This window comes from Neobacillus vireti, assembly GCF_001026695.1.
GTDB lineage: Bacteria > Bacillota > Bacilli > Bacillales > Cytobacillaceae > Neobacillus > Neobacillus vireti.
Genome location: NZ_LDNB01000003.1, coordinates 1 through 56,496, shown reverse-complemented (window position 1 = coordinate 56,496; position 56,496 = coordinate 1). Strand labels below are relative to the sequence as shown.

68 protein-coding genes (1 of these 68 only partly in view) are annotated in these 56,496 nt (G+C 41.6%); 58 read left to right on the top strand and 10 right to left on the bottom strand.

Going from position 1 to position 56,496, the window contains the following annotated elements; genetic code table 11:
• The 45 genes from rplJ to rpsI all read left to right on the top strand — a co-directional run.
• Positions 1–391 carry the 3' portion of a 50S ribosomal protein L10 gene (gene rplJ, locus AA980_RS05680; RefSeq protein WP_024027917.1) on the top strand. The gene continues 110 nt to the left of window position 1, outside the view, so the window shows 391 of its 501 coding nt (coding positions 111–501); its start codon lies off the left edge, out of view; its stop codon occupies positions 389–391.
• Between the two features lie 57 nt (positions 392–448).
• A complete protein-coding gene (gene rplL, locus AA980_RS05675; RefSeq protein WP_024027916.1) occupies positions 449–811 on the top strand; it encodes a 50S ribosomal protein L7/L12 in 363 nt (120 codons plus the stop codon).
• 99 nt (positions 812–910) lie between these two features.
• A complete protein-coding gene (locus AA980_RS05670) occupies positions 911–1,510 on the top strand; it encodes a class I SAM-dependent methyltransferase (protein WP_024027915.1) in 600 nt (199 codons plus the stop codon).
• 256 nt (positions 1,511–1,766) lie between these two features.
• A complete protein-coding gene (rpoB, locus tag AA980_RS05665; protein WP_024027914.1) occupies positions 1,767–5,327 on the top strand; it encodes a DNA-directed RNA polymerase subunit beta in 3,561 nt (1,186 codons plus the stop codon).
• Positions 5,328–5,418: 91 nt separating this feature from the next.
• On the top strand, positions 5,419–9,018 hold the full coding sequence (rpoC, locus tag AA980_RS05660; RefSeq protein WP_024027913.1) for a DNA-directed RNA polymerase subunit beta': 3,600 nt from the start codon (positions 5,419–5,421) through the stop codon (positions 9,016–9,018).
• A gap of 171 nt (positions 9,019–9,189) precedes the next feature.
• Complete coding sequence (locus AA980_RS05655; protein WP_024027912.1) at positions 9,190–9,438, top strand: 50S ribosomal protein L7ae-like protein; 249 nt, start codon at positions 9,190–9,192, stop codon at positions 9,436–9,438.
• A gap of 104 nt (positions 9,439–9,542) precedes the next feature.
• The gene (gene rpsL, locus AA980_RS05650; RefSeq protein ID WP_024027911.1) at positions 9,543–9,965 is read left to right on the top strand and encodes a 30S ribosomal protein S12; all 423 of its coding nucleotides are present in this window, start codon (positions 9,543–9,545) and stop codon (positions 9,963–9,965) included.
• A 39-nt stretch (positions 9,966–10,004) separates the two neighbouring features.
• On the top strand, positions 10,005–10,475 hold the full coding sequence (rpsG, locus tag AA980_RS05645; RefSeq protein WP_024027910.1) for a 30S ribosomal protein S7: 471 nt from the start codon (positions 10,005–10,007) through the stop codon (positions 10,473–10,475).
• Between the two features lie 41 nt (positions 10,476–10,516).
• Positions 10,517–12,598: an elongation factor G gene (fusA, locus tag AA980_RS05640; protein WP_024027909.1), complete on the top strand. Its 2,082-nt coding sequence runs from the start codon at positions 10,517–10,519 to the stop codon at positions 12,596–12,598.
• A gap of 125 nt (positions 12,599–12,723) precedes the next feature.
• Complete coding sequence (gene tuf, locus AA980_RS05635; RefSeq protein WP_024027908.1) at positions 12,724–13,911, top strand: elongation factor Tu; 1,188 nt, start codon at positions 12,724–12,726, stop codon at positions 13,909–13,911.
• A 381-nt stretch (positions 13,912–14,292) separates the two neighbouring features.
• Entirely contained in the window at positions 14,293–14,601 is a 309-nt protein-coding gene (rpsJ, locus tag AA980_RS05630) for a 30S ribosomal protein S10 (protein ID WP_007085291.1), read from the top strand.
• Between the two features lie 39 nt (positions 14,602–14,640).
• On the top strand, positions 14,641–15,267 hold the full coding sequence (gene rplC / locus AA980_RS05625; RefSeq protein WP_024027907.1) for a 50S ribosomal protein L3: 627 nt from the start codon (positions 14,641–14,643) through the stop codon (positions 15,265–15,267).
• A 29-nt stretch (positions 15,268–15,296) separates the two neighbouring features.
• A complete protein-coding gene (gene rplD, locus AA980_RS05620) occupies positions 15,297–15,920 on the top strand; it encodes a 50S ribosomal protein L4 (protein ID WP_024027906.1) in 624 nt (207 codons plus the stop codon).
• Entirely contained in the window at positions 15,920–16,204 is a 285-nt protein-coding gene (rplW, locus tag AA980_RS05615; RefSeq protein WP_024027905.1) for a 50S ribosomal protein L23, read from the top strand. The genes rplD and rplW overlap by 1 nt, the downstream gene beginning before the upstream one ends.
• A gap of 29 nt (positions 16,205–16,233) precedes the next feature.
• On the top strand, positions 16,234–17,064 hold the full coding sequence (gene rplB / locus AA980_RS05610; RefSeq protein WP_024027904.1) for a 50S ribosomal protein L2: 831 nt from the start codon (positions 16,234–16,236) through the stop codon (positions 17,062–17,064).
• Positions 17,065–17,124: 60 nt separating this feature from the next.
• A complete protein-coding gene (gene rpsS / locus AA980_RS05605; protein WP_024027903.1) occupies positions 17,125–17,403 on the top strand; it encodes a 30S ribosomal protein S19 in 279 nt (92 codons plus the stop codon).
• Between the two features lie 17 nt (positions 17,404–17,420).
• Positions 17,421–17,762, top strand: a complete 342-nt coding sequence (rplV, locus tag AA980_RS05600) for a 50S ribosomal protein L22 (RefSeq protein WP_024027902.1) — start codon at positions 17,421–17,423, stop codon at positions 17,760–17,762.
• Between the two features lie 3 nt (positions 17,763–17,765).
• The gene (rpsC, locus tag AA980_RS05595; protein WP_024027901.1) at positions 17,766–18,422 is read left to right on the top strand and encodes a 30S ribosomal protein S3; all 657 of its coding nucleotides are present in this window, start codon (positions 17,766–17,768) and stop codon (positions 18,420–18,422) included.
• Positions 18,423–18,424: 2 nt separating this feature from the next.
• A complete protein-coding gene (gene rplP, locus AA980_RS05590) occupies positions 18,425–18,859 on the top strand; it encodes a 50S ribosomal protein L16 (RefSeq protein ID WP_024027900.1) in 435 nt (144 codons plus the stop codon).
• A complete protein-coding gene (rpmC, locus tag AA980_RS05585; RefSeq protein WP_024027899.1) occupies positions 18,849–19,049 on the top strand; it encodes a 50S ribosomal protein L29 in 201 nt (66 codons plus the stop codon). Before rplP ends, rpmC begins: the two co-directional genes overlap by 11 nt.
• A 23-nt stretch (positions 19,050–19,072) precedes the next feature.
• Positions 19,073–19,336: a 30S ribosomal protein S17 gene (gene rpsQ, locus AA980_RS05580; RefSeq protein WP_007085281.1), complete on the top strand. Its 264-nt coding sequence runs from the start codon at positions 19,073–19,075 to the stop codon at positions 19,334–19,336.
• 40 nt (positions 19,337–19,376) lie between these two features.
• Positions 19,377–19,745 carry a 50S ribosomal protein L14 gene (gene rplN / locus AA980_RS05575; protein ID WP_024027898.1) on the top strand — a complete coding sequence of 123 codons (369 nt, stop codon included), beginning with the start codon at positions 19,377–19,379 and terminating at the stop codon, positions 19,743–19,745.
• Positions 19,746–19,781: 36 nt separating this feature from the next.
• Positions 19,782–20,090 carry a 50S ribosomal protein L24 gene (rplX, locus tag AA980_RS05570; RefSeq protein WP_024027897.1) on the top strand — a complete coding sequence of 103 codons (309 nt, stop codon included), beginning with the start codon at positions 19,782–19,784 and terminating at the stop codon, positions 20,088–20,090.
• Positions 20,091–20,118: 28 nt separating this feature from the next.
• Positions 20,119–20,658 carry a 50S ribosomal protein L5 gene (rplE, locus tag AA980_RS05565; RefSeq protein WP_024027896.1) on the top strand — a complete coding sequence of 180 codons (540 nt, stop codon included), beginning with the start codon at positions 20,119–20,121 and terminating at the stop codon, positions 20,656–20,658.
• Positions 20,659–20,682: 24 nt separating this feature from the next.
• Positions 20,683–20,868 carry a 30S ribosomal protein S14 gene (gene rpsN, locus AA980_RS05560; RefSeq protein WP_007085277.1) on the top strand — a complete coding sequence of 62 codons (186 nt, stop codon included), beginning with the start codon at positions 20,683–20,685 and terminating at the stop codon, positions 20,866–20,868.
• 30 nt (positions 20,869–20,898) lie between these two features.
• Entirely contained in the window at positions 20,899–21,297 is a 399-nt protein-coding gene (gene rpsH / locus AA980_RS05555; protein ID WP_024027895.1) for a 30S ribosomal protein S8, read from the top strand.
• 31 nt (positions 21,298–21,328) lie between these two features.
• Positions 21,329–21,865 carry a 50S ribosomal protein L6 gene (gene rplF / locus AA980_RS05550; RefSeq protein ID WP_024027894.1) on the top strand — a complete coding sequence of 179 codons (537 nt, stop codon included), beginning with the start codon at positions 21,329–21,331 and terminating at the stop codon, positions 21,863–21,865.
• Between the two features lie 33 nt (positions 21,866–21,898).
• Positions 21,899–22,261 (top strand): 50S ribosomal protein L18, encoded by a 363-nt coding sequence (gene rplR, locus AA980_RS05545; RefSeq protein ID WP_024027893.1) that lies wholly within the window; start codon positions 21,899–21,901, stop codon positions 22,259–22,261.
• A 24-nt stretch (positions 22,262–22,285) separates the two neighbouring features.
• Positions 22,286–22,786: a 30S ribosomal protein S5 gene (rpsE, locus tag AA980_RS05540; RefSeq protein WP_024027892.1), complete on the top strand. Its 501-nt coding sequence runs from the start codon at positions 22,286–22,288 to the stop codon at positions 22,784–22,786.
• Positions 22,787–22,799: 13 nt separating this feature from the next.
• A complete protein-coding gene (gene rpmD / locus AA980_RS05535) occupies positions 22,800–22,979 on the top strand; it encodes a 50S ribosomal protein L30 (protein ID WP_024027891.1) in 180 nt (59 codons plus the stop codon).
• 32 nt (positions 22,980–23,011) lie between these two features.
• Positions 23,012–23,452 (top strand): 50S ribosomal protein L15, encoded by a 441-nt coding sequence (gene rplO / locus AA980_RS05530; protein WP_024027890.1) that lies wholly within the window; start codon positions 23,012–23,014, stop codon positions 23,450–23,452.
• Positions 23,452–24,747, top strand: coding sequence for a preprotein translocase subunit SecY (gene secY, locus AA980_RS05525; protein ID WP_024027889.1), 1,296 nt, complete (start codon positions 23,452–23,454; stop codon positions 24,745–24,747). Before rplO ends, secY begins: the two co-directional genes overlap by 1 nt.
• 57 nt (positions 24,748–24,804) lie before the next feature.
• Positions 24,805–25,455, top strand: coding sequence for an adenylate kinase (locus tag AA980_RS05520; protein ID WP_024027888.1), 651 nt, complete (start codon positions 24,805–24,807; stop codon positions 25,453–25,455).
• A gap of 264 nt (positions 25,456–25,719) precedes the next feature.
• A complete protein-coding gene (gene infA, locus AA980_RS05515) occupies positions 25,720–25,938 on the top strand; it encodes a translation initiation factor IF-1 (protein ID WP_007085268.1) in 219 nt (72 codons plus the stop codon).
• Positions 25,939–25,975: 37 nt separating this feature from the next.
• The gene (rpmJ, locus tag AA980_RS05510) at positions 25,976–26,089 is read left to right on the top strand and encodes a 50S ribosomal protein L36 (protein ID WP_000868344.1); all 114 of its coding nucleotides are present in this window, start codon (positions 25,976–25,978) and stop codon (positions 26,087–26,089) included.
• Between the two features lie 23 nt (positions 26,090–26,112).
• Positions 26,113–26,478: a 30S ribosomal protein S13 gene (rpsM, locus tag AA980_RS05505; protein ID WP_024027887.1), complete on the top strand. Its 366-nt coding sequence runs from the start codon at positions 26,113–26,115 to the stop codon at positions 26,476–26,478.
• 21 nt (positions 26,479–26,499) lie between these two features.
• Positions 26,500–26,889 carry a 30S ribosomal protein S11 gene (rpsK, locus tag AA980_RS05500; protein ID WP_024027886.1) on the top strand — a complete coding sequence of 130 codons (390 nt, stop codon included), beginning with the start codon at positions 26,500–26,502 and terminating at the stop codon, positions 26,887–26,889.
• A 168-nt stretch (positions 26,890–27,057) separates the two neighbouring features.
• The gene (locus AA980_RS05495; protein ID WP_024027885.1) at positions 27,058–28,002 is read left to right on the top strand and encodes a DNA-directed RNA polymerase subunit alpha; all 945 of its coding nucleotides are present in this window, start codon (positions 27,058–27,060) and stop codon (positions 28,000–28,002) included.
• 66 nt (positions 28,003–28,068) lie between these two features.
• Entirely contained in the window at positions 28,069–28,431 is a 363-nt protein-coding gene (gene rplQ, locus AA980_RS05490; RefSeq protein WP_024027884.1) for a 50S ribosomal protein L17, read from the top strand.
• A gap of 399 nt (positions 28,432–28,830) precedes the next feature.
• Positions 28,831–29,670, top strand: coding sequence for an energy-coupling factor ABC transporter ATP-binding protein (locus tag AA980_RS05485; RefSeq protein ID WP_024027883.1), 840 nt, complete (start codon positions 28,831–28,833; stop codon positions 29,668–29,670).
• Positions 29,646–30,515, top strand: a complete 870-nt coding sequence (locus tag AA980_RS05480; protein ID WP_024027882.1) for an energy-coupling factor ABC transporter ATP-binding protein — start codon at positions 29,646–29,648, stop codon at positions 30,513–30,515. Before AA980_RS05485 ends, AA980_RS05480 begins: the two co-directional genes overlap by 25 nt.
• Positions 30,512–31,309 (top strand): energy-coupling factor transporter transmembrane component T family protein, encoded by a 798-nt coding sequence (locus tag AA980_RS05475; protein ID WP_034723789.1) that lies wholly within the window; start codon positions 30,512–30,514, stop codon positions 31,307–31,309. Before AA980_RS05480 ends, AA980_RS05475 begins: the two co-directional genes overlap by 4 nt.
• Positions 31,310–31,321: 12 nt before the next feature.
• Entirely contained in the window at positions 31,322–32,059 is a 738-nt protein-coding gene (gene truA / locus AA980_RS05470) for a tRNA pseudouridine(38-40) synthase TruA (protein WP_024027880.1), read from the top strand.
• A gap of 246 nt (positions 32,060–32,305) precedes the next feature.
• On the top strand, positions 32,306–32,743 hold the full coding sequence (rplM, locus tag AA980_RS05465; RefSeq protein WP_024027879.1) for a 50S ribosomal protein L13: 438 nt from the start codon (positions 32,306–32,308) through the stop codon (positions 32,741–32,743).
• Between the two features lie 19 nt (positions 32,744–32,762).
• Positions 32,763–33,155, top strand: a complete 393-nt coding sequence (gene rpsI / locus AA980_RS05460; RefSeq protein ID WP_024027878.1) for a 30S ribosomal protein S9 — start codon at positions 32,763–32,765, stop codon at positions 33,153–33,155.
• A gap of 182 nt (positions 33,156–33,337) precedes the next feature.
• Here rpsI and AA980_RS05455 read toward each other — a convergent pair whose 3' ends face one another.
• Together AA980_RS05455 and AA980_RS05450 are read right to left on the bottom strand one after the other, a co-directional pair.
• Positions 33,338–34,027, bottom strand: coding sequence for a response regulator (locus AA980_RS05455; RefSeq protein ID WP_024027877.1), 690 nt, complete (start codon positions 34,025–34,027; stop codon positions 33,338–33,340).
• The gene (locus AA980_RS05450; protein ID WP_024027876.1) at positions 34,024–35,619 is read right to left on the bottom strand and encodes an ATP-binding protein; all 1,596 of its coding nucleotides are present in this window, start codon (positions 35,617–35,619) and stop codon (positions 34,024–34,026) included. The genes AA980_RS05455 and AA980_RS05450 overlap by 4 nt, the downstream gene beginning before the upstream one ends.
• A 213-nt stretch (positions 35,620–35,832) precedes the next feature.
• On the opposite strand from AA980_RS05450, the gene AA980_RS05445 reads away from it, so the two are divergent.
• From AA980_RS05445 to prpF, 8 genes are all read left to right on the top strand, one after another.
• On the top strand, positions 35,833–36,660 hold the full coding sequence (locus AA980_RS05445; RefSeq protein WP_024027875.1) for an ABC transporter ATP-binding protein: 828 nt from the start codon (positions 35,833–35,835) through the stop codon (positions 36,658–36,660).
• Positions 36,638–37,486, top strand: a complete 849-nt coding sequence (locus tag AA980_RS05440) for an ABC transporter permease (RefSeq protein ID WP_024027874.1) — start codon at positions 36,638–36,640, stop codon at positions 37,484–37,486. The genes AA980_RS05445 and AA980_RS05440 overlap by 23 nt, the downstream gene beginning before the upstream one ends.
• A gap of 45 nt (positions 37,487–37,531) precedes the next feature.
• On the top strand, positions 37,532–38,611 hold the full coding sequence (locus tag AA980_RS05435) for an ABC transporter substrate-binding protein (RefSeq protein ID WP_024027873.1): 1,080 nt from the start codon (positions 37,532–37,534) through the stop codon (positions 38,609–38,611).
• A gap of 111 nt (positions 38,612–38,722) precedes the next feature.
• A complete protein-coding gene (gene prpB, locus AA980_RS05430) occupies positions 38,723–39,613 on the top strand; it encodes a methylisocitrate lyase (protein ID WP_034723797.1) in 891 nt (296 codons plus the stop codon).
• Positions 39,614–39,645: 32 nt separating this feature from the next.
• Complete coding sequence (locus tag AA980_RS05425) at positions 39,646–41,088, top strand: bifunctional 2-methylcitrate dehydratase/aconitate hydratase (RefSeq protein ID WP_024027871.1); 1,443 nt, start codon at positions 39,646–39,648, stop codon at positions 41,086–41,088.
• 29 nt (positions 41,089–41,117) lie between these two features.
• On the top strand, positions 41,118–41,993 hold the full coding sequence (locus tag AA980_RS05420) for a LysR family transcriptional regulator (protein WP_024027870.1): 876 nt from the start codon (positions 41,118–41,120) through the stop codon (positions 41,991–41,993).
• A gap of 235 nt (positions 41,994–42,228) precedes the next feature.
• Complete coding sequence (gene acnA, locus AA980_RS05415) at positions 42,229–44,964, top strand: aconitate hydratase AcnA (protein WP_024027869.1); 2,736 nt, start codon at positions 42,229–42,231, stop codon at positions 44,962–44,964.
• Between the two features lie 31 nt (positions 44,965–44,995).
• Positions 44,996–46,171, top strand: coding sequence for a 2-methylaconitate cis-trans isomerase PrpF (gene prpF, locus AA980_RS05410; protein ID WP_024027868.1), 1,176 nt, complete (start codon positions 44,996–44,998; stop codon positions 46,169–46,171).
• Between the two features lie 45 nt (positions 46,172–46,216).
• On the opposite strand, the gene AA980_RS05405 is transcribed toward prpF, so the two are convergent.
• The 6 genes from AA980_RS05405 to AA980_RS05380 form a co-directional block, all read right to left on the bottom strand.
• Complete coding sequence (locus AA980_RS05405) at positions 46,217–46,834, bottom strand: RraA family protein (protein ID WP_024027867.1); 618 nt, start codon at positions 46,832–46,834, stop codon at positions 46,217–46,219.
• Positions 46,835–46,996: 162 nt separating this feature from the next.
• The gene (locus AA980_RS05400; RefSeq protein ID WP_024027866.1) at positions 46,997–47,632 is read right to left on the bottom strand and encodes a response regulator; all 636 of its coding nucleotides are present in this window, start codon (positions 47,630–47,632) and stop codon (positions 46,997–46,999) included.
• 11 nt (positions 47,633–47,643) lie between these two features.
• Entirely contained in the window at positions 47,644–48,762 is a 1,119-nt protein-coding gene (locus AA980_RS05395) for a GAF domain-containing sensor histidine kinase (RefSeq protein WP_024027865.1), read from the bottom strand.
• A gap of 48 nt (positions 48,763–48,810) precedes the next feature.
• Entirely contained in the window at positions 48,811–49,158 is a 348-nt protein-coding gene (locus tag AA980_RS05390; protein WP_024027864.1) for a VOC family protein, read from the bottom strand.
• 14 nt (positions 49,159–49,172) lie between these two features.
• Positions 49,173–50,204: an S-adenosylmethionine:tRNA ribosyltransferase-isomerase gene (locus tag AA980_RS05385; protein WP_024027863.1), complete on the bottom strand. Its 1,032-nt coding sequence runs from the start codon at positions 50,202–50,204 to the stop codon at positions 49,173–49,175.
• Positions 50,205–50,207: 3 nt separating this feature from the next.
• Positions 50,208–50,921 (bottom strand): SDR family NAD(P)-dependent oxidoreductase, encoded by a 714-nt coding sequence (locus AA980_RS05380; RefSeq protein WP_082195645.1) that lies wholly within the window; start codon positions 50,919–50,921, stop codon positions 50,208–50,210.
• A 235-nt stretch (positions 50,922–51,156) separates the two neighbouring features.
• Here AA980_RS05380 and AA980_RS05375 point away from each other — a divergent pair, with 235 nt between their 5' ends.
• From AA980_RS05375 to AA980_RS05365, 3 genes are all read left to right on the top strand, one after another.
• Positions 51,157–51,600, top strand: coding sequence for a YbaK family protein (locus AA980_RS05375; RefSeq protein ID WP_024027861.1), 444 nt, complete (start codon positions 51,157–51,159; stop codon positions 51,598–51,600).
• Positions 51,601–51,674: 74 nt separating this feature from the next.
• Positions 51,675–52,397 (top strand): N-acetylmuramoyl-L-alanine amidase CwlD, encoded by a 723-nt coding sequence (gene cwlD / locus AA980_RS05370; RefSeq protein WP_024027860.1) that lies wholly within the window; start codon positions 51,675–51,677, stop codon positions 52,395–52,397.
• Between the two features lie 132 nt (positions 52,398–52,529).
• Complete coding sequence (locus AA980_RS05365) at positions 52,530–53,585, top strand: Mrp/NBP35 family ATP-binding protein (RefSeq protein ID WP_024027859.1); 1,056 nt, start codon at positions 52,530–52,532, stop codon at positions 53,583–53,585.
• A gap of 62 nt (positions 53,586–53,647) precedes the next feature.
• On the opposite strand, the gene gerD is transcribed toward AA980_RS05365, so the two are convergent.
• The gene (gene gerD, locus AA980_RS05360; protein ID WP_024027858.1) at positions 53,648–54,265 is read right to left on the bottom strand and encodes a spore germination lipoprotein GerD; all 618 of its coding nucleotides are present in this window, start codon (positions 54,263–54,265) and stop codon (positions 53,648–53,650) included.
• Positions 54,266–54,413: 148 nt separating this feature from the next.
• Between gerD and AA980_RS05355 the strand changes: the two genes are divergently transcribed.
• On the top strand, positions 54,414–55,094 hold the full coding sequence (locus AA980_RS05355; RefSeq protein ID WP_024027857.1) for a KinB-signaling pathway activation protein: 681 nt from the start codon (positions 54,414–54,416) through the stop codon (positions 55,092–55,094).
• Positions 55,095–55,122: 28 nt separating this feature from the next.
• Here the strand turns inward: AA980_RS05355 and pdaB are convergent, their stop codons facing one another.
• A complete protein-coding gene (pdaB, locus tag AA980_RS05350) occupies positions 55,123–55,875 on the bottom strand; it encodes a polysaccharide deacetylase family sporulation protein PdaB (RefSeq protein ID WP_024027856.1) in 753 nt (250 codons plus the stop codon).
• A 142-nt stretch (positions 55,876–56,017) separates the two neighbouring features.
• On the opposite strand from pdaB, the gene AA980_RS05345 reads away from it, so the two are divergent.
• On the top strand, positions 56,018–56,248 hold the full coding sequence (locus AA980_RS05345; RefSeq protein ID WP_024027855.1) for a hypothetical protein: 231 nt from the start codon (positions 56,018–56,020) through the stop codon (positions 56,246–56,248).
• Positions 56,249–56,496: the final 248 nt, after the last annotated feature.

Genomic DNA, 56,496 nt, shown 5'->3' with positions numbered 1-56,496 from the left:
AGTTACTGAACTTCGTAAACAACTTCGCGAAGCTGGCGTCGAGTTTAAGGTGTACAAAAACTCAATGGCACGCCGTGCGGCTGATGCTGCTGAGCTTTCAGGTTTAAACGAAGCATTAACAGGTCCAAACGCAATCGCGTTCAGTACCGAAGATGTTGTAGCACCAGCTAAAATTTTGAATGATTTCGCGAAGAAGCATGAAGCACTTGAACTTAAAGCAGGTGTAATTGAAGGGAACGTTGCAACGGCTGAAGAAATCAAAGCTCTTGCTGACCTACCATCACGCGAAGGCTTGCTATCTATGCTACTCAGCGTACTACAAGCTCCAATTCGCAATCTTGCTCTTGCTGCAAAAGCTGTGGCAGATCAAAAAGAAGAACAAGGCGCGTAAGTTAAACTTAAGCTTTAACCAATAAACTTGAACGAAAACTAAGGAGGAAACTTAATCATGACTAAAGAACAAATCATTGAAGCAGTTAAATCTATGACTGTTTTAGAACTTAACGATCTAGTAAAAGCAATCGAAGAAGAATTCGGCGTAACTGCTGCTGCTCCAGTAGCAATGGTTGGCGGAGCTGGTGCTGCTGCTGTTGAAGAGCAAACTGAATTTGATGTAATCCTAGCTAGCGCTGGCGATCAAAAAATCAAAGTTATCAAAGTTGTTCGTGAAATCACTGGTCTTGGACTTAAAGAAGCAAAAGACCTTGTTGACAACGCACCAAAAGCTCTTAAAGAAGGCGTTTCTAAAGAAGAAGCTGAAGAAGTTAAAGCTAAGCTTGCTGAAGTTGGAGCTAACGTTGAAGTTAAGTAATTTATCTATAAAAAAGCTCGCTGTATAAGCGGGCTTTTTTTCACTTGATAAATATCCCCGATTACCTCTATTTTTAATACTCCCCGGGAGGTGAGTCTGATGTCTGAACACTACTATTCTCGAACTCAAAAGGTTGAAAGTGATCCGAAATATTGGGATTTCACCCTAAAGAATCATCTTTTTCGTTTTAAAACCGATAACGGTGTTTTTTCGAAAAAGGAAGTAGACTTTGGCTCCCGTTTGCTAATCGAGTCTTTTATTATGCCGGAGGTGGAAGGGCTTGTTCTTGATGTAGGCTGCGGCTATGGACCGATTGGATTATCGATTGCGAAAGAAAACCATGGACGTAAGGTTCACATGGTGGATGTTAATGAACGAGCAATAGAACTGGCCAAGGATAATGCAGCCCTGAATGAAATCAACAATGTTGAAATCTATGAGAGTGATCGGCTGCTAAATGTAAAAGAAACTACGTTTGCTGCCATCCTAACAAACCCGCCAATAAGAGCAGGAAAAAAGACGGTTCATGATATATATGAACAAAGCTTTGAGCATCTTGTTTCTGGAGGCGCGCTTTGGGTAGTCATTCAAAAGAAACAAGGGGCGCCATCTACATTTGAAAAATTAGAGACGATGTTTTCCGTTGTAGAGACAATTGACAAATCCAAAGGTTATTTTATCATAAAGGCAACAAAGTAGTTGACTCTAAATATCCGTTGTGGTAGCATTATAAAATGCCATCATAATAATTTCCGATTTATTCCTAAAAATACTTATTTTTTAGTATAAAAACGGAGTAAGAAGGAAAAGATGACAAAATAATAGCCAAAATGTGAAAATGTGGTTTTTTGGTTAAAAAACCCTTTTTCTTTTTGTCTGCTGGGAAGATGTAAATTTCCTCCTGGCAGACGTAAATAGATTTAATAAATAACGCTTGATTTGAGGGGTGAATCAGTTGACAGGTCAACTAGTTCAGTATGGACGACACCGCCAACGAAGAAGTTACGCACGAATCAGTGAAGTATTAGAATTACCAAATCTCATTGAAATCCAAACCTCTTCATATCAATGGTTTCTGGATGAGGGATTGCGTGAAATGTTTCAGGATATTTCACCAATTGAAGACTTTACTGGTAACCTATCACTGGAATTTATTGATTACAGCCTTGGCGATCCAAAGTATTCAGTTGAAGAATCAAAAGAACGGGACGTTACATATTCTGCTCCATTGCGTGTGAAAGTACGTCTTGTAAACAAAGAAACTGGTGAAGTAAAAGACCAAGATGTCTTCATGGGTGATTTTCCACTTATGACGGAAACTGGCACGTTTGTCATTAATGGGGCAGAACGCGTTATTGTTTCACAATTAGTCCGTTCACCGAGTGTGTATTATAATGGAAAATTTGATAAGAATGGAAAGAAAGGATTTACAGCTACTGTAATTCCGAACCGCGGCGCTTGGCTGGAGTATGAAACAGATGCCAAAGATGTCGTATATGTGAGAATAGATCGTACTCGGAAACTGCCCGTTACGGTTCTTTTGCGTGCACTAGGCTTCGGCTCCGATCAAGAAATTATCGAATTGATTGGAGATAACGAATATATTCGCAATACGTTAGAGAAAGACAACACGGAAGGTGTCGACAAAGCGCTTTTAGAAATCTATGAGCGTCTGCGTCCAGGTGAACCGCCAACCGTTGATAATGCAAAGAGTTTATTGGTATCTCGCTTCTTTGATCCAAAGCGCTATGATCTTGCTAATGTAGGGCGTTATAAAATCAATAAAAAGCTTCATATTAAAAATCGCCTTTTCAATCAACGTTTAGCAGAATCACTCGCCGATCCGGAAACAGGGGAAATTATTGCTGAAAAAGGAACTGTTCTTGACAGAAGAAATCTTGATAGAATTATTCCGGCACTTGAAAAGAATATTAATTTCAGAGGCTTCAGTCCTGTTGGCGGCGTTGTGGAAGATGAAATCATTCTTCAGGGCATCAAAATTTATGCGCCTGGTGATGAGAATGAAAAGGTCATTAATGTACTGGGTAATGCCTATGTGGCTGAACCAATTAAAAATATTACCCCTGCAGATATCATCTCATCAATTAGCTATTTCTTCAATTTATTACATGGAGTAGGCGACACGGATGATATCGATCATTTAGGAAACAGACGTCTTCGTTCTGTTGGGGAATTACTGCAAAATCAGTTCCGTATTGGTTTGTCTCGGATGGAGCGTGTGGTTCGTGAAAGAATGTCCATCCAAGATACTGCAACAATCACACCACAGCAATTAATTAATATTCGTCCAGTTATTGCTTCGATAAAAGAGTTTTTTGGAAGCTCGCAGTTATCACAGTTCATGGATCAAACAAACCCGCTTGCTGAATTAACGCACAAGCGTCGACTATCAGCCCTTGGGCCTGGTGGTTTAACCCGTGAACGCGCCGGATTTGAGGTCCGTGACGTACACTACTCCCACTATGGGCGGATGTGTCCGATTGAAACACCAGAGGGCCCGAACATTGGATTAATCAACTCATTATCTTCGTATGCGAAAGTAAATCGCTTTGGATTTATTGAAACACCTTACCGTCGTGTTGATCCTGACACTGGAAAGGTAACGAGCCGAATCGATTACTTAACTGCGGATGAAGAGGATAATTATGTAGTAGCACAGGCAAATTCACGTCTTGATGACGATGGTTCATTCCTAGATAACGATGTTGTTGCTCGTTTCCGTGGTGAAAACACGGTTGTAAATCGCGATCGCATTGATTATATGGATGTATCGCCTAAACAGGTTGTTTCTGCGGCAACTGCGTGTATCCCATTCCTTGAAAACGATGACTCAAACCGTGCTTTAATGGGTGCAAACATGCAGCGGCAGGCTGTACCGCTAATGCAGCCGGAAGCACCAAGAGTAGGTACTGGGATGGAATATGTATCAGGAAAAGACTCAGGTGCAGCAGTGATTTGTAAACATGAGGGTATTGTTGAACATGTTGAAGCACGTGAAGTTTGGGTGCGTGAAATTAAAGAAGTAGATGGTCAAGAAGTAAAAGGTGATCTTAAAAAATATCGACTCTTGAAATTTATCCGCTCCAACCAAGGTACTTGCTATAACCAACGTCCAATCGTTGCTGTCGGTAACCGTGTGAAAAAAGGTGAAATCCTTGCCGATGGTCCTTCAATGGAGTTAGGTGAACTAGCACTTGGGCGTAACGTACTTGTTGCGTTTATGACATGGGATGGCTATAACTATGAAGATGCGATTATCATGAGTGAACGCCTAGTAAAAGATGATGTGTATACATCGATTCATATTGAAGAATACGAATCTGAATCTCGTGATACAAAGCTTGGACCAGAAGAAATTACCCGTGATATTCCAAACGTGGGTGAAGATGCGCTCCGTAATCTGGATGAGCGCGGAATAATTCGCACTGGTGCCGAAGTAAAAGACGGTGACCTGCTTGTAGGTAAAGTGACACCAAAAGGAGTTACTGAATTAACGGCAGAAGAACGTCTGCTCCATGCCATTTTTGGAGAAAAAGCTCGTGAAGTTCGCGATACTTCACTCCGAGTTCCACATGGCGGCGGCGGAATTGTCCACGACGTTAAAGTATTTAATCGCGAAGATGGTGATGAACTCCCACCAGGAGTAAATCAACTTGTCCGCGTATATATTGTTCAGAAACGTAAGATACATGAAGGCGATAAAATGGCCGGCCGACACGGTAATAAAGGGGTTATCTCTCGGATTTTACCTGAAGAAGATATGCCGTATTTACCAGATGGCACGCCTGTTGATATCATGCTAAATCCTTTAGGGGTACCATCACGGATGAATATTGGTCAGGTGTTAGAGCTTCATCTTGGGATGGCAGCCCGTTACCTTGGAATTCACGTGGCATCACCGGTATTTGACGGTGCTACTGAGGACGATGTGTGGGGAACGATTGAAGAAGCGGGGATGTCCCGTGATGCAAAAACGGTTCTATATGATGGCCGTTCCGGTGAACCATTTGATAACCGTGTCTCTGTTGGTGTCATGTATATGATTAAACTGGCACACATGGTTGATGATAAGCTCCATGCCCGTTCAACTGGACCATACTCACTTGTAACGCAGCAGCCACTTGGCGGTAAAGCGCAATTTGGTGGACAGCGATTCGGCGAGATGGAGGTTTGGGCACTTGAAGCATACGGTGCAGCATACACACTTCAAGAAATTCTTACCGTTAAATCAGATGACGTTGTTGGCCGTGTGAAAACATATGAAGCAATTGTCAAAGGTGAGAATGTTCCGGAACCAGGCGTTCCAGAATCATTCAAGGTATTAATTAAAGAACTTCAAAGTCTTGGTATGGATGTGAAAATTCTTTCCGGTGACGAACAAGAAATTGAAATGCGTGATACGGAAGATGATGATGACTTACAGCAAGTCGACACGTTAAACATTGCACCTGAAGTGCAAAACTTAGAATCAGAAAAAGTCGGTTCAAAAGAGTAATTATTTATTCTAGCTGCAGCGCACATCCGTGCGCTTCAGCTTTACTTCGCAATAAGGGAAAAACCTGGAGATCGAAAGGGAGGTAGGCCCCTTGCTGGACGTTAATAATTTTGAGTATATGAAAATTGGTCTTGCTTCACCGGATAAGATCCGCTCGTGGTCATTCGGAGAGGTTAAAAAGCCAGAAACCATTAACTATCGTACTTTAAAGCCTGAAAAGGACGGTCTATTCTGCGAAAGAATATTCGGCCCAACAAAGGACTGGGAATGTCATTGTGGCAAATACAAGCGTGTCCGCTATAAAGGCGTCGTTTGTGACCGCTGTGGAGTGGAAGTAACCCGTGCAAAGGTTCGTCGTGAACGAATGGGTCATATTGAGCTTGCTGCACCTGTTTCACATATTTGGTATTTCAAAGGAATTCCAAGCCGAATGGGACTAGTATTAGACATGTCACCACGGGCATTGGAGGAAATCATTTACTTCGCTTCTTATGTAGTGACAGAATCCGGTGATACCGCCCTTGATAAGAAGCAACTTCTATCTGAAAAAGAATATCGCGCGTATCGTGACAAGTACGGAAACAAGTTCCAAGCAGCCATGGGCGCTGAAGCGATTAAAAAGCTTCTTGCTGATATCGATTTAAACAAAGAAGTTGACTTTTTAAAAGAAGAATTAAAAACCGCTCAAGGTCAGCGTCGTACACGTGCAATTAAACGTCTTGAAGTTCTAGAAGCGTTCCGTGGATCAGGAAATGAGCCAGATTGGATGGTTCTTGATGTACTTCCAGTCATTCCGCCAGAACTTCGTCCAATGGTTCAATTGGATGGCGGAAGATTCGCGACTTCTGACTTAAACGACCTTTATCGCCGTGTTATTAACCGTAACAACCGTTTAAAGCGTTTATTAGATCTTGGTGCACCGAGCATTATCGTTCAAAACGAAAAGCGGATGCTTCAAGAGGCTGTTGATGCATTGATTGATAATGGCCGCCGCGGCCGCCCTGTCACAGGTCCTGGTAACCGTCCATTAAAGTCACTTTCCCATATGCTAAAAGGAAAGCAAGGACGTTTCCGTCAAAACTTGCTTGGAAAACGGGTTGACTATTCAGGTCGTTCCGTTATTGTTGTTGGACCTAACTTGAAAATGTATCAATGTGGTCTTCCAAAAGAAATGGCGCTTGAACTGTTTAAGCCATTTGTGATGAAGGAGCTTGTTGAGAAAGGCTTAGCGCACAACATCAAATCAGCAAAACGTAAAATTGAACGAGTTTCACCAGATGTTTGGGATGTACTCGAAGATGTCATCAGAGAGCATCCGGTTCTATTAAACCGTGCCCCAACATTGCATAGATTAGGAATCCAGGCATTTGAGCCAACCCTTGTTGAAGGACGGGCAATCCGTCTTCATCCACTTGTATGTACTGCATATAATGCGGACTTCGATGGTGACCAAATGGCTGTTCACGTACCGCTATCATCTGAAGCGCAAGCGGAAGCACGCCTGTTAATGCTGGCTGCGCAAAACATCTTGAACCCTAAAGATGGTAAACCTGTTGTTACTCCTTCACAGGACATGGTATTAGGTAACTATTACTTAACCTTAGAGCGTGAAGGCGCAATTGGTGAGGGTATGATTTTTAAAGATACAAGCGAGGCAATCCTTGCATATCAAAATGGTTATGTTCACTTCCATACTCGAGTAGCTGTTCATGCTGGCTCATTGGGAAATGAAACATTTACAGAAGAACAAAACAATAAGCTGTTAATTACTACGGTTGGTAAGCTTATTTTTAATGAAATTCTGCCGAAGTCATTCCCGTATATCAATGAACCAACAAGAAATAATCTAGAGGTTGAAACACCTCAGAAGTATTTTGTTGAAAAAGGGGAAGACATTAGGGCGAAAATTATTCAAATGCCTTTGGTTGATCCATTCAAAAAGAAAATCCTTGGAAATATCATTGCAGAAGTATTCAAGCGTTTCAAAATTACTGAAACGTCAAAAATGCTTGACCGCATGAAGGATTTAGGATTCAAACATTCGACAAAAGCTGGTATTACCGTAGGGGTAGCAGATATTGTCGTTCTTGGTGAAAAGGAACAAATTCTCCATGATGCCCAAGCAAAAGTTGATAATGTGACTAAGCAATTCAGACGTGGTCTAATTACTGAAGACGAACGGTATGATCGTGTTATCGCTATCTGGAGCCAAGCAAAAGATGTTATTCAAGGCAAGCTGATGAAGTCCTTGAATAAAACGAATCCGATCTTTATGATGAGTGATTCCGGCGCCCGTGGTAATGCTTCCAACTTTACACAGCTTGCTGGTATGCGTGGTCTGATGGCCAACCCGGCTGGACGAATCATTGAGTTACCGATTAAATCAAGTTTCCGTGAAGGATTAACGGTATTAGAGTACTTTATCTCTACACACGGTGCGCGTAAAGGTCTTGCTGATACAGCCCTTAAAACGGCTGACTCTGGATACTTAACACGCCGTCTTGTAGATGTTGCTCAAGATGTCATTGTGCGTGAAGATGATTGCGGAACTGATCGTGGCTTCTTAATTAGTGCCTTAAAAGACGGTACTGAAATAATCGAAGGATTGGACGAACGTCTAATTGGCCGATATGCAAGAAATGCTATCAAGCATCCTGAGACAAAAGAAGTCCTTGTTCCGGAAAACGGCTTGATTACTGAAGATTTAGCTGAAATCATTGTTGGTGCGGGTGTAGAAGAGGTTAAAATCCGATCTGCATTTACATGTAATACCCGTCATGGTGTATGTAAAAAGTGTTATGGCCGTAACTTGGCAACTGGTCAAGAGGTGGAGGTTGGTGAAGCAGTTGGTATTATTGCTGCTCAATCCATCGGTGAGCCAGGTACACAGTTAACAATGCGTACTTTCCATACTGGTGGTGTAGCAGGAGACGATATTACCCAAGGTTTACCGCGTATCCAAGAAATTTTTGAAGCACGTAACCCGAAAGGTCAAGCGGTTATTTCAGAAATTGATGGGATAGTCGTTGGCATAAATGAGGGGCGTGATCGTCAGCATGAAATCGTTGTTCAAGGTGAGGTCGAATCACGCACTTATCATGCGCCATATACAGCGCGCTTAAAGGTAGCAGTCAATGATCCGATTGAACGCGGCCAAGAGTTAACGGAAGGTTCAATAGATCCGAAAGAACTGATCAAAGTGAAAGACGTTAGGTCGGTTCAAGAATACCTATTGCGTGAAGTACAAAAGGTTTACCGCATGCAAGGGGTTGAAATTGGCGATAAGCACGTGGAAGTTATGGTTCGTCAAATGCTCCGTAAAGTTCGTGTGAGTGATGCGGGAGAAACGGATGTTCTTCCAGGCACCCTTCTTGATATTCATCAGTTTAGGGATGCGAATGAAAAAGCACTCTTAAGCGGGAAATTACCAGCGACAGGACGTCCAGTCTTACTTGGAATCACGAAAGCTTCCCTTGAAACAGATTCATTCTTGTCTGCCGCATCGTTCCAAGAAACAACAAGAGTTCTTACTGATGCAGCTATTAAAGGCAAGCGCGATGAACTACTCGGCTTAAAAGAGAATGTTATCATCGGGAAACTTGTTCCAGCTGGAACTGGCATGCAGCGTTACCGTAAAGCTGAGCCGGTACTAAGAGATACAACTTCCGAAGAAACAGTGACAATTGACTAATTAAAGCTCACGGTACCTGCGATTAAAAGCAGGTACCGTATTTTAAGGAAGTCTATTGGTATTGATGATTTCTTTGTATAAAAAAGTAAAACACGTGTTGACATCCATTTGCGAAGATGTTACTATATCAAAGGTGCTCCTATTCACCTGATACTTTGGAGGATATGCTTTATGTCTTATGAAAAAGTATTACAGGCACAAAGAATCGTTATAGGAACAAAACAAACAGTGAAGGCACTTAAAGAGGGACTTGTAAAAGAGATGGTAGTTGCTAATGACGCTGACACTAGCGTGACAGCGAAGATTATCGGTGAAGCTCTTGGATCGGATGTTCCCGTCCTCTATGTAGACTCCAAGAAAAAACTTGGGAAAGCATGTGGGATTGAAGTGGGTGCTGCAGCAGTTGCAATTATCCGTTAAAAACTGTTTTTGTAGATAGAGAAGTCTGCAAAAACTTTGTTTTTGCCAAAAAATGAACCACCTGGATGTGTGGGCTTACAAATAATGAAGGGAGGAAACAAATCATGCCTACTATTAACCAACTAGTGCGCAAGCCTCGTCAATCAGTGGCGGAGAAGTCAAAATCTCCTGCGCTTAATAAAGGTTATAACAGCTTTAAGAAATCACAAACAAATGTATCTTCACCACAAAAACGCGGAGTATGTACTCGTGTTGGTACTATGACTCCAAAGAAACCGAACTCAGCGTTACGTAAATATGCTCGTGTACGTTTGACAAACGGTATCGAGGTGACTGCATACATTCCTGGTATCGGCCACAACCTTCAAGAGCACAGTGTTGTTCTTATCCGTGGAGGACGTGTAAAAGACTTACCAGGGGTACGTTATCATATCGTCCGTGGCGCTCTTGATACAGCTGGTGTAAACAACCGTATGCAAGGCCGCTCAAAATATGGTACTAAGAGACCAAAAGCAGCGAAAAAATAATCACTTTAAATAGAAGCTTCTTTGAAAGGAGGAAAATACATGCCACGTAAAGGTCCTGTAGCAAAAAGAGACGTTTTACCAGATCCGCTATATAATTCAAAATTAGTTACTCGTCTAATCAATAAAATGATGATCGACGGTAAAAGAGGTAAATCTCAAGAAATTCTTTACTCTGCATTCAATACAATCCGTGAACGTTCTGGTAAAGAGCCAATGGAAATATTTGAAGCAGCAATGAAAAACATCATGCCTGTTCTTGAAGTAAGAGCTCGCCGTGTAGGTGGTGCAAACTATCAAGTTCCAGTTGAGGTGCGCCCTGACCGCCGTACTACTCTTGGTCTTCGCTGGTTAGTGAACTATTCACGTAATCGTGGAGAAAAGACGATGGAAGAGCGTTTAGCTAATGAAATCATGGATGCAGCTAACAACACTGGTGCAGCCGTTAAAAAGCGTGAAGATACACACAAAATGGCAGAAGCAAACAAAGCGTTTGCACACTATCGTTGGTAATTTAACCTTATAACTTTTAAACTAGGAAGGAGAAAGACCCAATGGCAAGAGAGTTCTCCTTAGCAAACACTCGTAATATCGGTATCATGGCTCACATTGATGCTGGTAAAACGACGACCACTGAGCGTGTTCTTTATTACACTGGTAAGATTCATAAAATCGGTGAAACACACGAAGGCGCTTCTCAGATGGACTGGATGGAGCAGGAACAAGAACGTGGAATCACAATCACTTCCGCAGCAACAACTGCACAATGGAAAGGTCACCGTGTAAATATCATCGACACACCAGGACACGTAGACTTCACAGTTGAAGTAGAGCGTTCATTGCGTGTGCTTGATGGTGCGGTTGCTGTCCTTGATGCACAATCAGGTGTTGAGCCACAAACTGAAACAGTTTGGCGCCAAGCGACAACTTACGGTGTACCACGTGTAGTATTCGTTAATAAGATGGACAAAATCGGAGCAGACTTCTTATATTCTGTAGGAACAATCCATGACCGTCTTCAAGCGAATGCACATCCGATTCAGTTACCAATTGGTGCTGAAGACCAATTCTCAGGAATCATTGACCTTGTGGAAATGAATGCTGTATTTTATGGTAACGACTTAGGTACTGATATTGAAGTTGGTGAGATTCCGGAAGAACACCGCGAACTCGCTGAAGAATATCGTGAGAAATTAGTCGAAGCTGTAGCAGAACTTGATGAAGAGTTAATGGAGAAATACCTTGGTGGTGAAGAAATCACTAAAGAAGAGCTAAAAGCTGGCATTCGTAAAGGTACCGTTAATGTTGAATTCTATCCTGTAATCTGTGGTTCAGCATTCAAAAACAAAGGTGTTCAGCTAATGTTGGATGCTGTTATCGATTACCTTCCATCTCCATTAGACGTACCTGCAATCAAAGGTCATGCACCTGATGAAGAAGAAGTAGTCATAGAACGTCATTCTAGCGATGAAGAGCCATTCTCAGCTCTTGCATTTAAAGTTATGACTGACCCTTATGTTGGGAAATTAACGTTCTTCCGTGTTTATTCCGGAATGTTAGAGTCTGGCTCATATGTTCAGAACTCTACTAAAGGAAAGCGCGAGCGCGTTGGACGTATCCTGCAAATGCACGCAAACAGCCGTCAAGAAATCTCAAAGGTTTATGCCGGTGACATTGCTGCAGCTGTAGGTCTGAAAGATACAACTACTGGTGATACTCTATGTGATGACAAAAACCTTGTAATCCTTGAGTCTATGCAATTCCCTGAGCCAGTAATTCAACTTTCAGTAGAACCAAAATCTAAAGCAGACCAAGACAAGATGACTACAGCGCTGCAAAAACTTCAAGAAGAAGACCCAACATTCCGTGCACACACTGACCAGGAAACTGGACAGGTTATCATTGCCGGTATGGGAGAGCTTCACCTTGATATTTTAGTTGACCGTATGCGTCGTGAATTTAAGGTTGAGGCTAACGTAGGTGCACCACAAGTTGCCTATCGTGAAACTTTCCGCGGTTCTGCACAAGTTGAAGGTAAATTCGCACGTCAATCTGGTGGTCGTGGACAATACGGACACGTTTGGATTGAATTCGGACCGAATGATGAAGGTAAAGGCTTCGAGTTTGTTAACGGTATTGTTGGTGGTGTCGTTCCTCGTGAATACATCCCTGCTGTTCAAGCTGGACTTGAAGATGCTCTTGATCGTGGTGTTCTTGCTGGATATCCATTAGTTGATATTAAAGCAAGATTGTTCGATGGATCATACCATGATGTTGACTCCTCAGAAATGGCATTTAAGATTGCCGCTTCAATGGCACTTAAGAATGCTGCTTCTAAGTGTAATCCTGTAATTCTTGAACCGATGATGAGGGTTGAGGTTACAATTCCTGAAGAATATTTAGGGGATATCATGGGACAAATCACTGCTCGCCGTGGCCGTGTTGAAGGTATGGACGCTCGTGGTAACGCACAAGTTGTTCGTGCAATGGTTCCACTTTCAGAAATGTTTGGTTATGCAACTGCACTTCGTTCAAGTACACAAGGTCGTGGAGTATTCTCTATGCACTTTGATCACTATGAAGAAGTACCAAAATCAATTTCTGAAGAAATCATCAAAAAAAATAAAGGTGAGTAATTGATTTTCACCTTTCTTTAAAGTATAACTACTATTGTAAGCATGGGAGCTGATAAGTTGGGACAACCATCTGCAGCTTCCATAAAAAATATACTTAACTTTTATATTAAGAGGAGGATTTTCTAATGGGAAAAGCTAAATTCGACCGTTCTAAGCCACACGTTAACATTGGTACAATTGGACACGTTGACCATGGTAAAACAACTTTAACAGCTGCAATCACTTCTGTACTTGCTAAATCTGGTAAAGCAGAAGCACGCGGATATGATCAAATCGACGGTGCTCCAGAAGAAAAAGAGCGTGGAATCACAATTTCCACTTCACACGTTGAGTACGAAACTGATAACCGTCACTACGCACACGTAGACTGCCCAGGACACGCTGACTATGTTAAAAATATGATCACTGGTGCTGCACAAATGGACGGCGGTATCCTAGTAGTGTCTGCTACTGACGGCCCAATGCCACAAACTCGTGAACACATCCTTCTTTCTCGTCAAGTAGGTGTTCCATACCTTGTTGTATTCATGAACAAGTGTGACATGGTTGACGACGAAGAACTTCTTGAATTAGTAGAAATGGAAATTCGTGATCTATTATCAGAATACGACTTCCCTGGCGATGACACTCCAGTTATCAAAGGTTCTGCTCTTAAAGCATTAGAAGGCGAAGCTGCATGGGAAGAAAAAGTTATCGAACTTATGGCTGCTGTTGACGAATTCATTCCAACACCAACTCGTGACACTGACAAACCATTCATGATGCCAGTTGAGGATGTATTCTCAATCACTGGTCGTGGAACAGTTGCTACAGGACGTGTTGAGCGTGGTGTAGTTAAAGTTGGTGACGTAGTTGAAATCGTTGGTTTCACTGAAGAGCCAAAATCTACTACTGTAACAGGTGTAGAAATGTTCCGTAAGCTTCTTGATTTTGCAGAAGCTGGTGACAACATCGGTGCCCTTCTTCGTGGTGTAGCACGTGAAGAAATCGAGCGTGGCCAAGTATTGGCTAAGCCGAAATCAATCACTCCACACACAAAGTTCAAAGCACAAGTTTACGTTTTATCTAAAGAAGAAGGTGGACGTCATACTCCATTCTTCTCAAACTATCGTCCACAATTCTATTTCCGTACTTCTGATATTACTGGTATTTGTAATCTTCCAGAAGGCGTAGAAATGGTTATGCCTGGCGATCACATTGAAATGACTGTTGAACTTATCGCTCCAGTTGCTATCGAAGAAGGAACTAAGTTCTCTATTCGTGAAGGCGGACGTACAGTAGGTTCAGGTTCAATCACAACTATCCAAGAGTAATCACAATATAGAAAAAGCAGATGGGTGACGATCCATCTGCTTTTTTGTTTTTTAAAAACAAAAACTGAGTTCCTTCTATATATAATGTTCCATCATAACTACTAATACATAATTAGGAGATTATTGGAGATATCCAAAAGCTATTGAAAAAAATAAAGCGAGTCTATATAATAGGAAAAGTGTTCAGCAAAGAAGCCTAAAAAAAATCGTGATAATTGTTGCGTTTGCTTTATGTTTTATGTATAATAGACAATGTTGGTCTTTGACTGCGATGATGTGAAAGGTTGCTGACACACCCGGCCGCTTTGCCATGGCGAGTGTGTGGGAAATTTTCACTGAGAATGTCTATTTTTAAAATAGGCGAATAAAGGAGGGAAAATAATGGCAAAACAAAAAATTCGTATCCGCTTAAAAGCATATGATCACAGAATCCTTGATCAATCTGCAGAAAAAATCGTAGAAACAGCAAAACGTTCAGGTGCGGCAGTATCAGGTCCAATTCCGCTTCCAACTGAAAAGTCTGTGTACACGATCCTTCGTGCGGTTCATAAGTACAAAGATTCTCGTGAACAATTCGAAATGCGGACACATAAGCGTCTAATCGACATCGTTAACCCAACTCCACAAACAGTTGATGCGTTAATGCGTTTAGATTTACCATCTGGTGTTGATATCGAAATTAAGCTTTAATCACAATAAAAGACAAATTATTCAGGAGGTGTGACTTAAATGACCAAAGGAATCTTAGGAAGAAAGATTGGTATGACTCAAGTGTTTGCAGAAAACGGCAACTTAATTCCTGTAACTGTAGTTGAGGTAGCTCCAAACGTAGTCCTTCAAAAGAAATCAGTTGATAGCGATGGATACACTGCTGTTCAAGTTGGTTTTGAAGACAAACGTGAAAAGTTATCTAACAAACCAGAAAAGGGCCATGTTGCGAAAGCAAATACTGCTCCTAAGCGCTTCATTCGCGAATTCCGCGGAGACGACTTAGCAGCATATGAAGTTGGTCAAGAAGTCAAAGTTGATATTTTCGCTGCAGGCGATATCGTAGATGTAACAGGAATCTCAAAGGGTAAAGGATTCCAAGGTGTTATTAAACGCCACGGACAATCCCGCGGCCCAATGGCTCACGGTTCACGTTATCATCGTCGCCCTGGTTCAATGGGACCTGTTGCTCCAAACCGCGTATTCAAAGGTAAACTTTTACCAGGACGTATGGGTGGAGACCAAGTTACTGTTCAAAACCTTGAAATTGTAAAGGTTGATGCTGAGCGTAACTTACTTTTAATCAAAGGTAACGTTCCAGGAGCTAAAAAAGCATTACTTAAAATTAAAGGTGCGGTAAAAGCATAATTACCTTTTAAGAAAGGAGGAACAAAGGAATGCCGAAAGTAGCATTATTAAACCAAAGCGGATCACAAGTTGGTGATATCGAGCTTAATGAATCTGTTTTTGGGATTGAGCCTAACCAACACGTATTATTCGATGCAATTGTTATGCAACGTGCTTCATTACGTCAAGGAACTCATAAAACTAAAATTCGTTCTGAAGTACGCGGCGGTGGTCGTAAACCATGGCGTCAAAAAGGAACTGGCCGTGCACGTCAAGGGTCAATTCGTTCTCCACAATGGCGCGGAGGTGGTACTGTATTCGGTCCAACACCACGCAGCTACAGCTATAAATTACCGAAAAAGGTTCGTCGCTTAGCGATTAAATCTGCATTATCTTCTAAAGTATTAGAAGAAAACATTTTGGTACTTGAAAGCCTAGCATTCGATGCACCAAAAACAAAAGAATTCAAAACAGTATTAGGTGGCCTTTCTGTTGAGAAAAAGGCACTTATCGTTACTGCTGACCTAGACGAAAACGTAGCATTATCTGCTCGTAACATTCCTGGTGTAACAGTTGTAACAGCTGACGGAATCAACGTATTAGACGTTGTCAATCATGATAAATTAATCATGACTAAAGCAGCGGTTGAAAAAGTAGAGGAGGTGCTTGCATAATGGATGCACGCGATATCATTAAGCGCCCCGTTATTACTGAGCGTTCTACTGACCTAATGGCTGAAAAGAAATATACGTTTGAAGTAGATGTTAGAGCTAACAAAACACAAGTTAAAGATGCTGTTGAAGTAATCTTTGGTGTTGATGTTGAGAAGGTTAACATCATGAACTATAAAGGGAAATTCAAGCGTATGGGTAAATTCGGCGGATACACAAACAAACGCCGTAAAGCAATTGTAAAATTAACTGCTGATAGCAAAGAAATTGAATTCTTTGAAGCATAAGAACCTAACAAGAAGAGGAGGGAAATAAAATGGCGATTAAAAAGTACAAACCTACCTCCAATGGTCGTCGCGGAATGACTACTTCTGATTTTGCTGAAATCACAACTAGTACTCCAGAGAAATCTCTTTTAGCACCGCTAACAAGAAAAGGCGGCCGTAATAACCAAGGTAAGTTAACTGTTCGTCATCAAGGTGGCGGTCACAAGCGTCAATATCGTTTAATCGATTTTAAACGTAACAAAGATGGCATTCCAGGACGCGTTGCCACTATCGAGTACGATCCAAACAGATCTGCAAATATTGCATTAATCAATTACGTGGATGGAGAAAAGCGTTATATCTTAGCTCCGAAGAACCTAGTAGTTGGTATGGAAGTAATGTCAGGCCCTGAGGCTGATATTAAAGTGGGTAACTCCCTTCCATTAGTAAATATCCCAGTTGGTACAGTAGTACACAACATCGAATTAAAGCCAGGAAAAGGCGGCCAGTTAGTTCGTTCTGCTGGAACAAGCGCACAAGTACTTGGTAAAGAAGGTAAATACGTATTAGTACGTTTAACTTCTGGTGAAGTTCGTATGATTCTCGCTGAATGCCGTGCATCTATCGGTCAAGTTGGAAACGAACAACATGAACTTATTAAAATTGGTAAAGCAGGACGTTCACGTTGGTTAGGCAAGCGCCCGACTGTTCGTGGATCTGTTATGAACCCTAACGATCACCCACACGGTGGTGGTGAAGGACGTTCACCAATCGGACGTAAGTCACCAATGTCTCCATGGGGCAAACCAACTCTTGGATACAAAACTCGTAAGAAGAAGAATAAATCTGATAAATTTATTGTTCGTCGTCGTAAAAAATAACGGGACTCAACTACGGTTCAAGGATAGAGCCGTAGAACAGTCACGAAGGGAGGTTCCTTCATGGGTCGCAGCTTAAAAAAAGGACCATTTGTTGATGATCATTTAATGGTTAAAGTCGAAAAGTTAAATGAAACGGATGGCAAACAAGTGATAAAAACTTGGTCACGCCGTTCAACGATTTTCCCACAATTTATCGGCCACACAATCGCAGTTTATGATGGTCGTAAACATGTGCCTGTATATGTAACTGAAGACATGGTAGGACACAAGCTTGGAGAATTCGCTCCAACACGTGCTTACAAAGGCCATGGTAATGATGACAAGAAAACAAGACGTTAAGAGAGGAGGGCATCCAAATGCAAGCTAAAGCTGTTGCAAGAACAGTTCGTATTGCTCCTCGTAAAGCACGTTTAGTCGTTGATTTAATCCGAGGTAAGCAAGTTGGTGAAGCGGTGGCGATTTTAAATCTCACTCCTAAGGCTGCTTCTCCAATCGTGGAAAAAGTATTAAAATCAGCTATGGCAAATGCCGAGCACAACTATGAAATGGACGTAAACAATCTAGTTGTTGAGCAAGCATTTGTTGACGAAGGACCAACCTTAAAACGTTTCCGTCCTCGAGCTATGGGCCGTGCAAGCCAAATTAACAAACGCACAAGCCACATCACAATCGTATTATCAGAAAAGAAGGAGGGATAAGCTGTGGGTCAAAAAGTAAATCCTGTCGGTTTGCGTATTGGAATCATTCGTGATTGGGAATCTAAGTGGTACGCAGGCAAAGACTTCGCTACTCTTTTACACGAAGACCTTAAAATTCGTGAATACATCACGAAGCGTTTAAAAGATGCTTCTGTTTCTAAAGTAGAAATCGAACGTGCTGCAAACCGTGTGAACGTAACAGTCCATACAGCTAAGCCTGGTATGGTTATCGGTAAAGGCGGTACGGAAGTGGAAGCACTTCGTAAAGCATTAAACTCATTAACTGGCAAACGAGTTCATATCAACATTCTTGAAATCAAGAGAGCTGACGTTGATGCGAAATTAGTTGCTGAAAATATTGCTCGTCAATTAGAAAATCGTGTATCTTTCCGTCGTGCACAAAAGCAAGTAATTCAACGTGCTATGCGTGCGGGTGCGAAAGGTATTAAAACACAAGTATCTGGTCGTCTTGGCGGTGCTGATATTGCACGTGCTGAACACTACAGCGAAGGAACAGTTCCACTTCATACACTTCGCGCAGATATCGACTATGCTACAGCTGAAGCTGATACTACTTATGGTAAGTTAGGCGTAAAAGTATGGATCTATAAGGGCGAAGTCCTTCCTACTAAGAAGAAAAATGCGGAAGGAGGCAAATAATTATGTTATTGCCAAAACGCGTAAAATATCGCCGTCAACATCGTGGTAAAATGCGTGGTAACGCAAAAGGCGGCACTGAAGTAACTTTCGGTGAATTCGGTCTCCAAGCTACTGAAGCTTCATGGATTACAAACCGTCAAATCGAAGCTGCACGTATTGCGATGACACGTTACATGAAACGTGGCGGTAAAGTATGGATTAAAATCTTCCCACATAAGCCTTACACTGCTAAACCGTTAGAAGTGCGGATGGGTTCCGGTAAAGGGGCACCTGAAGGATGGGTAGCTGTTGTTAAGCCTGGAAAAATCATGTTCGAAATCGCTGGCGTTTCTGAAGAAATCGCTCGTGAAGCACTTCGACTAGCAATGCACAAACTTCCTGTTAAATGTAAGTTTGTAAAACGAGAAGAAATTGGTGGTGAATCAAGTGAAAGCTAATGAACTGCGTGACCTTACCACTGCTGAAATTGAACAAAAAGTAAAATCTTTAAAAGAAGAACTTTTCAACCTTCGCTTTCAATTGGCGACAGGACAACTTGAAAACACAGCTCGTATTCGTGAAGTACGTAAATCGATTGCTCGCATGAAAACAGTTGTTCGTGAAAGAGAAATCAGCTTCAACAAGTAATCATTGAGAGGAGGTTCACGAATATGAGTGAACGTAACCAGCGCAAAGTTTACACTGGACGCGTTGTTTCTGACAAGATGGATAAAACCGTTACTGTATTAGTCGAAACACACAAAAAGCATCCATTATACGGTAAACGCGTTAAGTACTCTAAAAAGTTTAAAGCTCATGATGAGCAAAACGAGGCAAAAATTGGTGATGTAGTACGCATCATGGAAACTCGTCCGCTTTCAGCTACTAAACGCTTCCGTTTAGTTGAAGTAGTAGAAAAAGCAGTTATTATTTAATTGTTCGGATTACGCAACATTCCGAAGGGAGGTTACACACATGATTCAACAAGAATCACGTTTAAAAGTTGCTGACAACTCTGGTGCTCGTGAAGTACTTACGATTAAAGTTCTTGGTGGTTCTGGTCGCAAAACCGCTAATATCGGTGATGTGATCGTTTGTACCGTGAAACAAGCAACACCTGGTGGCGTTGTTAAAAAAGGTGACGTTGTTAAGGCTGTTATTGTTCGTACAAAGAGCGGTGCCCGCCGCCCTGATGGTTCATACATTCGTTTCGATGAAAACGCATGTGTCATTATCAAAGATGATAAAGGCCCACGTGGAACTCGTATCTTTGGACCAGTTGCCCGCGAACTTCGCGACAACAACTTTATGAAAATCGTATCTTTAGCTCCAGAAGTATTATAATTTAAATCCAAATTGCCTTTAAGGAGGTGCTTACGGATGCATGTTAAAAAAGGTGATAAGGTCAGAGTGATCTCTGGTAAGGATAAAGGCAAAACAGGTGTAATCCTCGCTGCTTATCCTAAAGAATCCCGTGTTCTTGTCGAAGGTGTAAACATCGTTAAGAAACACTCGAAACCTTCTCAAGTGAATCCACAAGGCGGAATTATCAGCTTTGAGGCTCCAATCCATGTATCAAATGTTATGCCTATCGATCCTAAATCAGGTAACCCTACCCGTGTAGGTTCCAAAACGGTTGATGGCAAGAAAGTACGCGTAGCAAAATCCGGTGTAGTTTTAGATAAATAGTTAAAAATTAAGAAGGGAGGTACCATAAGTGAACCGCCTAAAAGAAAAGTTTGTTAAAGAAGTGACACCTGCTCTAATGAGCAAGTTCAACTATAAATCAGTTATGCAAGTTCCAAAACTTGATAAGATCGTTATTAATATGGGTGTTGGTGACGCAGTTGCAAATGCAAAATCACTTGACAATGCAGTGGAAGAGCTTGCAACCCTTTCAGGTCAAAAACCTGTCGTAACACGTGCGAAAAAATCAATCGCTGGCTTCCGTCTTCGTGAAGGTATGCCAATCGGTGCAAAAGTTACTCTTCGCGGTGAGCGCATGTACGAATTCTTGGATAAATTAGTTTCCGTTTCTTTACCTCGTGTTCGTGACTTCCGTGGTGTTTCTAAAAAAGCATTCGATGGTCGCGGTAACTATACATTAGGTATTAAAGAACAATTAATCTTCCCTGAAATTGATTACGATAAAGTAAGCAAAGTTCGTGGCATGGATATCGTTATCGTAACGACTGCTAACACTGATGAAGAATCTCGTGAACTTTTAACTCAATTTGGAATGCCATTCCAAAAGTAATCGTTAAATAAGGGAGGCGAAAACGTGGCTAAAAAGTCAATGATTGCGAAACAACAGCGCACGCCTAAATTCAAAGTACAAGAGTACACACGCTGCGAACGTTGCGGACGTCCACACTCTGTATACCGTAAATTTAAGCTTTGCCGTATTTGTTTCCGTGAATTAGCATACAAAGGACAAATTCCTGGTGTTAAAAAAGCTAGCTGGTAAAACTAGAAGTTTGGGAAGGAGGTAAAAATAATGGTCATGACAGATCCAATTGCAGATATGCTTACTCGCATTCGTAATGCGAACATGGTGCGTCACGAAAAGTTAGAAGTGCCTGCTTCTAATTTGAAAAAAGAAATTGCTGAAATTTTAAAGCGCGAAGGTTTCGTACGTGATGTCGAATTTATCGAAGACAATAAACAAGGTATCATCCGTATCTTCTTAAAGTACGGAGCAAATAACGAACGTGTTATTACTGGTCTTAAGCGCATAAGCAAGCCTGGACTTCGAGTTTACGCTAAATCTACTGAGGTACCACGAGTTTTAAATGGTCTTGGTATCGCATTAGTCTCAACATCTACTGGTGTTATTACTGATAAAGAAGCTCGTGCAAAACAAGTCGGCGGAGAAGTATTAGCTTACGTTTGGTAAGAGAGTTTCTGAATGAATGGAGGTGCACTAAATGTCTCGCATAGGAAAAAAACCAATTGAAATTCCAGCAGGAGTTACGGTTACTTTAAACAACAATACTGTTACTGTTAAAGGACCTAAAGGCGAACTTACTCGTTCTTTTAATCCTGATATTGCAATTAACATTGAAGAAAACATTATCACAATCACTCGTCCTTCTGATGTGAAGGAACACCGCGCATTGCACGGAACAACTCGTGCGGTAATCGCGAACATGGTTGAGGGTGTTTCCACTGGTTTTACAAGAAACTTAGAGTTAATCGGGGTTGGATACCGTGTGCAAAAACAAGGAAACAAACTTGTTTTAAACGTTGGTTACTCACACCCAGTTGAATTTGAACCTGAAGCTGGCCTTGAAATTGAGGTACCTTCTAATACAAAGATTACCATTAAAGGTACTGATAAAGAACGTGTTGGTGAATTAGCTGCCAATATTCGCGGAGTACGTCCTCCAGAGCCGTATAAAGGCAAAGGAATTCGTTACGAAGGTGAATTCGTTCGTCGTAAAGAAGGTAAAACTGGTAAGTAATGCCGCATAAGGTAAATGAAAGGAGTGACGTAAATGATTACGAAGCTTGATAAAAACGCTACTCGCAAGAAAAGACATGCTCGTGTTCGTGCGAAACTTAGCGGTACCTCAGCTCGTCCGCGTCTAAATGTGTTTCGTTCTAACAAACATATTTATGCTCAAGTGATTGATGATATGAGCGGAGTAACTTTAGCAAGTGCTTCTACTTTAGATAAAGAATTTACTCTTGATTCATCTAGTAATGTTGAAGCAGCAAAAGCGGTCGGTGAATTAGTCGCTAAACGTGCGGTAGAAAAAGGTATCACTTCTGTTGTCTTTGATCGCGGAGGATACCTATACCATGGACGTGTTCAAGTATTAGCTGACGCTGCCCGCGAAAACGGCTTACAATTTTAATAGACAAAGGAGGGACACAAAAAGATGCGTCGTATTGATCCAAACAAACTTGAACTTGAAGAACGCGTAGTTACAGTTAACCGTGTTGCGAAAGTTGTTAAAGGTGGACGTCGTTTCCGTTTCTCTGCTCTAGTAGTAGTCGGGGATAAAAACGGTCATGTCGGATTCGGTACTGGTAAAGCACAAGAAGTGCCAGATGCGATTCGCAAAGCCATCGAAGATGCAAAGAAAAACTTAGTCGAAGTGCCAATGGTTGGAACGACTGTTCCTCACCAAGTAATTGGTCGCTTTGGTGCTGGTGAAATTCTTCTAAAACCTGCTTATGAAGGTACTGGAGTTATTGCCGGCGGTCCAGTTCGTGCCGTACTTGAGTTAGCAGGGGTAGCAGATATCCTTTCTAAATCATTAGGAACGAACACACCAATCAACATGGTGCGCGCTACAATTGAAGGGTTAAAACAATTAAAACGTGCTGAAGACGTAGCGAAATTACGTGGTAAATCAGTAGAAGAACTGTTAGGATAAGGGGGGAATTCAAATGGCGAAACTTTTAATTACCCTTAACCGCAGTGTAATTGGTCGCCCTGAGGACCAACGTGCAACAGTTACTGCATTAGGATTACGTAAATTAAATCAAACAGTTGAGCATCAAGATAACGCTGCGATTCGCGGTATGATTAACAAAGTTGCTCACCTTGTAACAGTTAAAGAACAATAATTGATTGTTTTCTTTCATAAGGAGGTGCCAATATGAAACTTCATGAATTAAAACCTGCCGAAGGTTCCCGTAAAGAACGTAAAAGATTAGGACGCGGTATCGGTTCTGGTCAAGGGAAAACTGCTGGTAAAGGTCATAAGGGACAAAATGCTCGTTCCGGCGGTGGCGTAAGACTTGGTTTCGAAGGTGGTCAAACTCCTTTATTCCGTCGTTTACCAAAACGTGGTTTTACCAATGTCAGCCGGAAAGAATTTGCCATTGTCAATCTTGATACTTTAAATCGCTTTGAAGACGGTACAGAAGTTACTCCAGAACTTCTTATCGAAACAGGCGTAGTAAGTAACGAAAAAGCAGGAATTAAGATTCTTGCTAATGGAACGCTAGAGAAAAAGTTGACTGTAAAAGCTCACAAATTCTCCTCTGCTGCTAAGGAAGCAATCGAAGCTGCTGGTGGAACTACTGAGGTGAACTAATGTTCCAGACAATCTCCAATTTTATGCGCGTGGGTGATATAAGAAAAAAGATTATTTTCACCCTTTTAATGTTAGTCGTATTTCGACTTGGTACATTTATACCAGTACCGAATGTAAATGCAGATGTGCTTGCTAATCAAGATAAGCTTAGTGTATTCGGTATTTTAAATACCTTTGGCGGTGGAGCATTGAAGCAATTCTCCATCTTCGCGATGGGTATCATGCCGTATATCACTGCATCGATTATCATTCAGCTTCTGCAAATGGATGTCGTTCCGAAGTTTACGGAATGGTCCAAACAAGGTGAATCAGGGCGTCGTAAGATTGCTCAAATCACCCGTTATTTCACTATCATTCTTGGATTTATCCAAGCATTGGGGATGTCTTATGGCTTTAATAACTTAGCCGGTGGACAATTGATTCAAAACAATGGAATTGGTACTTATTTATTGATTGCAGTTACATTAACTGCTGGTACAGCTTTCTTGATGTGGTTAGGCGAGCAAATTACTGAAAAAGGTGTTGGAAATGGAATTTCCATAATCATCTTTGCCGGGATCGTTGCTGGTATGCCTAGCACCATTAATCAAATCTTTGTACAGCAATTTGAAAACGCAGGAGAAGCTCTTTTCTTACGTATTGTAACTGTTGTTCTAATAGCACTTGCGGTTATTGCCATTATCGTTGGAGTTATTTTCATTCAACAAGCAAACCGTAAAATTCCAATTCAATATGCAAAACGCGTAGTAGCAGGACGGAATCCGGTAGGTGGTCAATCCACGCACATGCCGTTAAAGGTTAACGCAGCCGGCGTAATTCCTGTAATCTTTGCTGTTTCGTTTATTGTAACACCAAGGACAATTGCATCATTTTTCTCACAAAATGATGTAACGCTTTGGATTAACAGATATCTTGACTATTCTCATCCTGTTGGGATGACGTTATATGCAGCACTAATTATCGCGTTTACTTATTTCTATGCTTTTATTCAAGTTAACCCTGAACAAGCAGCGGAAAACTTACAGAAGCAAAGCGGCTATATTCCGGGCATTCGTCCAGGAAAAAGCACGCAGGAATACTTAACTCGCGTTTTATACCGTCTAACCTTTGTGGGAGCAATTTTCTTAACAGTGATTGCTGTCCTTCCGACTATTTTTATCAAAATAGCGAATTTGCCGCAATCGGCGCAAATCGGGGGAACAAGCTTGCTGATCGTTGTCGGGGTTGCACTTGATACGTATAAGCAGCTTGAAGCACAATTAGTTAAACGTCATTATAAAGGTTTTATAAAGTAAAGGTTTTGGGGGCCGTTGGTTCCCTAAGACCCATTTATAGCACGAGGGGGAACACGTGTGAATTTAGTATTAATGGGCCTTCCAGGTGCCGGCAAAGGCACTCAGGCTGAAAGAATCGTCGAACAATACGGCATCCCTCATATCTCTACAGGAGATATGTTCCGTGCAGCGATGAAAGAAGGAACTGAATTGGGAATAAAAGCAAAATCCTTTATGGATAAAGGTGAACTTGTTCCTGATGAAGTTACGATTGGGATTGTACGGGAACGATTAAGTAAAGAAGACTGTCAAAAAGGCTTCCTACTAGATGGTTTTCCTAGAACAGTACCTCAAGCAGAAGCATTGGAAAATCTATTAGTTGATTTATATAAAAAAATCAATTATGTGATAAATATAAATGTAGACAAGAGTATTCTAATGGACCGTTTGACGGGACGCCGGATTTGTAAAGAATGTGGATCGACTTATCATTTAGTATTTAATCCTCCTGCAAAAGAGGGTGTGTGCGACCGCTGTGGCGGCGAGCTTTATCAAAGAGCTGATGATAATGCAGAAACCGTTCAAAATCGCTTAGACGTCAATATCAAACAACAAGAACCATTACTTACTTTTTATGAAACAAAAGGCTACCTACGCACGATTGATGGTCAGCAGGATATTCAAAAAGTATTCGCTGATATCGAGCAATTGCTTGAGGATTTGCATTAATGCTCATTAGTGAAACAGTGCGAGCGACTCTCGAACATCTCTTCAAAAGAAATCAAAAGTATGTGGAAGCAAAAGCTTTTCTATTGTACTGAGTATGTAGGACCGAGAGTTGGGCAAGACTTACATGTGGAATTCGTTATTCCTGATAATGTAGAAATTACTTGCGGACAGAAGACGAACAATATGTTAATATTAAAAGGTTGCTATTGTAGTACAACTGAGAAGAATTGCTTTATATATGATGATCAGAAGGGAGACGAGATGATGGCCAAAGATGATGTTATTGAAATTGAAGGTAAGGTTATTGAAACTTTGCCAAATGCAATGTTTAAGGTAGAATTAGAAAATGGTCATACTGTGCTAGCTCATGTTTCTGGTAAAATTCGAATGCACTTCATTCGAATCCTTCCGGGTGACAAGGTGACTGTTGAGCTTTCTCCATATGACTTAACACGCGGAAGAATTACTTACCGCTTCAAATAATCAGCTTGCACTCCGTACCATTAAGGAGGTTAGGATAATGAAAGTAAGACCATCTGTTAAACCGATCTGCGAAAAGTGCAAAGTTATCCGTAGACGCGGAAAAGTTATGGTTATCTGTGAAAACCCTAAACATAAACAAAAACAAGGTTAATTTTGAAGGAGGTGCGCTTCAATATGGCACGTATTGCTGGTGTAGATATTCCACGTGAAAAACGTGTAGTAATCTCATTAACTTACATTTATGGTATTGGTAAAAATACCGCACAAAAAGTTCTAGCAGAAGCTGGTGTTTCTGAAGATACTCGTGTGCGTGATTTAACTGAAGAAGAATTAAACAAAATCCGTGACATCATCGACAAATTAAAAGTTGAAGGTGATCTTCGCCGTGAAGTTTCTCTTAACATTAAGCGTTTAATGGAAATTGGCTGCTACCGCGGATTACGTCATCGTCGTGGTTTACCGGTTCGTGGACAAAATACGAAAAACAACGCTCGTACACGCAAAGGTCCTCGTAAGACTGTTGCGAACAAGAAGAAGTAATCGGCAAAGGAGGTTATTTAAATGGCACGTAAAACGAATACACGTAAACGTCGTGTTAAAAAGAATATTGAATCTGGTATCGCGCATATCCGTTCAACATTTAACAATACAATCGTAACTATCACTGATGTTCATGGTAATGCAATTTCATGGTCAAGTGCTGGTGCACTTGGATTTAGAGGTTCTCGTAAATCTACTCCATTCGCAGCTCAAATGGCAGCTGAAACTGCAGCTAAGACATCAATTGAACACGGCATGAAAACTTTAGAAGTTACTGTTAAAGGACCTGGCGCAGGACGTGAAGCTGCTATCCGTGCTCTTCAAGCTGCTGGTCTTGAAGTAACAGCAATCAAAGACGTTACACCTGTTCCTCATAATGGATGCCGTCCACCAAAACGCCGTCGTGTTTAATTTTTCTGTATAGAACTCGTATCATGCGTCTATAATGGATATGATACTTATTTTTTCCAGAAAAATTATTCCAGTTGTTGTGCACAAAACGGGAACGTATACATGGGGGAATTTCAATTATTACTTATAAATAATTGAGGTTTCGACGTTTTGAAGGAGGGTTATTTGATGATCGAAATAGAAAAACCAAAAATCGAAACGGTTGAGATCAACGATGATGCCAAGTACGGTAAGTTCGTCGTAGAGCCACTTGAGCGTGGATATGGTACCACTTTGGGTAACTCCTTACGTCGTATCCTATTATCTTCACTCCCAGGTGCCGCTGTTACATCGATTCAGGTCGATGGGGTACTTCATGAGTTCTCAACAATTGAAGGCGTCGTAGAGGATGTAACATCCATCATTTTAAACATTAAAAAAGTCGCTTTAAAAATCTATTCTGACGAAGAAAAAACACTTGAAATTGATGTGCAGGGTGAAGGACCTGTTAAGGCAGGCAATATTACACATGATAGTGATGTTGAGATTTTAAATCCAAACCTTCATATTGCGACATTAGCGACAAATGGACATCTTCGCATGCGTTTAACGGCAAGACGTGGACGTGGTTATACACCGGCTGAACAGAACAAAAGAGAAGATCAGCCAATCGGTGTGATTCCGATTGATTCCATTTATACGCCAGTATCACGTGTGTCCTTCCAGGTAGAAAATACTCGTGTAGGTCAAATGTCTAATTTTGATAAGCTTACGCTTGATGTTTGGACAGATGGAAGCACTGGGCCTAAAGAAGCGATTGCTCTTGGTTCGAAAATTTTGACTGAGCATTTGAATATTTTTGTCGGTTTAACTGATGAAGCGCAAAATGCTGAAATTATGATTGAAAAAGAAGAAGACCAAAAGGAAAAAGTTCTGGAGATGACAATTGAAGAACTCGATCTTTCTGTTCGTTCTTATAACTGCTTAAAGCGTGCTGGTATCAACACTGTTCAGGAATTAGCTAATAAGACTGAAGAAGATATGATGAAGGTTCGTAATTTAGGCCGCAAATCACTCGAAGAAGTGAAGGCGAAACTAGAAGAGCTTGGATTGGGCCTGCGTAAAGACGACTGATTTTGTGCTCGTTAGTAACGCTGCTTAAATTCCGCTTTATGACTTCAACAAAGGAGGGAACCCTTCATGGCATACAGAAAGTTAGGACGCACAAGTGCACAGCGTAAAGCTATGCTACGTGATTTAACTACAGATTTAATTATCAACGAGCGCATCGAAACAACAGAAACTCGTGCGAAAGAAATTCGTGTGACTGTTGAAAAAATGATCACTCTAGGCAAACGCGGTGATTTACATGCTCGCCGTCAAGCTGCATCATATGTTCGTAATGAAGTAGCTGATGCTGAAAATAATACAAGTGCATTACAAAAACTTTTCGCTGATATCGCACCACGTTATCAAGAGCGTCAAGGTGGATACACTCGTATTATGAAACTTGGACCACGCCGCGGTGACGGTGCACCAATGGTTATTATCGAGTTAGTTTAATAAATGCTTTAACAGACAACAAGGGCGCTGGACAGTTTACAAACAAACTTGTTCTTTGCCCTTTTTCTGTAAAGGAAATTTTATATTATGTTAGACCCAAGCCAAAACGAGTGTTATGATGAGCGTGACTCCAATTGATTGGAGAAATCTTAAAAGATTGACTTGATATCATGTAGACATTTTTTAGTTTTACTCGATATTAGGGATCTTTTATCATTGTCGTATCCCATGTGGATGCGTGGATTGAAATACGCCCCGTCTAGCTCATGCACCTCCTCCCATTTCTTTTATAGAAATCCCTATTTATCGCAGTTGAACACGTTGCTGCCGGGGACGAGGTGCGGGCTTTTTTTGTTATTAGGAAAAGGTAGATGAGATGAGCTGAGAGGAGGAATATCAATGAACAAGTCAATTGTTTCGCTTAAGGAAGTATCCTTTCAATACGATGAACAGGAACGCTATGCGTTAAATCATGTCAGCTTCGACATTTATGAAGGGGAGTGGCTGGCAATCGTTGGTCATAACGGTTCTGGTAAGTCGACGATGGCAAAGCTCCTTAATGGCTTGCAGTTTCCGCAGCAAGGCGAGATTACTGTTTGCGGTATGCAGCTTAACGAAGAGTCGATTTGGGATATCCGTAAAAAGATTGGAATGGTTTTTCAAAACCCTGATAACCAATTTGTCGGGACAACGGTGCAGGATGATGTGGCTTTTGGTCTAGAAAATAATGGGATACCCAGAGATGAAATGGTCCAAAGAGTCGAAGATTCATTAAGAAAAGTGAAAATGGACAAGTTTCTATATCAAGAGCCCCACCATCTTTCAGGTGGACAGAAGCAGCGGGTAGCCATTGCTGGTGTACTGGCCTTAAGACCTTCGATTATTATTCTTGATGAAGCGACGTCGATGCTTGACCCTAGAGGACGAGAAGAGGTATTAGAGACAGTTAGACTATTAAAAGCGGAAAAAGCTTTAACCGTTATCTCGATTACCCACGACTTGGAAGAGGCTGCTAAAGCTGATCGCATTATTGTTATGAATAAAGGAGAGGTTTTTCGCGAAGGGACACCGGAAGAAATCTTCTCAATGGACGAACAATTGATTCAATTAGGGTTGGATATTCCTTTCTCAGTGAAAATGAGCAAAGCTTTCCGGCAAAAAGGAATTGACGTATCCAAGCATTATTTATCGGAAGAAGAGTTGGTGACAGAGCTATGGACATCTCGCTTCAGCATATAGATTATCGGTACCAAGCAAACACGCCTTTTGAACGGCTGGCGATTGAGGATGTTTCTATAGATATACCATCTGGAACATACATGGCAATCATTGGGCATACTGGCTCTGGTAAATCGACAGTATTGCAGCATTTAAACGCCCTCCTGCAGCCTTCAAAAGGAACTGTTAAAATTGGTGACCGTGAAATTAAAGCCCAGCAGAAAAATAAGAACTTAAAGCAAGTGCGTCAAAAGGTAGGGATTGTTTTTCAATTTCCTGAACATCAATTGTTTGAAGAAACGGTAGAAAAGGATATCATCTTTGGCCCGCTAAATTTTGGTGTTTCAGAGCCAGTAGCCAAGGAACGAGCCAGAAAGGCATTGAAGCAAGTCGGGCTCGCAGAAGAGATTTTGGAAAAGTCGCCGTTTGATCTTTCAGGCGGACAGATGCGGCGGGTTGCGATTGCTGGAGTATTGGCGATGGAGCCTGATGTGATTGTCTTGGATGAGCCCACCGCCGGTTTAGATCCGCGCGGCCGTAAAGAAATTATGGATATGTTTTATGCCCTCCATAAAGATCGAAACCTTTCGACCATATTAGTCACTCATAGTATGGAGGATGCGGCCAGATACGCTGACCAAATAGTCATTATGCAGCAAGGGAAGGTTGTCAACCAGGGGACACCAGAGGAGATATTCTCTTCGCCCGTTGAATTGGTTAAAATGGGGCTCGATGTTCCGGAAGTGGTTCGTTTTCAGCTTAAGCTGGAGGAGAAAACAGGAATGAAGTTAGGTAAAATTTATCTGTCTATCGAAGAGCTGTCTTCTGCGGTAACAGAGGCTTTAAGCAGAGGTGTTCGCTCATGATGGAAAAAATGATTTTCGGCCGATATGTACCGGCAGATTCCGTGATTCATAAGATGGACTCCCGTTCAAAGCTCATTATTATCTTTCTATTTGTTTGTGTTATTTTTCTAGCGAATAATGCAGTAACGTATGCACTTATTGGAATTTATACTTTTTTCATGCTAGGAATGTCGCGGATTCCGATTCGTTTTCTATATGGCGGGCTTAAGCCTGTTCTCTGGCTTGTTCTGTTTACCTTAGTCCTACAACTTTTCTTTACAAAGGAAGGCGCACTTTTGGTTTCATGGGGGCCTGTGAAAATTTATGAAGAAGGCTTAAAAATGGGGATTTTTATTTCGTTGCGTTTCTTCTTTTTAATTTTAATGACCTCATTGCTGACATTAACGACTACTCCTATTGAGATTACCGACGGACTTGAAACCTTATTGAATCCTTTAAAAAAGGTGAAGTTTCCAGTACATGAAATGGCGTTGATGATGTCAATCTCTTTGCGCTTTATTCCGACATTAATGCAGGAAACTGATAAAATTATGAAGGCGCAAATTGCCCGTGGAGTTGAATTTGCCAGCGGTCCATTCAAGGAACGAATTAAGGCGGTAATCCCGCTGCTCATTCCCTTGTTTGTCAGTTCCTTTAAAAGGGCGGAAGAACTGGCGATTGCGATGGAGGCTAGAGGCTATCGCGGCGGAGAAGGCAGGACGAAATACCGGCAATTAAGCTGGCATCTGGCAGATTCCCTGCAACTAGTACTATTAGGTATGTTAACCATTCTTTTATTCTTATTACGTTCATAATGGGGCGAAACGATGCAAAGGTATAAATGTGTTATTTCCTATGATGGCTCGGGGTTTTCCGGTTATCAGGTCCAGCCCAATAAACGGACGGTCCAATCAGAGTTAGAAGCGATGTTGGCAAAAATGCATAAAGGGGCCAGCATAAAGGTCATTGGTTCAGGCCGTACTGATGCGGGCGTTCATGCCAAGGGGCAGGTCATTCATTTCGATTCCCCACTTCCGATTCCGGAACAGAAATGGGAAGTCGCCTTGAACTCGATGCTTCCAGAAGATATTTCTGTTCTATCGGTTAAAAAGGTAGACCCGTCATTTCATGCACGTTTTGATGCTGTTGGGAAAGAATATCGCTATGTGCTTCATTTATCTCCTATACGGGATCCGTTCCAGCGGAATTATGCCTCTCGGTACCCATACCCATTACATTTGGATGCAATTAGGGAGGCAAGTAAATTTTTCCTCGGAACCCACGACTTTACTAGCTTTTGCTCAGCGAAAACAGAAGTCGAGGATAAAATCCGGACAATTGAGACGATCGATTTTATTAACGTTGGAGACTTACTGACCATTCGTTTTGTCGGGAATGGCTTTTTATATAATATGGTTCGGATACTGGTGGGAACTTTACTAGCAGTTGGCTCTGGAGATTTTTCGCCTGAGGATATACCGGTTATTATAGAAAAAAAGGATCGACGCTTTGCCGGAAAAACAGCACCTCCTCAGGGTTTATATCTTTGGAAAGTTTTTTACTAACACAACCCGACCTGGTGTAACATTTTCTTGACAATTTGACTATTAGTATTTATTATATTATATGTGTGTGTTTTTAATCCCACGATAAAGCCCCGGAAAGTCTTCATCGTGATTGAAAATATATGAATTGAAACTTAAGCGCACAGCTGGCTTTAACCTTGATTCCCGGAACAGAATTATTGGTCGATTGCTTGATGATAGTGCGAACATAATAATCTTTAATGGATTTAATTAGGAGGGAAACTCATGCGTACAACGTTTATGGCAAATGCTAACAATATCGAGCGTAAATGGTACGTGATTGATGCTGAGGGCAAAACTCTTGGTCGTCTTGCTTCTGAAGTAGCATCAATCTTACGTGGTAAAAACAAACCTACTTTTACACCACATGTTGACACTGGTGATAATGTAATCATTCTAAACGCTTCAAAGATAGAATTAACTGGTAATAAATTAAATGATAAAATTTACTACCGTCACACTATGCATCCAGGTGGTTTAAAACAAAGAACTGCTTTGGAAATGCGTACAAACTATGCTGAGAAAATGATCGAACTTGCTGTTAAAGGCATGCTTCCAAAGAATTCTCTTGGTCGTCAAATGTTTAAAAAATTACACGTATATGCTGGCGCAGAACATCCGCACCAAGCACAAAAACCAGAAGTTTACGAACTTCGCGGTTAATTAAAAGGAGGGAAATCACTTGGCACAAGTTCAATATATTGGTACTGGTCGTCGTAAGAGCTCTGTCGCACGTGTGCGCTTAGTTCCAGGTACAGGCAAAGTTGTTGTTAACGGACGTGAAATTGAAGATTATATCCCATTTGAAGCTTTACGTGTTGTTGTAAGACAACCATTAGTAGCTACTGAAACTCTTGGCAGCTATGATGTTTTCGTAAACGTAAAAGGTGGCGGTTATACTGGTCAAGCTGGCGCAATCCGTCATGGTGTTGCTCGTGCATTATTGCAAGCTGATCCAGAATACCGTCCAACATTAAAACGCGCTGGATTATTAACTCGTGATCCACGTATGAAAGAACGTAAAAAATACGGACTTAAAGGCGCTCGTCGTGCACCTCAGTTCTCAAAACGTTAAAAACCCAGTCGTATCAAGGGTTACGCCCATTTGGATTCTATCACCAAATGGGCGTTTTTTTTTATCTGAAATCTGGTAAAAACCCGAAAGTGAATGTAATAAAATGAAAGGTTTTTTTGAATTATTGGTTATCGTGATTTATCGGTGGAAAGTGGAAATCGAGAAAAATGGATAGGACAGGTTTATTCCTTCAACTGGAACAAACGTTGCGGACGGCCAACTGTTCCGTATTGCAGGAATTCCTCAATAAAGTCCTTCTCGATGAGGTAATCCAAATACGCTCGGGCGGTTGAGCGGCTGACTCCTGCTAATTGAGCAATCTGTGCTGCACTGCTGAGCTGTTGTTCTTGTTTTATTGATTTCTTTATCCTTTCCAGAGTACGTAAGTCAAGGCCTTTTGGCAATTTTTCCTCAAGATGAGATTTTGGAGCTCGATATTTTTTAAGACCTTCTACAAAATTTTGGTCCAGCTGATTGCTCGAAAGTAAGTGGGATTTATATTGGCTATATTTCTTCAGCGTCTCTTTCAAAAGATCCAGTTTAAACGGTTTAATTAAATAATTAAAAATCCCTAATCGAAATGCCTCTTCAATAATATGAATTTCTGTAGCTGCAGTAATTAAAATCACATCGCAGCGAAGGTTTCTTGAACGAATATCCCGTAAAACTTCAAGGCCAGAGCGATCAGGTAAATAAACATCAAGCAGGAGTAAATCAGGCTTGAGCTTACTAGATAGGGAAACGGTTTCATCAAAATTTTTGGCAATACCAACAAGCTGATATCCCTCTTGTTGTTCAATATACTTGCCATGAAGATTAGCAATCATAAAATCATCGTCAATGACTAATACACGTTGCTGCGAAGCACTCATCTCAATTCCCCCTTTATAGGCAAAGTGACAACCATTCTCGTACCTTTTAAATTACTATTGCATACTATTAACCCATTATGGTTCGAAATTAACCGAGCAATAAATGCTAAACCAAATCCCCGTCCCTTTCCTTTTGTCGTGATACCATCCTTGAAAATAGCATCTTTAATTGTGGGATCGATACCAGGTCCGTTATCCTCTACCTGTATAACCAGTTCATTTTCTTCTTCTTTTATATAGATGGATACAATAAAGTGTTCACGTTGAATAACAGATGTCTGTATTGCCTCGAAAGCGTTTTCAACAAGGTTTCCTAATATGGTAATGACAATTTCCCGATAGGGACAATTCTCAGTAACCAAGGAGGCGTTTTCTATCGTTAGTTTAATCCCAAGCTCTTGCGCCCTATGTGCTTTGCCAACCAGAATTCCAGCAATCGCCGGGTCACGGATTTTTGTCAAATAATACTGGATTGTATGTTGATAGTCTTCATTTTCTTGTTTAATAACCGCTTCAGCCAATTCATATTCATTCGTTTGGATGAGTCCTGAAATTAAGTGTAATTTATTCATGTATTCATGTCGTTGGCTCCGTAATGTATCCACATACTTCCCAATATCATCCAAGTGTTGATCGATTTTATCAAGTTGGAGCTTGTCCCGAAATGTGCTAACAGCGCCAATCACTTTATCCGCCAGAATCACGGGCACCCAATTGGAAATCACCAGCGTATTGCCGACAATCATCGGCTGATCATTTTGAGGGATGCCTTTTTGGAGGACATCAGGCAAACTGCTCACCGGCAGGATTGCCCCAAGTTCTTTTCCGATTAATTCACTATCCTCCATCTCCATGATTTTTTTTGCCTCACGATTGCAGGTAACGATTTTTCCCTCACCATTGACTGCGATGACACCTTCACGAATGGCTTCAAATATGGCAGATTGCTTCTCCATTTCAAAGGCAATTTCAAATGGCTCCAAATTAAAAATTTGTTTTTTGACATGGCCCGATAAAAAATAGGCACCTGTCAAACCAAAAAGGAGAGCAACTAGGCCAATTCCGATGAATTTCACCAAAAACGGTAACAATTGATGCCAAATATTTTTATCAAGATAACCAACGGAGACAATCCCGATTTGTTGGTGTTTCTGATTAAATATGGGAGTTTTTCCTCGAATCGAAGGACCGAGGGTACCTTTAGCTTTTGTGATACTATCTTTGCCTTTAAGGACAATGTCGTTATCCTCACCCACCATATATTCACCAATTCTTGCTGGATTTGGATGACTGTAACGAAGAGTATCCATGTTGCTTACAATAATAAATTCTGCCCCAGTTTTCATTCGAAGTGTTTCCGCAATCGGTTGAATCACTTCAGAAGGGTTTTGATTATCAAATGCCTTAATAATTTGCGGCATACTGGCGACTGTTCGCGCTACTGTAAGAGCTTGTTCGCCTCTTTCAGAAAATTTATTGGACACAAACATAAAGGAAAAGGCTGAAATCACCAAGATTAGGACGAAAAGAATATTGAAGGAAACAAGCCAATTAATTTTATTTCTCAAGGTCATTTTCTTTAAAAGCTGCATATCAGTCACCTTACATAATTATTAGAAAAGAAAGAATATACAAATATCTTACCAATAAAACGTCACAGCAAAAAGTCTTTTTCGCTGCCAATATCGTCAAAACTGTAAAAATCGTTCTTATTGAATTTTTTGCCAAAATATTTTAATTTCAGAAAATTCCTATAATATTTATGTAAGCGGTACCAAGTAAACAACGATAAAGGAGGCAGCAATATGAATCAACAGAGCCCGCGCTTACCAGATTCTCCAATGATTGATCTGCAAGGCGTCACTAAAGAATTTTTAAAGCCTTCAGGCGAGGTCCATACCGTTTTGCGCAATATTAATCTTCGCGTAGCAAAAGGTGAATTTTGTTCTATTGTCGGACCAACTGGTTGTGGGAAATCGACAACATTAAGTCTAATCGCAGGCTTCGAGGCACCTTCGCTGGGAAAAGTTCAAATCAAGGGAGAGAAGTTGGAAGGGATCAATTCCCGGGCTTCATGTGTCTTTCAAACGGAGAATGCATTTCCCTGGAAGACCGTCATTGACAATGTTTCTCTTGGTTTACGACTAAATGGGACGAGTAAAAATGACGCCTTTCAAGAGGCTAGGCGCTGGATCGAGAAGGTGGGATTGAAGGGCTTTGAGGGTCACTACCCGCATCAACTTTCCGGCGGAATGAGAAAGCGTGTTGCCTTGGCGCAGTGCTTGATCACTCAACCAGAAATTTTACTTATGGATGAATCATTTTCTGCGCTTGACGTACACACTAGGCATTTAATGGAAAATGAGCTTCTGAAAATTTGGGAGGAAACGTCCGCATCCGTGTTTTTTATCACGCACGATTTGGAGGAAGCGATAGCACTGAGCGATCGGGTTATTGTACTGACAGCGGGTCCGGCCGCAACAATTAAGGGCGATTATAGGATTAATCTGGAGAGACCGAGAAATGTGGCGGAAATTCGCTTTGATAAGCAATTCGCGGAACTTCATGAGCAAATTTGGAATGATTTACGAGATGAGGTGATGGTTAGCTATGCAAGTGCAAACAACGCTTAACACACAAGAAGAGATTGAGACACGGAAAAAGGAAATGAGGATCAGAGCCTCAAAAATAAAAATTCGCAATTTATCACTGCAAATTATCGTTTTCATAGCGATATTCGGCTCCTGGGAGTTCTTTTCGGATAAGAACATCATCGATCCGTTCTTTTTCTCCAGTCCGTCTTCCATCGTTAAACAAATTGTGGAATGGGTTATTGAAGGTACAAGTCAGGGTCCTCTATATGTTCATTTTGTTGTTTCATTTGAGGAAACAGTCATCGCCTTTGTTATCGGTGTCATTCTAGGAGTCATCGCCGGATATGCCCTGGGCATGAATGATCTTCTCGCAGTCATATTCGGACCTTATATCCAAATGTTGAATGCACTCCCGAGGGTTGTGCTGGCACCGATTTTTATTATCTGGTTTGGGCTTGGCATGCCTTCGAAGGTCGCACTAGGAGTTACGCTTACTTTTTTTATCGTATTTTTCAATGCCTTCCAGGGCGTTCGAGAAGTGGACAAAAACTTGCTCAACAACGCCCGTTTACTTGGAGCCAATAAGAGGCAGCTGGCCCAGCATGTCATCATTCCATCGGCGTTAACCTGGATTTTATCCAGCTTGCATTCCAGCTTCGGATTTGCATTGGTTGGCGCGGTTGTAGGTGAATTTATTGGCTCTACAAAAGGTCTTGGTTTTCTCATTGCGCAAGCCCAAGGAGCTTTCAATACCACCGGGGTATTTGCAGGGATGGTTCTCTTATCGGTTACGGCTTTGGCCGCTAACTGGGCCGTTTCTAAATTGGAAACGCGCTTTATCGCGTGGAGGCATGTTCGTCAATAGCTCCGGTTTTACGAATTTAATTCATAATATAAAGGGGAATGAAAGATGAAATTTGGTAAAAGCACAAAGTTTGGCGCAGGTATCATCATGTCACTAGGTTTGATTTTGGCCGGCTGCGGAAATGCGGATAAGACTGCTTCCCAATCGGATTCAAAAGGGGACGATAAACCGGCTGCTACTGAAACGGTTAAGCTTCCAAAAGTCAATATCATGGTTGGTGGATTGGAAAAAATTATCTATCTTCCGGCTAAATTGACAGAAAACCTGGGTTATTTCAAAGAAGAAGGACTTGAAGTGGAGCTTACGAGCCAGGCTTCCGGCGTCAATGCCGAGCAGGCGCTCATTGCCGGCGAGGTTCAGGGGGTTGTCGGTTTTTATGATCATACCATTGATATGCAAGCTAAAGGTAAAGAGCTTCAAGCGGTAGCGCTGTTTGCTACGAACCCTGGAGCCAGGCTAATGGTTACGAACAAAGCGAAGGATCAATTCAAAACTTTAGCTGATTTGAAGGGGAAAAATATCGGCATTACAAGCCCAGGGGCTTCATCACACTTTTTGGTCAACTACTTAGTTTCTAAAGGCGGAAACTCAACGAAAGACTATGTTCCTTTGGCCGTGGGGGCAGGTCCAACATTGATTGCCGCCATGGAACAAGGGAAGGTGGACATAGCATGGGCGACTCAGCCTACCATAGCATTGCTTGAACAAAAAGGAATTGCTACTTCGTTTGTGGACCTGGAGACCAAGGAAGGGTCGCAACAAACACTTGGCGGCACATATGCGGCCCCAAGCTTATATATGAATTCGGATTACGTGAAGAAAAACCCGGAAGTGGTACAGCGTTTAGCCAATGCTTTTGTTAAAACATTGAGATACATGAGCACGCATAAGGCGGAAGAAATTGCTGACAAATTGCCGAAGGAATTCTATGCGGGCGATAAAGAATTGTATATAAAATCGCTTGAATCCAGCTTATCCATGTTCACGGCTGATGGAAAAATGCCTGACGGCGGACCGGAGAAAGTGTTGGAAATTTTACAGGTATTTAAACCTGAGCTGAAAGACACTAAAATCGACCTTAACAAAACGTTTACCAACGAGTTTGTCGATAAAGTGAAAAAATAGAAGAATCCTAAAATACGGTAATTACACATTTATTTATCCGGAAGAGGTGTAAAAGACACCTCTTTTGGCTTGGTTAAAACTCTAATTAAAGGGTGTGACAATTTGAACAGCATGGTATCGCCGGGCTCCCGGCTAAGGGAAGCTATAAAAATGGAAAAACCGCTTCAGGTGGTTGGCACCATAAATGCATATACAGCCATGATGGCAGAGCGAGTAGGCTATCGCGCTATTTATTTATCCGGCGGCGGCGCGGCCAATGCCTCTTTTGGGCTGCCGGACCTAGGCATCACTACGTTAAATGACGTTGTCGAGGATGTTCGGCGGATTACAAACGCAAGCTCATTGCCGTTATTGGTCGACGCGGACACTGGCTTCGGCGGCGCCTTTAATATCGGACGTACGGTCCGCTTGATGATTCAGGCCGGTGCAGCTGGAATTCATATCGAAGACCAAGTATCGGCAAAGCGCTGCGGTCATCGGCCTAACAAAGCGATCGTCAGCCTCTCGGAGATGGTAGACAGAATCAAGGCGGCCGTAGATGCTAAGACTGATCCGGATTTTTTGGTGATGGCGCGTACGGATGCGCTTGCTGTCGAAGGACTGGATGCCGCCATTGAGAGAGCCTGTGCATGCGTTGAAGCCGGCGCAGATATGATTTTTCCAGAGGCCGTACTTACCCTGGAGCAATACGACATATTCGTTAAGGCAGTGGGAGTACCCGTACTTGCCAACATTACTGAATTTGGACAAACACCGCTCTTTACTGTCAATGAACTGGAACAAGCGGGTGTCAGTCTAGTATTGTACCCATTATCCGCCTTTCGCGCTATGAATGCAGCCGCCTTGAAAGTCTATCAGGGGATTCGCAGTGAGGGTACACAAAAGAATGTGGTAGATCTAATGCAAACGCGAATGGAGCTTTACGATTTTCTTAATTACCATGAGTATGAACAAAAACTTGACCGATTATTTAAGCAAGAAAATGAAGAGAGGTCATTATAGGAGAGCAAATCTGATAAAACGGAGGAATTTCTATGTCATTCCATACAAGCAATGTTAGACCTAAACCAGATCAGGTATTGCTGGATTTGGCCGATTATGTCTACGATGTTGAGATTCAGAGCCCGGAAGCCTATCAAACGGCGCGCTTTAGTATGATTGATGCGCTAGGCTGCGGCTTTTTGGCATTACGTTATCCGGAGTGTACGAAACATCTTGGCCCTATCGTTCCGGGAACCCTAGTTCCACACGGTGCAAAGGTACCCGGAACCCAATACCAACTGGATCCGGTGACAGCGGCGTTTAATATCGGCTGCATGATCCGTTGGTTAGATTACAATGATACATGGCTTGCCGCCGAATGGGGGCATCCTTCCGATAATCTTGGGGGCATTCTTGCCGCAGCCGACTACATCAGCCGAAGGAATGCTGCAGATGGTTTGGAGCCTTTGGTGATGAAAGATGTGCTGACCGCGATGATCAAAGCCCATGAAATACAAGGCGTCCTTGCGCTTGAAAACAGCTTTAATCGCGTAGGGCTGGATCATGTGCTGCTCGTAAAGGTGGCTACTGCCGCCGTGGTCACAAAGCTGTTGGGCGGATCGAAGGAAGAGATGATTAACGCGGTGTCTAATGCGTGGGTGGATGGGCAAGCGCTTCGTACATATCGTCATGCACCGAATACAGGATCCCGTAAATCGTGGGCTGCCGGAGATGCCACTAGCCGCGCTGTTCGTCTCTCCTTGATGGCATTAAAAGGCGAGATGGGTTATCCTTCTGCACTTACCGCAAAAACCTGGGGCTTTTACGACGTATTATTCAAAGGAAACGAATTCAAGTTTCAGCGTCCTTACGGCTCCTATGTGATGGAGAACGTGCTGTTCAAGATTTCTTATCCCGCTGAATTTCATGCACAAACAGCAGTGGAGTGTGCGATACGACTGCATCCTGAGCTTGAAGGCAGATTGGAAGATATCGATCGCATTGTGTTAACAACGCACGAATCGGCCATTCGCATCATCGATAAAAAAGGGCCGCTGCACAATCCGGCAGACCGTGATCACTGTTTACAGTATATGGTTGCGATTGGATTGATTTTTGGCGAATTAACTGCGGATCATTACGAAGATACAATAGCAAGCGATCCTAGGATTGATGCGCTTCGGGATAAAATGGTTACACAGGAAGATCTCCGTTATACCCATGAATATCACGAGCCTAACTTGCGTTCAATAGCTAATGCGGTGCAGATTTTCTTCAATGATGGGAGTTGCACGGAGAAAGTGGAAGTGGAGTTTCCGATCGGCCACAGTAAAAGACGTGCGGAGGGCATTCCGCTGCTGGAACAGAAATTTGAAGCAAACCTGGCTACTCGTTTTCCGCATAAGCAAATGCAAGCCATTAAAGAGCTCTGCTTAAACCAACAGGAACTGGAGCAAATGCCTGTCCATCACTTTGTTGATCGGTTTGTGATTTAGTTTAAAGCTTCATTAGGGGATGCAAGCAAATGGAAGACAGGGATTGGGTGCTTTTACAGGCTTTATATAAACATAAAAATATCACTAGAGCTGCACAAGAGTTATTTATTTCTCAACCTTCGCTCACTAAGAGATTGCAGGATATAGAAAAAGAATTCGGAGCAACAATTGTGCAAAGGGGAAGAAGGGGTGTTCAGTTTACGCCTGAAGGGGAGTTTTTAGCAAAGAGTGCAGATGAAATATTGCGTAATTTACGAATGATAAAGGAACATGTTCAGAACATGGGTACCAATGTGATTGCAGGGACATTGCGATTGGGGGTTTCCGATTATTTTACAAAGTATCAACTTCCCAGGATCTTAAAATTATTTAAGAATCAGTATCAAAATGTTGAATTTCAAGTTAAAACAGGCTGGAGTAAAGACGTTTTAAATTTGGTGCACAATCAAGATGTGCATATTGGGTTCCTTCGTGGTGACTATCAATGGACAGGTAAGAAGCATCTTCTGTTTGAAGAAACACTTTGTATCGCGTACAAAGATGAATTTGAGCTAAAGGATCTACCTCGTTTACCAAGAATCGATTATCGAACAGAATCTTTATTCAAGGGAATGATTGATAATTGGTGGACTGCAAACTTTGAACAACCCCCATTCGTTGGGATGATGGTGGACAAGGTTGATACTTGTAAAGAAATGATCATAAACGGTTTAGGTTATGCCATCGTACCCCGCTTTATACTAAATGATGTGCAAGACTTATATTTAATCGATATTAAAGATAAGAAGGGAAATCCCCTACTTCGAAAAACATGGATGTATTATCATGAGGATGCATTAGAAATGAAAATGGTTAAACTATTTGTCGATTTGGTAGAAAGTTTGGATTTATCAACGACACAGTGATTACCTAACGGCGTTGTTTTTAGGCTTTAGTAGATGTCTAAAACCGTCGTTTTTTTTGTGTGCAAAGAGGAACTAATTTTAATGAAAAGTAAGGAATTCTACAAAACAGGTATTCCATTTTTTGATGGTTAACAATCAAAAATCGATATTTTTATTATATATAATTCAGATTTATAATAAGTTTAAACAGTTTTCGAAATAAATACACAATTAAAGGGAGATGAAGACTAAAAGCATGAAAACAGAAAAAGGTTTCTTTCAAGCACGTTCAACTTTTATGGTAAATGATAAAACGTATAACTTTTACCGCTTGTTAGCCCTTGAGGAATTGGTTTCGGTAAATGTCTCCAAGCTCCCTTATTCTATTAAAATCTTGTTAGAGTCCTTACTACGCCACTATGATGGGATGGCAATTAAAAAGGAACATATTGAAAATCTTGCAAAATGGGGCAGTGATGAATGGAAAGGAAATATCGATGTTCCGTTTAAGCCTGCTCGAATCGTCTTGCAGGATTTTACAGGTATTCCAGTAGTTGTTGATCTTGCGTCTTTACGCCATGCTATGGCGGAAATGGGTGGAAATCCCAAGCTGATTAATCCCGAGATAGCAGTAGATCTTGTGATTGATCATGCTGAACAGGTGGATAAGTTCGGTACGCCTAATGCATTGAAATATAACGTCGACCGGGGATTTGAGCTTAATTATGAACGTTATAAGTTTTTTAAATGGGCAACACACTCTATCGATAAGTTTCGGGCGGTCCCACCTTCTACTGCTATCATCCACCAAGCGAACTTAGAATATCTAGCCAAGGTAGTTCATGGAGTAGAAGATGAAAATGGAGAATATTTAGCCTTTCCTGATACTTGTTTTGGAACAGATTCTCATACCCCAATGATTAATGGTGTAGGAGTCGTTGGATGGGGCGTCGGCGGTATTGAGGCGGAAGCCGGAATGCTTGGTCAGCCGTCCTGTTTTCCGGCTCCGGAGGTAATTGGAATTCGTTTGAAAGGCAAATTACCTGCAGGTTCAACGGGGACGAATCTTGCCCTTTATATTACACATCTGCTTCGCAAAAAAAAGGTAGTTGGAAAATTTGTAGAGTTTTTTGGAGAAGGGGTATCTAACCTGTCTGTGGCTGATAGGGCAACAGTCTCCAATATGTCACCGGAAAATGGAGCAACCATAACCATCTTTCCTGTAGATAATGAGACTTTAAATTATTTGCGTCTATCTGGACGAACAGATGAACAAGTACAGCTTGTGGAGGCCTATTGCAAAGCAAATGGGCTGTTCTTTACAGCAGATGCGGAGGAACCCGTTTATACAGAAGTAATCGAACTGGACCTTTCAATTATAGAAACAAGTGTTGCTGGTCCGAAGCGGCCACAGGATATGATTCGCCTGTCTGAAGTGAAAGATACATTTAGAAAGGCATTAACCCAAGAATTAGGAAATCATGGCTATGGTCTAGCCGAGGATGAGATAGACAAAAAAAGTTTAGTTACCAACCGTGACGGTAAAACGTCCCAAGTGAAAACGGGGTCTGTTGTCCTTGCTGCAATTACCAGCTGTACAAACACTTCGAATCCACATGTCATGATAGGGGCAGGTCTACTGGCTAAAAAGGCTGTGGAAAAGGGATTATCCGTTCCGCCATTCGTAAAGACAAGTCTTTCTCCTGGTTCGAAAGTGGTTACCGATTACTTGATGAAGGCAGGTTTGCTCTCTTATTTGGAAATACTCGGTTTCTATCTTGTCGGTTACGGTTGTACAACCTGTGTAGGAAACTCGGGCCCTCTTCCTGAAGAAGTTTCCGAAGCTATCATAGAAAATGATTTAATCGTTGCCGGAGTTTTATCTGGAAACCGTAATTTTGAAGGACGTATTCATCCTTTAATTAAAGCGAACTTCTTGGCTTCTCCACCATTAGTAGTTGCATATGCGATTACAGGAACCGTGGACATTAATCTTCAAAAAGAGCCACTGGGAAAAGACAAAGATGGAAATGACGTTTACCTAAAGGACATATGGCCAAGTGATTCAGAAATCGAGAATGTGATCGCTAAAACCATTACACCAGATTTGTTCAACTATCAAAATGGGGAAATTTTCACTGGGAACGAAGCTTGGAATCGTTTGGAGACAAGTGAGGACCTGCTCTACAAGTGGGAAGAAGATTCTACTTTTCTCCAGAATCCACCATTTTTCCAGAACATGTCTAAAGACGCTGGGCAAATCAGTCCACTCATAGGGTTACAGGTGCTTGCTAAACTAGGCGATTCTATCACTACGGATCATATTTCACCTGCAGGTGGTACGATTCCAGTAAACAGTGTGGCGGGTCAATACTTGTTGGATAAAGGAGTAAAACCAGAAGATTTTAGCTCCTATGGTTCCCGCCGGGGCAGTCATGAAGTCATGATCCGTGGAGGATTCTCCAATATTCGGTTAAGAAATCAGGTTGCACCAGGAACAGAAGGTGGGGTGACCACCTATTTCCCAACTGGGGATGTTTTGTCGATCTATGATGCAGCTATGAAATATCAAAAGGATGGAACAGGATTATTGGTGATTGCAGGAGTTGATTACGGTATGGGAAGTTCCAGGGATTGGGCGGCTAAAGCAACCGCTCTTCTCGGAGTAAAAGCAGTTTTGGCACAAAGCTTTGAGCGCATTCATCGCAGTAATCTTGCACTTATGGGAGTGCTCCCTCTTCAATTTAAAGAAGGGGAAAATGCAGATACCCTTGGTTTGACAGGAAAAGAACGATATGAAATTCATATTGATGAGAATGTTCAGCCAAAGCAAATGATTAAAGTTACTGCAGTGAATGAAAACAGGGAAAATAAAGATTTTGAAGTGACAGTCCGTTTCGATAGCGAGGTGGAAATTGATTATTACCGTCATGGTGGTGTATTACAAATGGTTCTTCGCACTAAACTGGCATCGGATAAAGTTATGAATTAAGTAAGAGGGAACCAGGAGGCAATTAACCAAAATGAGTAAATGCGAAAAACAAATGAAAATTCCAGCAATATATATGCGAGGCGGAACAAGCAAGGGTGTCTTTTTCCTTGAAGAAGATTTGCCAACCGACCCAATCGAACGTGATAAGGTATTATTGCGTGTAATTGGGAGTCCAGACCCGTATGGCCAGCAGATTGATGGAATGGGTGCTGCAACATCAAGTACCAGCAAGGTAGTCGTAATCAGCAAGAGTGATCAACCTGGTTGTGACGTAAACTATCTATTCGGGCAAGTAGCAATAGGACAACCCTTGGTTGATTGGAGTGGAAACTGTGGCAATCTTACCTCAGCGGTTGGTTCCTATGCGATATATCGGGGACTCATTGATGTTCCGCAAAATGGAGTGGCTACGGTGAATATCTGGCAGAAGAATATCGGTAAGAAGATTATAGCTCATGTCCCAATGAAGGATGGAGAGGTAGTAGAGCTTGGCGATTTCGTACTGGACGGAGTGGCTTTCCCTGCAGCGGAAATTAAGCTGGAATTTATTGATCCAGGCGCCGATGACGGGGATACTGATGGAGGGGCTATGTTACCAACTGGTAATCCCATTGATATACTTCGTGTCCCAGATGTTGGAGAGCTGGAAGTTACCTTAATCAATGCTGGGAACCCCGCTATATTTGTCTCGGCATCGTCAATGGGTTTAACTGGAACGGAACTACAAGGAGATATAAATAGTAATAGTGAATTATTAAAACGATTTGAAGTAATTCGGGCTCATGGTGCTGTAGCTATGGGTGCTGCGGAGAGTGTGGAATACGCAATGACCAAGCGGCAGCACACACCGAAAATCGCTTTTTTTTCGGAAGCTGCGAATTATACTACGTCGGACGGTAAGAAAATAAGCAGCGAAGATATCAATATTTTGGTACGTATACTTTCCATGGGAAAACTACATCACGCCATGACAGGTACAGGTGCTGTAGCGATCGCCGCCGCAGCTGCGATACCAGGAACAATTGTCAGTAGAATTTTAGGAAATACGATGTCTGAGCTTCGCTTTGGCCATCCTTCTGGTAGCTTAAGGGTAGGCGCGGTGGCTGAAAATGAGGATAAAGGTTGGGTCGTGAAGAAAGTGGTCATGAGTCGAAGTGCTCGAAGATTAATGGAAGGTTCCGTTCTAATACCTAAGACAATTGAATAGCAAATAATAGGGCTGCAAATGGCAGCCCTTAGTTTTTACGTCAGCTTATTTGGAGGTTATTGAATCTAAGTATTGGATCGTTGCTTCTTTGTTACCAGAAATTGAAGATTCTCTTTGTTTATCTTTGAGCAGCTTTTCCTGAGATTTCTTTAGTATTTCATCTTCTCTTTCTTTCGGGATGACAACAACTCCATCTTCGTCTCCGACAATGATGTCACCAGGGTTGACTGAAACTCCCCCGCAAGAAATGGGAACATTTAGTTCACCAACACCTGCTTTACCACTTGCAGCAACTGTTGTCCCTTTACAAAATACAGGAAACCCCAGTGCTTTTATGCCTTTCAAATCACGTATTACACCATCTACGACAATTCCACCCAGTCCCAATGTTTTTGCCATGCCCACTACAAAGTCGCCTGCAATCGCTCTGTATTCATCTCCCTTCGCATCGATTACGAGAATATCTCCAGGTTTTGCAGTTCGAATCGCTTTAAGTACAACTAAATTATCACCTACCGGCATTTTTACAGTAAATGCTCTTCCGCTTAATACATATTCCTCCTGCAGCGGCTTAATACTAGGATGTAGATTATTCAATCCATCTAGAGCATCAGAAATACAAGTGGCAGGAATAGAACGAAACAGTTCAACGAGTTGATTCATGGATTCAAACTCCTTTTCAATAGGTTCTTTCACATAATAATATACGGGATAAATGGGCTTTGATAAAATTCAAAATTGCTATATTTAGCCATAACAAAACACTATTTCATATTTGGAAGTGGATACTACAAAAAACGGATGTGATTCATGCTCAACATCCGTCTAGTCTACTAATTGGTTTTTTACCGCATAAAGTGCCGCCTGGGTCCGGTCCGCCAGCTCGAGCTTGGCCAAAAGGTTTGAAACATGTGTCTTTACTGTCTTTTCAGTGATGAAGAGCGCGGCAGCGATTTCTTTATTGCTTTTTCCTTTAGCGATTTCTTTCAAAACATCCAATTCTCTTTTGGTTAATTCCTCTAGTTTTGCAGGTTTGCTGTTATTAGATAAATTAGCCAACAGGTGTGAAGTCGCTGTCGGATGAAGCTGGTTTTCTCCGCTGATTATTTTTTTGATTGAGGCGACAAGTTCATCAGGCTGGATGTCCTTAAGCTGGAATCCGGAAGCACCTGCTTCAAGGGCGGGGATGACATGGTCTTGGTCTGAAAAGCTGGTCAACATCATTATTTTGATTTCGGGCTGTTCTTTTTTTATGATTCTTGTTGCCTGGATTCCGTCCATTTCAGGCATCACCAAATCCATGAGAATCAAATCTGGCTTTAGTGATTTTGCCAGTTCTACGGCTTCCTTCCCATTTGCGGCTTCCCCGATAATATCAAGACCCTTTTGGGTGCGAAGAAAAAAGACCAGACCTCTTCTGACAATGTGGTGGTCGTCGGCAATTAGTACACGTATATTCACTATATTTCCCCCTAGAACGGAATGTACATCTGTATTTCTGTCCCGCTTCCCGGCTTGCTCGTTAATCGAAAACTCCCATTTAACGACTCTGTCCGTGATTTCATATTTTTTAATCCTAATGAGGGGATATCAAGATTTTCATCATAATGGAAGCCGCAGCCTGCATCCTTGATTGTCATCATAACCCCATCTTTGGAAGTATGAAAAATTAATACTGCTTCTGTGGTTTGGGAATGCTTTTTGCAATTGGCTAATGCCTCTTGCCCGATTCGCCACAAAATTTCCTCGACCTTCCCCGGAATAATGAACGCTCCATTCACCATTGTTTCAATCGATAGGCCAAGCATATCCGCATAACTTCTTAGGGCACTTACAAGTCCATTTTCAAGTCCACGCGGTCGAAGCTGCCAGATTAACGCTCTCATTTCTCCAAGAGCTTCCTGGGCCAAATCCTGCATATAGCTGAAGGTTTGTTTTACCTCATTATTTTGGGTCATTTCGACACCAGCCCTTGCGGTAAGGCTGAGCGAAAACAAAAGCTGATTCACGGAATCGTGAAGATCCCTCGCCAGCCGATTTCGTTCGGCAATAAGTGCTGTCTCTTGTTCCCGTTGAGTCAGTTTGATTCGTTTCAATGAAGTTCCGATTTGATAGGCAACTGCTTCAAGCAATGCAAGTTCGTTTTTCTGAAAATGCATTTTGTTTGGCGAACCTACATTTAAAATACCAAACCGTTCCTGTCCGGCTCCAAGCGGGACGGTCGCATGATGAGTTAGGCCGCAAGTTTCTCCAGCCTTCTCTTCAATCGCCTCTTCAATCCGTTTACACTCCATAATATTCGTTGCTTTATTGAGTTGACGATTGTTGTATTTATTGACGCACCAACACTTGCCTTGGCACATCCTTTGTTTTTCGTCATTTGCCAAAGCGGGGGGCAGGGCTTCATCGGCTGCAAGCTGATGCGCACCATTTTCATCAATTAAAAAAATCCAACCAGTTTGAAGTCCTGTCACTTGAAGAAGTCTCTTTAAAACGCCAGACAACACGGCATTTGTATCGGTTCCCTCATTTAAAAGCTCTGCGATTTCTTTTAATATGCCGATTTCCTCGTATCCTGTCTCAACAGACACTCTATTCACCCCTCTAGCTTGATGCCTTCACTGTTATTATAACAGCAACTAAACAGCCCTTACCTGTAAAAACTCTAGGATTTCCTGATTAGGTCCTTCATAAAAAACAGTCTCCCAGCCATTCTCCAGTTTGTATGGACCTTCTATTTTTAGACTGGCATCAAACCTGCTGATTACTTTGGCAAGATCGCTTACTTCAAAACAAATATGAGCTGTTTTATCAGACAATTGGTGCCCAGAGATTAACTCAAGTCTGAAGTCCCCTAAGATCAGAAACACAATCTCTTCCCCCATGAAAAACATTCGGCTTTCTTCCAGAAACCCCAGATACTTTTGATAAAAAGCAATAGATTTCTCTAAATTATTCACTTCTAAGGCATAATGATGAAAACGCATGTAAAAGCCTCCGTTCAAATAATTAGATTCATATCGCCAAATTCATGCCATAAATATCCGGCTTCGATGGCTTCATCATAGGCCTTGAGTAAGTGACGTTCGGATATAAAGGCGGAAAGCATATCGAGGTGGCTGGCCTTCGGTTCATGAAGGCCGGTAATGATTCCGTCTGTTATTTTTAACGGATAATGTTGATTGATATAAAGATTCGTTATCCCTGATAGCACCTCGTTCCTAGCTGCAGTCTCAAGAGCCCTGACGACAGTCGTCCCAACCGCGATTACCTTTTTACCGGATGCTTTTGTCTGGATAATCTTTTCCATTGTACGCTCAGAGATTTGATATTCTTCATCATTATCTTCAGGTGTTTGAACCAAACTATCATCGAGCAAATAACTCAACCCTGTATGAAGTTGAATAAACTCAAGTTGTATGCCTTTGCGCTTCAATTTAAAGAGCAGCTCCCAGCTAAATGCCCTGCCGGCAGACGGCATCTCAACGGAACCGGGATGGCTGGCAAATACTGTTTGGTAGTAATCCAGTTCCCAAGGTTGTTCAATATATTCATAACGGACCGGCTCACCGAGGGCGTAAATGATGTTGTATAAATCCGTCCCTTTTTTAGTAAACCTAATCTGTTTAAGTGGAGAATTCTCTTTTTCACCGATCACCATTGCTGATAATTCAGGCGAAAATTGCAAAATATCGCCCGTTTTTACAGGGTTTGCTACAATAAGCGCTTCCCACATATCTTCGCCGCGGCGCCTTGCCAGCCGGATTTCAACCTTTGGTGCGATTGGAACGGTGTTTCTTAACCATTTGGCCTGCAAAACTGCAGGAATGGTACGACTATTATTTAAAATCACCAGATCACCGGGCTTGAGATAATCTGCCAAGTGAAAGAAATGGTCATGCTTGATTTCTCCTGTTGTCCGGTCCAGCACCATCATTCGGACATGATCTCTTCGTAAGCCTCTTTTTTCCGGAGGATGGGAAGCATTAAGTTCATCAGGAAGGTAAAAATCCAACGCTTTAATCGCTGTCATTCCTTACACCTCCTCTGACTGGGCCGCAAACCGCTGGCCATTAATTTTTGCAGCTCTATCTGATGCTAGGTATAAAAATATCTCAACAACATCCTCAGGCTTAGCCAATGGATAATCGCAGTCGGGAACAGCTAATTGGTGCATGTCTGTGTCCATTTCCCCTGGATCGACCATGTTGACGCGGACATTGGTCTCACTTAATTCATCTGCCCACGTTTGCGTGAGGCCCTCAACGGCAAATTTTGAAATCCCGTATGCTCCCCAGCCTGCAAAGCCGGTATGACCGGCTTCGGATGTTACATTGATAATCGAACCTAAATTCCGCTCAAGCATCCCTGGAATTACTCTTCTTGTTACAAGAAATGGCGAAACTGCATTCACTCGGAGCACCTCGGCAAAATCCTCTTCAGGGTAGTCGAGAAGCAATGGCATTGGACTTGGTCCCAACATAGAGGCATTATTGATCAGGACATCAATATGGTCGTATTCCTCCTCAGCCATCGCAATGAATCGCTCTACATCCCTTGAATTTGCGATATCAGCAGTAACCGCCAATACCTCAGCACCGAAATCCTCGGCTTCTTTCTTCACTCTTTGTAGGCTTTCCTTAGTTCTTGCACATATCGCCAACTTCGCTCCTTCTTTTGCAAATGCCAATGTTAATGCCCTGCCCAAACCTTTAGAGGCACCAGTAATCATTACGACTTTATTTTTCATAATTATCATCCCTTCATTACTTGATGACTTAAGCATACTGGTTTCTTCCAAATCCTCCCTCAGAAAAAAGCTTGAACTTTATCTACAACTTTTGGATGAGAAAAGAGACAAGATCCGGGTCCAAAGGACAAATCGGTTGATTGGGATCATACTCACGGGAATAAAAATTGGAAAAAGCCTTTTTGCATTTCTTATGAACGAGGGATAAAGACTAGTTCTAAGAGGTGAAAATGAAGTGACTGTGATTACATCCTTTAAAGAAAAAAGACGAGAAAAACAAATAAAATACGAGCGCTCCGTACTGAAGGAGTTATCAATCAATACATTGAAAGAAAGGGTACGACAATACTTTGGGTCGACAAAAATCGCCTCAAGCTTTGTGATGAATACAGGAATAGAGGAAGCTTGTTATGATGTGGCACTGGAAGCCTTCTTATTAGGAGCAAAATTCAGCAAGTTTGGCTATTATGGAGAGGATATAGAAGCAGTGCGCTTACGCTGCTTTCGTGAAGAAAAACACCTTATTGATACGCTGTACAACTTTTTACTCTATTGGGGAAGTGGAGAGGAAGGCACCATGAGTGAATCCCTCTATTACCTTTGTGAGCAATATATTCACGTCTGGTGGCGGGAAGGTTACGAAAAAGGCCAAAGACGCCACAAGCTTCGACTTCACTAATACACTGTTCTAAAACCGCTCCTTGTCCCATATATTTTATTGAATCAGGGACGAGCGGGAGGGAATGATTAGGGTTGTTAAAGCGCAGATTGAAAATTATCAGCTTTATTGCAGGATTACTTGTGTTATTTCTCATATTACAGCATGATTTTTCCGAAAATAATTCATGGAATTCATGGAATCTGCCACTATCGGGAAAGATCATCTTGCTTGATGCAGGGCACGGCGGACCGGATGGCGGAGCTGGAACCGGCAAAACGCTTGAAAAGGATATTGCCTTAAAAATTACCCTTAAAGTCAGGGATTATCTTCAGGAGCAGGGCGCTCTTGTGATTATGACGCGGGAAACGGATAAAGATCTGGCTGACCCTGATGTAAAGGGCTACAGTAGAAGAAAAGTTGAGGATTTGAAACAGCGATTAAAAATGATCAATAGCTCCGATAATGACTTTTTTGTCAGCATCCATCTAAATGCGATTCCGTCCGCTAGATGGAGCGGTGCCCAAACCTTCTATGCACCCCAGCATAAGGGAAATGCCAGGGCTGCTAAATTTATTCAGGAAGAGCTGCGTAAGAACTTGGAGAATACAACTCGAAAAGCGAAGCCAATCAATAATGTTTATATCTTAAAGCATGCTAAAAAACCAGGAATATTGGTAGAGGTTGGCTTTCTTTCTAATCCAACGGAAAAGGAATTGTTAAAAACAGAGCCCTATCAGAGTAAGGTAGCCGCATCGATCAATAATGGTATTATGCGGTATTTTACAAATGAAAAGGAATTGAAAGAAACAGATTAAGGAAGGCGGTCACCGTCTTCCGTTTTTTGTTTAATTTTGAAGGTAAAACAGTGTGATTCATTTAACTGCTTCTATGCTTGATTATGATATACTTAAGTATGGAAACGAATTCAAAAGGTGAGGTGTTTTTTTATGTTAACAGAAGTGAGCGTCCGTGAGGTTATTGGCAGCCTCAAAGAACCATTTTTACATAAGACATTAGCTGAATTAAATGCAATTGAGGAAGTTAAGATTAAAGAAGAAAAGAACCATGTCAGCGTTAAGATAGGAATTGCAAGAACGGGGACGAGCGAACAGTTACAGCTGCAAACCCAGATCGTTAACGTATTAAAAGAAGCAGGAGCGGCAACGGTGGGGATTCGTTTCAGTGAGCTGCCTGAAGAGGTATTAGCTGCACACCGTCATGCTGAACCAGAAACGAAAGAAAAAAACCTGCTTAATTCTGAGAATACAACGTTTATTGCAATCGCGAGCGGAAAAGGCGGGGTTGGAAAATCAACGGTATCTGTTAACCTTGCTGTTGCGCTTGCACGCCTTGGTAAAAAAGTTGGACTCATTGATGCCGATATTTATGGTTTCAGCGTTCCTGATATGATGGGGATTACGCAACGGCCGGTTGTTCGCGGCGAAAAGATTATTCCTGTGGAACGTTTTGGCGTCCAAGTTATTTCAATGGGCTTCTTTGTTGAGGATAATGCTCCGATTATTTGGCGCGGCCCGATGCTTGGTAAAATGTTAAACAGCTTCTTCAATGAAGTTGAGTGGGGAGAAATCGATTATTTACTATTAGACTTACCGCCGGGTACTGGGGATGTGGCCTTGGATGTTCACACCATGCTGCCTGCATGTAAGGAAATTATCGTCACTACCCCGCATCCAACAGCAGCCTTTGTGGCGGCACGTGCCGGTGCAATGGCGCTTCGTACCGAGCATGAGGTGCTTGGTGTCATTGAAAATATGGCTTACTTTGAAAGCAAGTTAACCGGTGAAAAAGAATATGTATTTGGTCAAGGCGGCGGTGATAAATTGGCGGAAGAATTGAATACAGAGGTGCTTGGACGCCTGCCGTTGAACCAGCCGGATTGGAACGATGAAGACTTTGCACCTTCTGTGTATCAGGAAGATCACCAGATTGGAAAAATTTATTTGGAAATTGCCGAAAAGACGGTAAGTCTGTTGAATAAGTAAAAAATAAAACCTCTTCCGGACAGCGGAAGAGGTTTTATTTTTTAGAAATGCTCTTTTCTTATTTAAGAGCCGCCGCCGTCTTGCCCACCGCTGGCTTTACTGTCGCTTTGGTCTCCTTTACTGCCTTCCTTGCTTTTCATGTCCTCGGCTGCTTTTAGCAGGATCTCTTGCATTTTAGCCTTAAATAGTGGACTATCGACTGTCTCCGTAATGACTTTCTGAAGATGTTCGCGATAGTCTTTGCTTTTTAGAGCATCAGCCAGCTCTTTCTGAATTTCAGGTTCTTTAAAAACCTCAATCATCATTCCTCTGTATTCGGGATCATTCATTAATTCCTTTAATAATTTTTCATTTTCGGATCTCATGTTTTTTGCTACGCCTTGAGCAAATTTTGGATCATTAAAGGTTTTTTTCCAAAACTCAGTCGCTTTATCTGATGTTAGTGTTTGTTGTATGGTGTCGGAGACCACCTTTTGGTCCATAACCAGCTTTTCTTTCATCTTATCGTCAGACATGACATCCTGAATTGCTTTCTTTCCATCGTCTGTTTTTAGGATATCGACAACCATTTTCTTGGTCTGATCGTAATCTATTTGCCCTACACTGCTTGTATCACCCGACGAACAGCTCGTCAAGAACACCATGATGGGCAGGAGGAGCACTATATTTTTTCCTTTCATTTTCAAGCTCCTTTCACATAAGAATCCTTAATTTTATAATGAAGAAAATCGGCAAAGATTATTCGTTGGTAACGCAAATTATGGATTTTTCAAATTCGGATTGGTACAATCAGAGGGAAATTATTTTAAAAACATGGGGGTTTATTGTGTGACAAGCCGTAATTTGGTAAAACTGTTTTGGAACACATTATTAGTTGGCGGGGTCACGACGGCTATTGTGGGATTGTTTGTGCGCTGGCATGAATTGCAGCCATATTTTGTTCATTTTAAAATTGGAGATATTATTTCCGCCCTCATCTGGTTAATTGTCATGGGGTTTCTTTTCAGTGTCATCAGTCAAATGGGTTTTTTCGCCTATTTAACCATTCATCGGTTTGGTTTAGGAATCTTTAAATCTGCTGCCCTTTGGAATGGAATTCAGATGGTCCTCATCTTATTTGGATTATTTGATTTAGTTTATTTACGTTATGTAAACTTTGCCAAGCCGGGAGATTCTATTCTTCCTTATTTAGTCCCAGCTCTGTTTCTTTTAATTGTTGGATTAGTTGTCGCCTGGATGAAAAGCAAGGAAACCAATCGCGAAGCATTTATTCCTGCGCTTTTCTTTATGGTCGTCGCAACGTTAGTGGAATGGGTTCCTGTTCTAAATGAAAATGCTGTAAACTGGTTTTATACAATGGTGTTTGCTCTAATAGCCTGTAATGCCTACCAAGTATTAATCCTTCATAAACTAAATAAGAAATCAGAACAGGAAAGACAACAACGTCAAAGCCAATCAGATAACAGAGCAAAAAATAATAAGAAAATGAACAAAAAACCGTCCATTTAAATCAGTGGTCGGTTTTTTGATATTCCTCTTATTTAATTTCCTGTGAATGAATTTCTCCGTTGGCGATCATTTCGGAAACCGATACGAGCTTTAGACCCTTTTGACGGATATCCTCCAATATCAGCGGTAGTGCTTTCGCTGTTTGTTTGGCTGAATCTGAGGCATGGAGGAGAATAATATCGCCCTTATCAGCCTTTTTTACATTTTCCACAATCTTTGCAACCCCGGGATTTTGCCAATCCTTTGAATCAATTCGCCAATGGACCATCGTATACCCATATTTTTCTGCGATTTTTAAGGTGCGCTTATCGAAATGTCCAGTCGGTGCACGCAAAAGTTTTATATCCTTCACATTTAACTTTTTAAAGGCTACCTGAGCTTTTGAAATGTCCTGGCCAATTTTAACATCCTCGATATCCATGTAGTCTACGTATTCGTATCCAAGAATGCCAATTTCAAACCCATCTTTTACAATTCGTGTGACGATGTCAGGGTGCTGTTCAGCCCAAGACCCGGCCAAGAAGAATGTGGCCGATTTAACATTCTCTTTTTTTAGTATGTCTAAAATTGGTTCTGCCTTCTCATCGCCCCAACCGATATTAAAGGTAAGCGCAAGGTCCTTTTCTCCGCGATAAACCGCTTTCGGCCCATCCTTGGTTGAAAAGACCGGTATTTGTGCATGGTTTTCCATGTAAAGAAACCCAGCGGTAAAAAAAGCAGCTATCAAAATAAGTGCAACGTTTTTCAAAGATTTTCCGTTTACAATTAAAAAGAATTTCATCTGGCTCCCACCTCGTCCAATACCATCCTTGTCTAATAACTATGCCTGTATGATTAGAATTATGATTTAAGATTTTTATAATAAAAATTTCAATTCTTGGAAAAGACTACTATAACTAAATTCTTTCGCTGGAGGTTATTCAATGTTTGGACTTCTAATAAACGAAAAAGAAATAAAAGAAATGGAATACCTTATTAAAAGAGAAATGGATGAAATATTATTTGATTTACGGGATGAGCGCATTGATCATATCGTAAAAAGAACAATGGAAGAAAGATATAAAATCTTATTTACATTATTTAGACGGGTTGCTTCTCCACATGAATGTTTAAAATATATGAGGAGAGGGAAGAAGGATAGGAAAAAGGGTTAAGGTTGAATAGAAGAATTTCTACAACAGAATATTTTTTTAGAAAATGCGTTGACATCTATTTATTATCTTGTTATATTAATAAACGTCGCTGATGACATATTAAATAACTTCGAAAAAAGTTATTGACATTACGGTCAACGGATGCTATATTAATAAAGTCGCTTTTGAGCGATGATAACATTTGTTCTTTGAAAACTAAACAAACAAAAACGTCAACAAACAATATTTTTTAGTTTTTTTATAAAACT

Coding starts and splice junctions, on each gene's coding strand:
- rplL (WP_024027916.1), top strand. CDS start 449: ATGACTAAAGAACAAATCATTGAAGCAGTTAAATCTATGACTGTTTTA.
- AA980_RS05670 (WP_024027915.1), top strand. CDS start 911: ATGTCTGAACACTACTATTCTCGAACTCAAAAGGTTGAAAGTGATCCG.
- AA980_RS05655 (WP_024027912.1), top strand. CDS start 9,190: ATGTCTTATGAAAAAGTATTACAGGCACAAAGAATCGTTATAGGAACA.
- rpsL (WP_024027911.1), top strand. CDS start 9,543: ATGCCTACTATTAACCAACTAGTGCGCAAGCCTCGTCAATCAGTGGCG.
- rpsG (WP_024027910.1), top strand. CDS start 10,005: ATGCCACGTAAAGGTCCTGTAGCAAAAAGAGACGTTTTACCAGATCCG.
- fusA (WP_024027909.1), top strand. CDS start 10,517: ATGGCAAGAGAGTTCTCCTTAGCAAACACTCGTAATATCGGTATCATG.
- tuf (WP_024027908.1), top strand. CDS start 12,724: ATGGGAAAAGCTAAATTCGACCGTTCTAAGCCACACGTTAACATTGGT.
- rpsJ (WP_007085291.1), top strand. CDS start 14,293: ATGGCAAAACAAAAAATTCGTATCCGCTTAAAAGCATATGATCACAGA.
- rplC (WP_024027907.1), top strand. CDS start 14,641: ATGACCAAAGGAATCTTAGGAAGAAAGATTGGTATGACTCAAGTGTTT.
- rplD (WP_024027906.1), top strand. CDS start 15,297: ATGCCGAAAGTAGCATTATTAAACCAAAGCGGATCACAAGTTGGTGAT.
- rplW (WP_024027905.1), top strand. CDS start 15,920: ATGGATGCACGCGATATCATTAAGCGCCCCGTTATTACTGAGCGTTCT.
- rplB (WP_024027904.1), top strand. CDS start 16,234: ATGGCGATTAAAAAGTACAAACCTACCTCCAATGGTCGTCGCGGAATG.
- rpsS (WP_024027903.1), top strand. CDS start 17,125: ATGGGTCGCAGCTTAAAAAAAGGACCATTTGTTGATGATCATTTAATG.
- rplV (WP_024027902.1), top strand. CDS start 17,421: ATGCAAGCTAAAGCTGTTGCAAGAACAGTTCGTATTGCTCCTCGTAAA.
- rplP (WP_024027900.1), top strand. CDS start 18,425: ATGTTATTGCCAAAACGCGTAAAATATCGCCGTCAACATCGTGGTAAA.
- rpsQ (WP_007085281.1), top strand. CDS start 19,073: ATGAGTGAACGTAACCAGCGCAAAGTTTACACTGGACGCGTTGTTTCT.
- rplN (WP_024027898.1), top strand. CDS start 19,377: ATGATTCAACAAGAATCACGTTTAAAAGTTGCTGACAACTCTGGTGCT.
- rplX (WP_024027897.1), top strand. CDS start 19,782: ATGCATGTTAAAAAAGGTGATAAGGTCAGAGTGATCTCTGGTAAGGAT.
- rpsH (WP_024027895.1), top strand. CDS start 20,899: ATGGTCATGACAGATCCAATTGCAGATATGCTTACTCGCATTCGTAAT.
- rplF (WP_024027894.1), top strand. CDS start 21,329: ATGTCTCGCATAGGAAAAAAACCAATTGAAATTCCAGCAGGAGTTACG.
- rplR (WP_024027893.1), top strand. CDS start 21,899: ATGATTACGAAGCTTGATAAAAACGCTACTCGCAAGAAAAGACATGCT.
- rpsE (WP_024027892.1), top strand. CDS start 22,286: ATGCGTCGTATTGATCCAAACAAACTTGAACTTGAAGAACGCGTAGTT.
- rpmD (WP_024027891.1), top strand. CDS start 22,800: ATGGCGAAACTTTTAATTACCCTTAACCGCAGTGTAATTGGTCGCCCT.
- rplO (WP_024027890.1), top strand. CDS start 23,012: ATGAAACTTCATGAATTAAAACCTGCCGAAGGTTCCCGTAAAGAACGT.
- secY (WP_024027889.1), top strand. CDS start 23,452: ATGTTCCAGACAATCTCCAATTTTATGCGCGTGGGTGATATAAGAAAA.
- infA (WP_007085268.1), top strand. CDS start 25,720: ATGGCCAAAGATGATGTTATTGAAATTGAAGGTAAGGTTATTGAAACT.
- rpmJ (WP_000868344.1), top strand. CDS start 25,976: ATGAAAGTAAGACCATCTGTTAAACCGATCTGCGAAAAGTGCAAAGTT.
- rpsM (WP_024027887.1), top strand. CDS start 26,113: ATGGCACGTATTGCTGGTGTAGATATTCCACGTGAAAAACGTGTAGTA.
- rpsK (WP_024027886.1), top strand. CDS start 26,500: ATGGCACGTAAAACGAATACACGTAAACGTCGTGTTAAAAAGAATATT.
- AA980_RS05495 (WP_024027885.1), top strand. CDS start 27,058: ATGATCGAAATAGAAAAACCAAAAATCGAAACGGTTGAGATCAACGAT.
- rplQ (WP_024027884.1), top strand. CDS start 28,069: ATGGCATACAGAAAGTTAGGACGCACAAGTGCACAGCGTAAAGCTATG.
- AA980_RS05485 (WP_024027883.1), top strand. CDS start 28,831: ATGAACAAGTCAATTGTTTCGCTTAAGGAAGTATCCTTTCAATACGAT.
- AA980_RS05480 (WP_024027882.1), top strand. CDS start 29,646: ATGGACATCTCGCTTCAGCATATAGATTATCGGTACCAAGCAAACACG.
- AA980_RS05475 (WP_034723789.1), top strand. CDS start 30,512: ATGATGGAAAAAATGATTTTCGGCCGATATGTACCGGCAGATTCCGTG.
- truA (WP_024027880.1), top strand. CDS start 31,322: ATGCAAAGGTATAAATGTGTTATTTCCTATGATGGCTCGGGGTTTTCC.
- rplM (WP_024027879.1), top strand. CDS start 32,306: ATGCGTACAACGTTTATGGCAAATGCTAACAATATCGAGCGTAAATGG.
- AA980_RS05455 (WP_024027877.1), bottom strand. CDS start 34,027: ATGAGTGCTTCGCAGCAACGTGTATTAGTCATTGACGATGATTTTATG.
- AA980_RS05450 (WP_024027876.1), bottom strand. CDS start 35,619: ATGCAGCTTTTAAAGAAAATGACCTTGAGAAATAAAATTAATTGGCTT.
- AA980_RS05445 (WP_024027875.1), top strand. CDS start 35,833: ATGAATCAACAGAGCCCGCGCTTACCAGATTCTCCAATGATTGATCTG.
- AA980_RS05440 (WP_024027874.1), top strand. CDS start 36,638: ATGCAAGTGCAAACAACGCTTAACACACAAGAAGAGATTGAGACACGG.
- AA980_RS05435 (WP_024027873.1), top strand. CDS start 37,532: ATGAAATTTGGTAAAAGCACAAAGTTTGGCGCAGGTATCATCATGTCA.
- prpB (WP_034723797.1), top strand. CDS start 38,723: ATGGTATCGCCGGGCTCCCGGCTAAGGGAAGCTATAAAAATGGAAAAA.
- AA980_RS05425 (WP_024027871.1), top strand. CDS start 39,646: ATGTCATTCCATACAAGCAATGTTAGACCTAAACCAGATCAGGTATTG.
- AA980_RS05420 (WP_024027870.1), top strand. CDS start 41,118: ATGGAAGACAGGGATTGGGTGCTTTTACAGGCTTTATATAAACATAAA.
- acnA (WP_024027869.1), top strand. CDS start 42,229: ATGAAAACAGAAAAAGGTTTCTTTCAAGCACGTTCAACTTTTATGGTA.
- prpF (WP_024027868.1), top strand. CDS start 44,996: ATGAGTAAATGCGAAAAACAAATGAAAATTCCAGCAATATATATGCGA.
- AA980_RS05405 (WP_024027867.1), bottom strand. CDS start 46,834: ATGAATCAACTCGTTGAACTGTTTCGTTCTATTCCTGCCACTTGTATT.
- AA980_RS05390 (WP_024027864.1), bottom strand. CDS start 49,158: ATGCGTTTTCATCATTATGCCTTAGAAGTGAATAATTTAGAGAAATCT.
- AA980_RS05385 (WP_024027863.1), bottom strand. CDS start 50,204: ATGACAGCGATTAAAGCGTTGGATTTTTACCTTCCTGATGAACTTAAT.
- AA980_RS05380 (WP_082195645.1), bottom strand. CDS start 50,921: ATGAAAAATAAAGTCGTAATGATTACTGGTGCCTCTAAAGGTTTGGGC.
- AA980_RS05365 (WP_024027859.1), top strand. CDS start 52,530: ATGTTAACAGAAGTGAGCGTCCGTGAGGTTATTGGCAGCCTCAAAGAA.
- gerD (WP_024027858.1), bottom strand. CDS start 54,265: ATGAAAGGAAAAAATATAGTGCTCCTCCTGCCCATCATGGTGTTCTTG.
- pdaB (WP_024027856.1), bottom strand. CDS start 55,875: ATGAAATTCTTTTTAATTGTAAACGGAAAATCTTTGAAAAACGTTGCA.
- AA980_RS05345 (WP_024027855.1), top strand. CDS start 56,018: ATGTTTGGACTTCTAATAAACGAAAAAGAAATAAAAGAAATGGAATAC.